General features: G+C 42.1%; 41 protein-coding genes and 1 pseudogene (2 of these 42 cut by a window edge). 28 read left to right on the top strand and 14 right to left on the bottom strand.

The genetic code is table 11. The features are described 5' to 3' along the window. From V7K36_RS08155 to V7K36_RS08145, 3 genes are all read left to right on the top strand, one after another. Positions 1–2,526: the 3' end of an alpha-2-macroglobulin family protein gene (locus tag V7K36_RS08155; RefSeq protein ID WP_335114712.1), read on the top strand. It extends 3,141 nt beyond the left edge of the window; only the last 2,526 of its 5,667 coding nucleotides appear in the window; its start codon lies off the left edge, out of view; it ends in the stop codon at positions 2,524–2,526. 84 nt (positions 2,527–2,610) lie between these two features. Beyond that, positions 2,611–2,850 carry a type II toxin-antitoxin system Phd/YefM family antitoxin gene (locus V7K36_RS08150; RefSeq protein ID WP_335114710.1) on the top strand — a complete coding sequence of 80 codons (240 nt, stop codon included), beginning with the start codon at positions 2,611–2,613 and terminating at the stop codon, positions 2,848–2,850. A 65-nt stretch (positions 2,851–2,915) separates the two neighbouring features. Then, positions 2,916–3,101: a type II toxin-antitoxin system VapC family toxin gene (locus V7K36_RS08145; protein WP_335114708.1), complete on the top strand. Its 186-nt coding sequence runs from the start codon at positions 2,916–2,918 to the stop codon at positions 3,099–3,101. Positions 3,102–3,477: 376 nt separating this feature from the next. Here the strand turns inward: V7K36_RS08145 and V7K36_RS08140 are convergent, their stop codons facing one another. Next, positions 3,478–6,006, bottom strand: coding sequence for a mannose-1-phosphate guanyltransferase (locus tag V7K36_RS08140; RefSeq protein WP_335114706.1), 2,529 nt, complete (start codon positions 6,004–6,006; stop codon positions 3,478–3,480). Between the two features lie 200 nt (positions 6,007–6,206). Here V7K36_RS08140 and V7K36_RS08135 point away from each other — a divergent pair, with 200 nt between their 5' ends. Beyond that, on the top strand, positions 6,207–6,353 hold the full coding sequence (locus V7K36_RS08135; RefSeq protein WP_335114704.1) for a hypothetical protein: 147 nt from the start codon (positions 6,207–6,209) through the stop codon (positions 6,351–6,353). A 159-nt stretch (positions 6,354–6,512) separates the two neighbouring features. Here the strand turns inward: V7K36_RS08135 and V7K36_RS08130 are convergent, their stop codons facing one another. Beyond that, on the bottom strand, positions 6,513–8,210 hold the full coding sequence (locus V7K36_RS08130) for a glycosyltransferase family 39 protein (RefSeq protein ID WP_335114743.1): 1,698 nt from the start codon (positions 8,208–8,210) through the stop codon (positions 6,513–6,515). 272 nt (positions 8,211–8,482) lie between these two features. Then, positions 8,483–9,727, bottom strand: coding sequence for a glycosyltransferase (locus V7K36_RS08125; protein WP_335114702.1), 1,245 nt, complete (start codon positions 9,725–9,727; stop codon positions 8,483–8,485). A 594-nt stretch (positions 9,728–10,321) separates the two neighbouring features. On the opposite strand from V7K36_RS08125, the gene V7K36_RS08120 reads away from it, so the two are divergent. From V7K36_RS08120 to V7K36_RS08110, 3 genes are all read left to right on the top strand, one after another. Then, positions 10,322–10,798: a hypothetical protein gene (locus tag V7K36_RS08120; RefSeq protein WP_334825309.1), complete on the top strand. Its 477-nt coding sequence runs from the start codon at positions 10,322–10,324 to the stop codon at positions 10,796–10,798. 360 nt (positions 10,799–11,158) lie between these two features. Beyond that, on the top strand, positions 11,159–11,815 hold the full coding sequence (locus V7K36_RS08115; protein ID WP_335114700.1) for a DUF1361 domain-containing protein: 657 nt from the start codon (positions 11,159–11,161) through the stop codon (positions 11,813–11,815). Between the two features lie 229 nt (positions 11,816–12,044). Next, on the top strand, positions 12,045–12,212 hold the full coding sequence (locus V7K36_RS08110; protein ID WP_335114698.1) for a hypothetical protein: 168 nt from the start codon (positions 12,045–12,047) through the stop codon (positions 12,210–12,212). Between the two features lie 166 nt (positions 12,213–12,378). Here V7K36_RS08110 and V7K36_RS08105 read toward each other — a convergent pair whose 3' ends face one another. Then, the gene (locus V7K36_RS08105) at positions 12,379–14,724 is read right to left on the bottom strand and encodes a putative PEP-binding protein (RefSeq protein ID WP_335114696.1); all 2,346 of its coding nucleotides are present in this window, start codon (positions 14,722–14,724) and stop codon (positions 12,379–12,381) included. A gap of 537 nt (positions 14,725–15,261) precedes the next feature. Between V7K36_RS08105 and V7K36_RS08100 the strand changes: the two genes are divergently transcribed. Next, positions 15,262–15,720 (top strand): MgtC/SapB family protein, encoded by a 459-nt coding sequence (locus V7K36_RS08100; protein WP_335114694.1) that lies wholly within the window; start codon positions 15,262–15,264, stop codon positions 15,718–15,720. Between the two features lie 405 nt (positions 15,721–16,125). Here the strand turns inward: V7K36_RS08100 and V7K36_RS08095 are convergent, their stop codons facing one another. The 4 genes and pseudogenes from V7K36_RS08095 to V7K36_RS08080 form a co-directional block, all read right to left on the bottom strand. Then, the gene (locus tag V7K36_RS08095) at positions 16,126–17,169 is read right to left on the bottom strand and encodes an acyltransferase family protein (RefSeq protein ID WP_335114692.1); all 1,044 of its coding nucleotides are present in this window, start codon (positions 17,167–17,169) and stop codon (positions 16,126–16,128) included. Positions 17,170–17,455: 286 nt separating this feature from the next. Next, positions 17,456–17,644, bottom strand: a pseudogene (locus V7K36_RS08090) (RNA-guided endonuclease TnpB family protein); the annotation flags it as partial. Between the two features lie 22 nt (positions 17,645–17,666). Then, positions 17,667–18,788, bottom strand: coding sequence for a DNA replication/repair protein RecF (recF, locus tag V7K36_RS08085; RefSeq protein ID WP_335114691.1), 1,122 nt, complete (start codon positions 18,786–18,788; stop codon positions 17,667–17,669). A gap of 90 nt (positions 18,789–18,878) precedes the next feature. Further along, the gene (locus tag V7K36_RS08080) at positions 18,879–21,737 is read right to left on the bottom strand and encodes a cation-translocating P-type ATPase (protein ID WP_335114741.1); all 2,859 of its coding nucleotides are present in this window, start codon (positions 21,735–21,737) and stop codon (positions 18,879–18,881) included. Positions 21,738–22,074: 337 nt separating this feature from the next. Here V7K36_RS08080 and V7K36_RS08075 point away from each other — a divergent pair, with 337 nt between their 5' ends. Next, positions 22,075–23,754 (top strand): transglutaminase family protein, encoded by a 1,680-nt coding sequence (locus V7K36_RS08075; protein ID WP_335114689.1) that lies wholly within the window; start codon positions 22,075–22,077, stop codon positions 23,752–23,754. Between the two features lie 345 nt (positions 23,755–24,099). Here V7K36_RS08075 and V7K36_RS08070 read toward each other — a convergent pair whose 3' ends face one another. The 3 genes from V7K36_RS08070 to V7K36_RS08060 all read right to left on the bottom strand — a co-directional run bounded on the left by V7K36_RS08070 (position 24,100) and on the right by V7K36_RS08060 (position 26,277). Next, positions 24,100–24,729 (bottom strand): DUF4126 domain-containing protein, encoded by a 630-nt coding sequence (locus V7K36_RS08070; protein ID WP_335114687.1) that lies wholly within the window; start codon positions 24,727–24,729, stop codon positions 24,100–24,102. A 313-nt stretch (positions 24,730–25,042) separates the two neighbouring features. Beyond that, a complete protein-coding gene (locus V7K36_RS08065; RefSeq protein WP_335114685.1) occupies positions 25,043–25,465 on the bottom strand; it encodes a DUF488 domain-containing protein in 423 nt (140 codons plus the stop codon). Between the two features lie 32 nt (positions 25,466–25,497). Then, positions 25,498–26,277 (bottom strand): hypothetical protein, encoded by a 780-nt coding sequence (locus V7K36_RS08060; protein WP_335114683.1) that lies wholly within the window; start codon positions 26,275–26,277, stop codon positions 25,498–25,500. 169 nt (positions 26,278–26,446) lie between these two features. Here V7K36_RS08060 and metH point away from each other — a divergent pair, with 169 nt between their 5' ends. The 17 genes from metH (at position 26,447) to V7K36_RS07975 (ending at position 52,867) form a co-directional block, all read left to right on the top strand. Then, the gene (gene metH, locus V7K36_RS08055) at positions 26,447–29,977 is read left to right on the top strand and encodes a methionine synthase (RefSeq protein ID WP_335114681.1); all 3,531 of its coding nucleotides are present in this window, start codon (positions 26,447–26,449) and stop codon (positions 29,975–29,977) included. Positions 29,978–30,142: 165 nt separating this feature from the next. Then, positions 30,143–30,511: an endonuclease domain-containing protein gene (locus V7K36_RS08050; protein ID WP_335114679.1), complete on the top strand. Its 369-nt coding sequence runs from the start codon at positions 30,143–30,145 to the stop codon at positions 30,509–30,511. Between the two features lie 839 nt (positions 30,512–31,350). Beyond that, positions 31,351–36,141: a hormogonium polysaccharide biosynthesis protein HpsA gene (hpsA, locus tag V7K36_RS08045; protein ID WP_335114677.1), complete on the top strand. Its 4,791-nt coding sequence runs from the start codon at positions 31,351–31,353 to the stop codon at positions 36,139–36,141. Between the two features lie 30 nt (positions 36,142–36,171). Further along, the gene (hpsB, locus tag V7K36_RS08040) at positions 36,172–36,909 is read left to right on the top strand and encodes a hormogonium polysaccharide secretion pseudopilin HpsB (RefSeq protein ID WP_335114675.1); all 738 of its coding nucleotides are present in this window, start codon (positions 36,172–36,174) and stop codon (positions 36,907–36,909) included. A gap of 354 nt (positions 36,910–37,263) precedes the next feature. Next, positions 37,264–38,283, top strand: coding sequence for a hormogonium polysaccharide secretion pseudopilin HpsC (hpsC, locus tag V7K36_RS08035; protein WP_335114673.1), 1,020 nt, complete (start codon positions 37,264–37,266; stop codon positions 38,281–38,283). 36 nt (positions 38,284–38,319) lie between these two features. Next, positions 38,320–38,979 carry a type II secretion system protein gene (locus V7K36_RS08030; protein WP_335114671.1) on the top strand — a complete coding sequence of 220 codons (660 nt, stop codon included), beginning with the start codon at positions 38,320–38,322 and terminating at the stop codon, positions 38,977–38,979. Between the two features lie 145 nt (positions 38,980–39,124). After that, positions 39,125–40,204: a hormogonium polysaccharide biosynthesis glycosyltransferase HpsE gene (gene hpsE / locus V7K36_RS08025; protein WP_335114669.1), complete on the top strand. Its 1,080-nt coding sequence runs from the start codon at positions 39,125–39,127 to the stop codon at positions 40,202–40,204. 26 nt (positions 40,205–40,230) lie between these two features. Further along, positions 40,231–41,214, top strand: coding sequence for a hormogonium polysaccharide biosynthesis glycosyltransferase HpsE (gene hpsE / locus V7K36_RS08020; RefSeq protein WP_335114667.1), 984 nt, complete (start codon positions 40,231–40,233; stop codon positions 41,212–41,214). A 191-nt stretch (positions 41,215–41,405) separates the two neighbouring features. After that, a complete protein-coding gene (locus V7K36_RS08015) occupies positions 41,406–42,404 on the top strand; it encodes a glycosyltransferase (protein ID WP_335114665.1) in 999 nt (332 codons plus the stop codon). A 183-nt stretch (positions 42,405–42,587) separates the two neighbouring features. Further along, on the top strand, positions 42,588–43,154 hold the full coding sequence (locus V7K36_RS08010) for a pilus assembly FimT family protein (protein WP_335114663.1): 567 nt from the start codon (positions 42,588–42,590) through the stop codon (positions 43,152–43,154). A gap of 36 nt (positions 43,155–43,190) precedes the next feature. Further along, positions 43,191–43,850, top strand: a complete 660-nt coding sequence (locus V7K36_RS08005) for a TIGR04282 family arsenosugar biosynthesis glycosyltransferase (protein ID WP_335114661.1) — start codon at positions 43,191–43,193, stop codon at positions 43,848–43,850. A gap of 354 nt (positions 43,851–44,204) precedes the next feature. Then, entirely contained in the window at positions 44,205–45,047 is an 843-nt protein-coding gene (hpsJ-B, locus tag V7K36_RS08000) for a hormogonium polysaccharide biosynthesis protein HpsJ (protein ID WP_334942390.1), read from the top strand. Between the two features lie 119 nt (positions 45,048–45,166). Further along, on the top strand, positions 45,167–46,030 hold the full coding sequence (locus V7K36_RS07995) for a glycosyltransferase family 2 protein (RefSeq protein WP_335114659.1): 864 nt from the start codon (positions 45,167–45,169) through the stop codon (positions 46,028–46,030). Positions 46,031–46,692: 662 nt separating this feature from the next. Continuing rightward, positions 46,693–47,457, top strand: a complete 765-nt coding sequence (locus tag V7K36_RS07990) for a DUF502 domain-containing protein (protein WP_335114739.1) — start codon at positions 46,693–46,695, stop codon at positions 47,455–47,457. Positions 47,458–47,579: 122 nt separating this feature from the next. Continuing rightward, positions 47,580–48,221 carry a transcription antitermination factor NusB gene (gene nusB / locus V7K36_RS07985; protein WP_334825357.1) on the top strand — a complete coding sequence of 214 codons (642 nt, stop codon included), beginning with the start codon at positions 47,580–47,582 and terminating at the stop codon, positions 48,219–48,221. A gap of 355 nt (positions 48,222–48,576) precedes the next feature. Further along, positions 48,577–50,229, top strand: a complete 1,653-nt coding sequence (ftsY, locus tag V7K36_RS07980; protein ID WP_335114657.1) for a signal recognition particle-docking protein FtsY — start codon at positions 48,577–48,579, stop codon at positions 50,227–50,229. A gap of 1,252 nt (positions 50,230–51,481) precedes the next feature. Further along, entirely contained in the window at positions 51,482–52,867 is a 1,386-nt protein-coding gene (locus tag V7K36_RS07975) for a PP2C family protein-serine/threonine phosphatase (RefSeq protein ID WP_334942387.1), read from the top strand. Between the two features lie 556 nt (positions 52,868–53,423). On the opposite strand, the gene V7K36_RS07970 is transcribed toward V7K36_RS07975, so the two are convergent. Next, positions 53,424–54,707, bottom strand: a complete 1,284-nt coding sequence (locus tag V7K36_RS07970) for an ankyrin repeat domain-containing protein (protein ID WP_335114655.1) — start codon at positions 54,705–54,707, stop codon at positions 53,424–53,426. A gap of 297 nt (positions 54,708–55,004) precedes the next feature. On the opposite strand from V7K36_RS07970, the gene V7K36_RS07965 reads away from it, so the two are divergent. After that, entirely contained in the window at positions 55,005–55,475 is a 471-nt protein-coding gene (locus V7K36_RS07965; RefSeq protein WP_334825366.1) for a DUF4079 domain-containing protein, read from the top strand. Between the two features lie 58 nt (positions 55,476–55,533). Here the strand turns inward: V7K36_RS07965 and V7K36_RS07960 are convergent, their stop codons facing one another. Then, entirely contained in the window at positions 55,534–56,208 is a 675-nt protein-coding gene (locus V7K36_RS07960; protein WP_334825368.1) for a DUF1997 domain-containing protein, read from the bottom strand. Positions 56,209–56,386: 178 nt separating this feature from the next. Between V7K36_RS07960 and V7K36_RS07955 the strand changes: the two genes are divergently transcribed. Continuing rightward, entirely contained in the window at positions 56,387–57,043 is a 657-nt protein-coding gene (locus V7K36_RS07955; protein WP_335114653.1) for an NAD(P)H-binding protein, read from the top strand. A 267-nt stretch (positions 57,044–57,310) separates the two neighbouring features. Here V7K36_RS07955 and V7K36_RS07950 read toward each other — a convergent pair whose 3' ends face one another. Further along, on the bottom strand, positions 57,311–57,671 hold the 3' portion of the coding sequence (locus tag V7K36_RS07950) for a DUF29 domain-containing protein (protein WP_335114651.1). 104 nt of this gene lie beyond the right edge of the window; 361 of the gene's 465 nt are visible here — the last part of the coding sequence; its start codon lies beyond the right edge, outside the window; the stop codon is at positions 57,311–57,313.

Genomic DNA, 57,671 nt, shown 5'->3' with positions numbered 1-57,671 from the left:
GGTAAACCCATAAACCAAGTGGATGCACCCAGTTTAGATAACTTGGTGAAGATTGGTTTTACACCTTTTAAAGTTAACTTAGAAGATAAGTATTTAAAACTGCAAGTTAAGCCAGTGCAAGCATCATTAGAACCTGGTGCAGAGGAAACAATAAAACTAGAATTGAAGGATAATCAAGGAAATCCCACCAAAGGACAGTTTACAGTCATGGTGGTAAATGAGGCGGTGTTACAACTTTCTGGTTATCGTCCGCCAGATTTGGTGGATACAGTTTATGCAGAACAGCCAATATCTACCCGCTTTAGCGATAATCGACCGGATGTAATTTTACAACCACAAGATGTAGCTAAACCCAAAGGTTGGGGTTATGGCGGTGGTTTCTCAACTGGTGCAGCAAATACTCGCACTCGCACCGATTTTAAAGCTTTAGCTTACTACAACGGTTCTGTTCTCACCGATGCTAATGGTAATGCACAGATAACCTTTAAATTGCCAGATGATTTAACGACATGGCGGGTGATGGCTGTGGCCACTGATGGAAATCTGCGTTTCGGGAATGCAGACGCGACGTTTATCACCACAAAACCACTGCTAACTAATGCCATCTTGCCACAGTTTGCCCGTCCAGGCGATCGCATCCTTGCTGGTTTATCTGTAACTAACAACACCGGGAATACAGGAAATCTCTCAATTAATGGCGAACTTAGCGGGAATGTGAAGTTTGCTAAGGAAAACCCCACAGCTACTTCTTTCCAAACCAAAGCTGAATCCGCAACTCATGCTTATCGCTTTCCAATGCTGGCGGATAGTGTGGGAGTTGGTAAAGTTCGCTTTACCACTCAGCTAAATACAGCCGCAGATGCTTTTGAAGTACCTTTGGAAATTAAGCCAGTTGAAATTACAGAACAAGTCGTTGAAACTGGTGTCACTGAAAAACAGGTGAAGATTCCCCTGAATATTGATAAAAATACCTTCCCTGATGCGGGAGGTTTAGATATTCAGTTGGCGAGTAGTTTGATACCGGAGATTCAAGCACCAGCAAAGCAGGTTTTAGAAGATAATGATTTGCCGTTCACAGAACCGGCGGCCAGTCAATTAATGATTGCTGCTAATCTGCAAACTATCGCCCAAAAATATGGTCAGGCATTTGCAGAATTTAATCCCACCCAACAGGGAAATCAAGCAATTGAACAATTAAAAAAACTCCAAATAGCCGATGGTGGTTTTGCTGCTTTCCCCGGACAAGAAAAATCTGACCCTTGGGTTTCTTCTTATGCGGGTGAATCTTTGGCTAAAGCCAGTCAGGTGTTCCCTAATTTAGTCGATTCTGCAATGGTGTCTAGCCTGAAAGCTTATTTGCAAAAAGTTCTGGCGAATCCTGGAGAATACGATTTTTGCAAACAGCAACTGTGTAAAAGACAACTGCAACTTAATGCTTTAATAGCACTAGCACAATTGGGTGAAAAGCGCAATACTTTTCTTGCAGATATTTATGAACAGCGCAACAACTTTGATGTAGTAACTCAAATTAAACTAGCGCGATACTTATCTCAATTCCCAGAATGGCAAGATGAATCTCAACAATTAGTGAACAAGTTACAACAGAATATATATGAAACTGGTCGCACAGCAGTTGTAAGTTTACCAAGTAGTTGGGGATGGATGAGTTCATCTACGACGACGCAAGCACAAGCTTTACGCTTATTTATTGCCAAGCAAAGTAAACCCGAAGTTATAGATAAGTTATTCCAAAGTCTTCTGGCACTGCGACGGAATGGCACATGGCAAACTAACTATAATAATGCCCAAGCATTAACAGCTTTAGTAGAATATAGTCAACTGCAACCCACGCCGCCTAATTTTGTTGCCACAGTGCAATTAGCTGGTAATAAGTTAGCAGAAAATACGTTTAACGGCTATCAAAATCCTAGTTTACAGCTAAATGTGCCGATGAATCAATTACCTCGTGGTCGTAATGATTTAACACTACAAAAATCAGGTAATGGGACTTTGCACTATCTAGTTGCTTATAATTATCGGTTGCAGGGAAATCAACCAGGTAGGTTTAACGGTCTACGCATAACACGAGGAATTAGTCAAGCAAATGAAGAGAAAGTTTTACAAAAAACAGGTCTTTACGCTTTCGATAAACCCTTGACTTTAGCGTCTGGAAAGGTGTTTGATATTGGTTTAGAGATCATCGTTGATCATTCTGTAGATCATCTGGTAATTAAAGATCCGCTACCATCAGGTTTTGAGGCGGTGGATGCAAGTTTTCAAACTACCACAGTTGCATTACAAGCAAAAGCCGATAGCTGGGAACTTGGCTTTAAAAATATCTACCGCGATCGCATTATCGCCTACGCCGATCACCTGGAACCAGGAGTTTATAGTCTGCATTATTTAGTCCGTTCTGTTACTCCTGGTACATTTTCCTGGCCTGGTGCCCAAGTTCACTTGCAATATGCGCCTGAAGAATTTGGGCGTACTGCTGAGTCTACGTTAATACTGGAGGAGAATTCATGAGGATTTATAGCTTAGTTATCTGCTCCTCTGTAGAATAGAAAAGAATAATAAAAGCAAGCTTTAGCTTTTAGGAGAAGCTTTGCTATGACTGTAAACATTAATATTCAAGAAGCAGAAGTTGCTTTTTCTGAACTTTTGAATCGGGTGAGTCGGGGCGAAGAAATTACAATTACTCAAGACGGAGTAGCAATTGCCCGTTTAGTACCTGTTACTCAAAATCCTGACATTCTGAATAGTTCCGTGCCTGCCATAGTTGTATCAATTGGCCCTTTAGCACCTATTAATCAAAATCCTCCCAAGCGAATACCAAAAAGTGCTAAGTGATTAATTACAATTGCTCCAGATTTTGATGCTCCTTTACCTGATGATATACTGGCTAGTTTTGAAGGATGAGATTACTTTTTGATACTCATAGTTTTCTTTGGTGGATCACTGATAATTCTCGTTTATCATCTATGGTTAGGGCAACTATCAGTGATAGCAACAATGAGTTATTTTTCAGTGCAGCTAGTACTTGGGAAATAGCCACTAAAGCCCAGCTAGGTAAGTTGCTTTTGCCAAAAAATCCAGAGTAGTTTATTTCTGAGCAATTGTTCATTAATTCTATTGAAAGCTTACCAATACATATAAGTCACGCTGTTAGAGTTTATCATCTCCCAATTCATCATAAAGATCCATTTGACCGAATACTGGTTGCCCAAAGCCAAGTGGAAAATCTACCAATTCTGACTATAGATCCTTTAATTTCGCAGTACGATGTAAATGTTATTTGGTAGGAAATGCAGTATTTTTTTATGAAGCGATGCCTACGGTGGGGTGCGCCTATCCAATATTACAACATCGACAAAGACTAGTTGGAATAAACCTGCTACTGAATCTACATTTTTGCTGACTCTTGGAAGTGAGCAGTTATCTTTAAATACTGATAACTGCTCACTGATAATTGATTAATCAAACTTCCGCAGGAAGATACTCCTGTTGTCTTTCAACAAATGTTTGGACACGGCTGCGGTAGTTTCTTATAGTCTCATCTACCCAATCGCGATCGTTACTATTTGCATACAAATGTACCAGTGGTTCGCTGGCATCTGGTAAAACTAACAGCCAGCTGTCATCGTAGGGTTGACAAATTTTCACCCCATCGATGAGTTCTAGGTTTTGGGCTGGGTGAGTTTCCACCAAGTAACGCATCAAAGCACCCTTGGCTGTCCACGGGCAGCGTACTGTATAAGTTTTGTGAATTACACGAGGCAATTCTGACCGGGCAGCAGCAAGCGATCGCTCCTGTATAGTCAACATCTCAATTATTTTAGCAATGCAGAACATGGAATCAAATCCCGGATGCAGTTGCGGAAAAATAAAACCAGTCTCTCCACTACCTCCTATTACCACATTTGGATTTGTCTGGCAAGCCTCCATTAAGGCTGTAGGGTTGGCTTTAGTGCGAATCACTCTGCCATCGTGGCGACGGGCGACTTGTTCAATAGCACTGGAAGCATGAACTGGCACTACTACTGTTCCTCTGGGGTTAGCCGTTAGAATCATGTCTACCATCAGTGCTGTTAACATTTCTCCCCGAATTGGGAAGCCTGATTCATCAACTAAAATCAGCTGCTCTCCATTAGCCGTGACTTGCACACCAAAGTTAGCTTTCAACGCCTCGACTACATGACCTAACTGAGTCAGCAGTCCTTCTCGGTCAGTTACTGACATCGCCGTTTTATTCACACTGGCATTCAGCACCACTGCATCAGCACCAAATTTATCCAACATTTGGGGTAAAACTGCCCCTGATACGGCATAAACATAGTCAATCACCACTTTTGCCCGACTGTTGCGGAGTGTATGAACATGCAACAGCTTCTCAAAAGCAGTGCAGTAACGGTCAATGACTTGGCTGGGATAAGATACATCGCCAATTTCATGAATTAGCGCCCGCCGCATATCCTCCTTAAAGTAAGCCCCTTCAATTTTCTTTTCCAGAGATTTGGAGATATTAATGCCCTTAGCATCCATGAATTCAATCAGAATGTAGTCAGGGCGATCGGGGTGTACCCGCACATGGATACCACCAGCTACGGACATTGTGGGTATAACCGTGCGGGCAATGGGGATAGCTGTAGCATCGAGGTTTTGAATATCAACACCTACTGACATTAAACCAGCAATCAGCGATCGCGTCACCATTCGAGAGACATTACGTTGGTCACGGGAAACCGTTACCTTAGAACCAGGTTTCAAGGTCGAACCGTAAGCAGATCCCAATTTCACGGCGAATTCTGGGGTGATGTCGATATTAGCTAATCCTTGCACGCCACGCTGCCCAAATAAATTCCGTTGGGCGGTGTTCCCCCAAATCAAGTTAATGTTTAAAATTGCCCCTGACTCAATCTTTTTACTCGGCCAAACGCGCACACCGGGGCTAATTTGGGCTTCTTCTCCCACCGTGGAAAGCGAACCCACAACCGCAGCTTCTAATACTTGGGCGCGGCGGTCTACACGAGTGCCACGGGAAATCACACAGGCAGAAAGATGTGCTTCTTCGCCAATGATTGCCCCATTCCACACTATGGGGCGTTTGAGATTGGCATCAGCACCAATAGTGACATTATCCCCAATTACGGTTCCTGCCTCAATCTGTACTCTTGCCCCGATGCGGCAATTGTCACCAATCACTGCTGGGGCTTCAATCACAGCCGTCTGGTCGATATAAGTATTTTGGCCTACCCATAAGTTAGGGGAAACTTCTTTGTAGGCACAATCCAGTTGCACTTTCCGATCTAAAGCATCATACTGAGCCTCGCGGTAGGCATCTAAGTGACCAACATCACACCAGTAACCTTGAGCAATGTAACCATACATTGGTTCTTCTTTTGCTAGTAGTAAGGGGAATAAGTCTTTGGAAAAGTCGGATTCAGTGTTTACTGGCAGATATTCCAAAACTTCTGGTTCGAGAATATAAGTGCCAGTATTGACGGTATCAGAAAAAATCTCACTACTAGAGGGTTTTTCTAAAAATCGCCGAATCCGTCCTTCTTCATCGGTAATCACCACCCCAAATTCAATCGGGTTAGGAACCCTAGTCAAAATCAAAGTAGCTTTTGACTTCTTTTGTTTGTGAAATGCGATCGCTGCCGTGAGGTCGAAATCTGTGATACTATCGCCACTAATCACTAAAAAAGTTTCATCAAGAAGTTCAGCAATGTTTTTCACACAGCCTGCTGTACCTAAAGGCTGATCTTCTTCAACGGCATAGGTCATCTGGACACCAAAATCGCTGCCATCTAGAAAGTAGTCTCGCAAGACATCAGGTAAATAATGCAATGTGGCAATCACTTCTGTAATTTGATGTCGTTTGAGGAGATTGATAATATGTTCGGCAATTGGTCGATTTAGAATCGGCACCATCGGTTTGGGCAAATCGCAAGTTAACGGGCGAAGCCGGGTTCCCGAACCGCCTGCCATCAGTACTGCACGCATAAATCCTCCTTAACTATTTACAGCCTTCGCTGCTTGAAAACGTGTCAGATATATTTTGTTCTTCTTTCTTTAGTCTCCTATGGATATCGATATTTGAGGAACTTCCACAAGACGCATATGGATTGAGGCATGAGGCATTGGGTTAATTAACGGCGATAAGATCATTCAGGTGACAAATAATTACAACCACGAAGTCTTCAATGGCAACTTGGGAATTATCCTCGCCAATGAAATTCCGTGTGTTTGTTGGCGAAAACGCATGGTTAAAACAAATCAAAGCATGGCCAAGTGCTGACTTTGCTTCTAATATTCCACATGAGTTTATCGAGGTCGCCGCCGAAATCTGATTTTTGACTGCGGGTGATAAAAGCTTGCCTACTTATACCAATTCTATATAAGGCTGCGCTTTATTCATGTAGGGGCAATTCATGAATTGCCCCTACAGCCTGTAGTTTTGTATCAGTCTTATGGGCGCATCTTCAAACAGAAATGGTATTATAAGTAATTTAACTCTGCTGACAGTGATAAAGTTGATATTCGTAGCCGTTCACCCTTGGCAAAGATTGAGTATCAGATATAACGCAAGTTTTGACAGTTTCTGCTACGGGGGCGTGAAAGTTTACCAGCCACAAGTCAAAAGGTCGTGGTAATTTATTTAAAGTATTTTCCAGAGCAATGGTGGAAGTATTCGGGTCTTGGTCTTGATGGGCAAGGAGAAACAAAAGTTTTTGGGGTGAATTGGCAAGTTTAAACTCCCTAGCTACCCCCATCATTTCCCCAGTATGTACATAAGTTTTGTGGGTAGTGGCAACCAGTACTGGCACTGGGGATATTTGTTGAATTATTTGCACAAACAGGTCAGGGCGATAATATTTTTGATAGCCGAGATTGCAGAATACTGTAACTGCACTGACAAATCCCATTAACCAAATTAACATCACGGCTTTTTTCCCGTTTATTCCCCATCTGCCGATGCTTTTTATCCTATTTTTCCCTTGTTCTCTTCCTATCCATTCCTTGGGAGGATGCCAACAAACTGCGAGACTTGCCCCTAGTAAAACAATAACGGCGGGAAAGTAAACAAAGTTATAACGGGCACCCCTAGTCAGATCGATTCCCAAAAAGTACGTAAAGATAAAGAATAAAGCGATCGCGCTGATAGCTACTCCAGCAAACACCTGAATCATAATCCGGCTTTCTGGTTGCTGTAATTGAATCTTGATCCCACTTACCAAAATTGGTACTGCCCAAATAAAGAAAATCAGCATCACCAGTCCAGAAAGAATCATCACCAATAGCTGTGGAGATTCAACTGGTAACAGGGAAATCATTGTAATCCATGTGCCTAAAGCTTGAAAAATTGGGCTGAACCAATCTAGTCCGACGCGCGAACCTTGAATCCACTCGGTCAAATTACTCCGATTTCTATTCTCTAAAAAGATTGGTAGCCAAATTAAACTCGCCACAAAAGTACCTGTGATAACGCCATAGATGCGCCGCCAGGGAGGAGAGAAGAAAAGAGAAAATTTGCTGCTAGTCTGCAATTGAAGCCAAGCCAGAAAAATTAAAACTACACCTTCTGTGCAAAGGGTGAGGGTAAAGAAGTAATGAGTAGCAACACCTAAAGCATTAATTTCTACCCATAAAAGTACTATCCACATGGGTAAAGGTGTGCGGTTTTGAATATGACGTGTGGCAATTACTAAGCAGGTGAGAGAAGCAGTTACCCATAAAGCTGCCAAACTGTAATGACGCGCTTCTTGTGCTAAAAAGATGCCGTAGGGTGATACTGCCATCATGGCAGCAGCCAAGTGTCCCACTAATGGCGAACGAAACGCTATCCTACCTAATACGTAAGCAGATGGAATCGAGGCAGCACCGATTAAAGCTGGTAGCGATCGCGCCGCAAACAGCGATACTAATCCTCCTTCGCTGGGAAATAATTTCATCCACAAGTAAGCCAGCACAAAATAGAGTGGGGGATGGGTATCTTGGGTAACTAAGTTATGAATGACATCACCAACACTAGCGCCTGAGTTTGGTTGCAGTGGTTGCAATAGGATATCAGGTGCGATCGCTTGATCTAGGGGTACTGATAAAAAATTATTCCCCAAGCTAAACACCAAGGTGGAAAACTCATCAGTCCAAGGAGGCTTTGCAGTCAAGTTGGCTAGGCGCAAGCCAATACCGATGAGCAACCACATTAAGTTCAGCAAGGAGTGAACCCACCAAGGAGGAAGGCGAACCTGCCAATTATGCCAATACTTATGTTGTGAGCCAGAGTTTACATTTGCCAGAGGCAGGAAATGGGTAGCATAGACTGGTAGCAACGAGATAATTTTTCTGTAAAAATAGAATGCACCTTGGAAAATAACTCTCATTGCCTAGCCTCAAAGGAATGGATTTGTAGATTTGACGTTTTAGATTTAAGTTCGTTCTAAAAACAAAAATCAAAATCTCAAATCCCTCGTTGTGATTATTTCACATCGGTAACGCGCCAGCTAAGTTTCAAATTAATCCAGAAATTCCAGATTGTAGCAACTGCGATCGCAATCAGGTTGGCAATATAGGGGTTAGGAATAAGAAAATGTAATACTAGATTTAATATCAGTACATTCAATACCAGTCCACCAAGGCAAATGGCGTTAAATTTCAAAAACCGCTTCAGGCGTTGATGCCATTCTTGCTGTCTGGCGCTGACATCAGCAAATGTCCAAGCGTCATTCCACAAGAAATTATTTAAAATAGCAATTTCACCAGCAATAATTTTGCTGCCCGTCACTGGCCAAGCCAAGGTAGTCGGATCACTAAGCAAGTAAAGTACTGTCATATCCACAAATACCCCACTAAAGCCAACTAACCCAAAACGCAGAAATCGACCAACCGGGAAATTGACTTTTCTACTCAATCGTCCTACCCGCCCTGTGGAAAGCCGCAACCGTACTAAGTGGTGGATGTAATCTATATATTGCTTCCATGTCACTTTACTCTCACCCTCTTTGCGTTCGCAAAACACATACCCAACTTCCGCAACTTGGTCTACTTTTCCCCGTCCGATTACCTCTAGGAGAATTTTGTATCCGACGGGATTGAGTGTTGCATTGGCGATCGCACTCCGACGCACCATAAAATAACCACTCATCGGGTCGGAAACTCTGCCCAGTACCCCCGGTAAAATCACCAAGCCTAACAACTGAGCGCCACGAGACAAGAAACGTCTGACAACACTCCAGCTACTAACGCCGCCTCCTTCCACATGACGACTGGCTACTGCCAAATCTGCTCCCTGCTCAACACTACGCAACAGTTGCATCAGCACCTCTGGCGGATGCTGCAAATCTCCATCAATCACCCCCAACACACTCCCCCTCGCTGCTTGCCACCCACGAATCACAGCTGAAGAAAGCCCCCGTTCTTCTTGGCGTCGCATCACTCGCAACTGGGGGTATTCTGGGGTCAAGGATTGTGCTATTTCCCAAGTTCGGTCTGGGCTATCATCGTCTACCACAATCAGTTCATAGTCTCCTGGAATAGATTCATCCAGTAACTGACTCAATATGCTGACTACATTCTGGATGTTATCACGCTCTTTATAAGTAGGAATTACTAGAGAAAGATGGATAGATTCACCACTTGTACTCACATGGTTAGGGGGCAACTCTGAAATTTTTAGTGGGCCAGTTGGTACCGTTAACAGCAAGTTGGATGAGTTTATCTTCATAATTTCAGATTACAGAACGACGATGTGTAAAGGCTGAAGGAAATAGAGCCAAACAAATGCTGGACTTATTGACTGAACCTGCTTACTCAAAGCTTTATGAATACTTTTGTTACAGTTAGCTGTTCTGAAAAGTTTAGTAATTCCCACACCTCAATTCAAAATATTTTCCTCAACTTTATCTAAACTTTAAATTTAGCCACTTATTTTTATGGTATCGCGTACACGTACATAATTTTTTATACAAATAATTGATACTGTACCATTAAGCCAGCAAATCTACAGTTTACCAAGAGTTATGCAAAGACTTTTTAGTATTAGTAGGGCTAATATACCAATCCAAAATCATTTGTGAGAAAATAGAGAAATAAATATAAAGTAGTGATTACGACTAAGTGCAAGGTGTCATAATAGTGAGTGAAATCACTAAAAGAGTTTATGAAAACATAGCCAAGACAACGCAAACGCGGTCAAGATATTGCTCTCGGAATATAAATATAAGGTGACTATCCCAATACTGAGAGTTTCTCGTGGGTTAATAACTTAAGCTGTAATATTGGATACTATATTCTTGGTTTTATTGTTGTTGGGGTGTTAATGTCTGTTTTACATAAATATACCGTTATTGCTCCTGTGAGCCTGAGCATTGCTTTGTTGATTACTAGTTGCAGCCAAAATAAAGTTTCCCAGTGCCAGCGACTGATTCGAGTTGTGAATGCTGGAACTTCTTTGATTGATAAAAATAAAGGAGCGCAAGTGATCACCAGCATACAGCTGTCTAAAGATTTGGAATTTGTGACAAAATCGATTGGGGAACTGAAGTTAACAGACCCCAAGCTGAAAGAATTTCAAAGCAGTTTTGTCCAAATTTTTCAGAATCTCAGTCAAGCGATCGCTAAAGCAGGTAGGGCGCTTGGTGCGACTAAGACAGCAGAAGCCTCGGCATCTGGTAGAGAAAAAATCCAAAAGGCTAGAGCCGAAATTGATTCAGCACTGACAACAGCTACAACTATTGGCAAGCAGTCGGATACCTTAATGAATGAGATGAATAAATATTGTAGTCAGCCAGAATAATCGAATTTGGGTACTTGTACTGACTTGTACTGAGCATCTCGGCTTACCTCGGCTTTGCTCGGCACAAGTCCGCTCCATGGAACCGCAGCCGTGGATTTTACCCTGATGATTTTCTGGCTATACTAGTGATTTAAGCCGATTGGTTGATAAATTTCATCCCCCAGTATGAAAGACATAAAAACTCTAAATTTCAGAGATATATCAGGTGCATTTCCTTTTAAGTGATACAAAAGCCTTGTTTAGTCTGGGAGTAAATAAATTTTCTTAGGGGTACAAAAATTTTATCAGTCAATCACTGAAGTTAACACTAACACTACAGAGTGAATCTAGATCAATCAAACGTCTTCTGAGTTAGCACCTATGAAAGAAGAATTGATAGCCAGAGTTGTGCAGGTCTTGCGAATTAATATGAGTTGGATGACTTGGAATTTATTTCTGGCTTTTATACCTTTAGCTTTGAGTGTGTGGTTATTTCGCTTTCGGCGTGGTGGCTCTTGGCTTTGGTGGCTAGGATTCTTAGTTTTCTATGCTTTCTTACCGAATGCACCATACTTGTTGACTGATGTAATTCACCTGATAGACGATATCCGTAAGATTCAATCGGTGTGGATGATTACTTTAGTACTCATTCCTGTGTATTTGCTAGTAATTCTCGGTGGATTTGAAGCTTACGTAATATCGTTAATTAATTGGGGTTACTACTTACATCGCATCGGCAAGAGCCAATGGATTTGGCGCTTTGAGTTGATTACCCATTTTCTCTGTGCCGTTGGTGTTTATTGGGGGCGATTTTTGCGTTTCAACAGTTGGGATTTTATTACTCAACCCGATGCCGTACTGACTAAAGGGGTAGAAGAAATTCTTGGGAAACAGCCCCTGGTGATTATTACTATCACCTTTGTGGTACTTACAGGTTTGTACTGGATTATGAAACGAGTAACCTTAGGTCTTAGTCAACGAGATAGTAGAATAGGCATAAATTCAGGACGCGCAAACTCTAACACGCCAAACATTTGATGTTTGTGGCGATTTTGGCTTTTAAATTTAGGGTTTTAATTAGTAATTCTCCTGATGAATATTGCCTGTCAAAAGAAAGATGCAACTAATTCCTGCTTGAGGTGAAATAAACTCAGAAGCAAAGGGTTGAACTTCAACCGTCACCATCTGAAAATAACGTCCTATCAGATCATTGAATATCGATGGTCTGGTCTGATGTATCTGATCACATTGATAGGAGGGATATAATATGCAATTAATCTCTAGAGGGGAAATAAAGACATTAATAGAACAGCCAAAAGGAAATTGTGTTTCAATTTATATGCCAACGCACCCAGTCGGTCCAGAAGTGCGACAAGACCCAATTCGCTTTAAAAATTTGGTCAGCACAGCCGTTGCGGCAATTTTGCGATATTAAACATTTTGATGGTGTTGTATAAAGTTGAATGTGCTATGTACAACACCAACTTAGCTGCTTATTTGGCGGATAAAGCCTTAAATTTCCCAATAATGATTTTTATACCCAAATGGAGTCTGACTTTATTAATTACGAATTACGAATTAAAAATTGGTATAATTCTTAACTAACGAAGTTTTCGTCGTGCTGCTGCTAAAATTATGCGTTGTTCAGCACGAGCGATCGCTTGATATGTTCGCTCCACTGCTTCCGGTTCAACAGAAATGGAAGTTATACCCCATTCCACTAACTTATCGATAATTTCGGGATAGAGGGCTGGTGCTTGACCGCAGATGGAACAAGGTATGCCGGCACTTTTGGCCATTTTGATGAGTTGAGCGATCGCCCTCATAACTGCTGGATGACGTTCATTAAATATTTTTGCTAACTGTCCTTGTTCTCGATCCACTCCTAGCAGTAATTGGGTTAGGTCGTTTGTACCAATAGAAATTCCAGCTGCACCTGCTTTAACATATTCTGGCAGTAAAAACAGTACGCTTGGCACTTCTGCCATCATCCACAATTGAAACTGTGACACCTCAGTTAAAAAAGCTTGCTCAACTTTGCGACGACAAAAGACAAATTCTTCCACAGTCCGCACAAAAGGCAACAGTAGATTGACATTGCTATAACCGGCTTGCTGTACACTCGCTAAAGCTTTCAGTTCCAACTCAAATACTGCCGGATTTTGTAAATAGCTAAAAGTGCCACGTTCACCTAACATCGACTTTGGTGAAGATTGTAAATTATCACTCAATGATGTTAAATCTTGTGGCCAATCTAAAGAACGATAAAAAACTGGTCTTGGTGCAAAAGCACGAGCAAACTGCATAATCTGCTCAGACCATAGCTCTAACAATTCTGCCTGACGTCCGCTTAAAATCCAACTATTGGGATGTCGCCCGGACAATATATTTAGTACCATCAATTCTGAGCGCAACAATCCCACCCCATCCACAGGCAAGCTTTGCACTTGTTCTATTAAACTGGACTGACTTAAGTTAACCAGCAGTTGGGTAGCAATCACCGGTAGATGAGAAGTAACAGCAGGATGGGGCGCTTTCGGGTTGGGGCGATGGGCAAAAAGAAGATTTTCTTCTCCCCCTCTCTCCATCTCTTCCTTTGAGTCTCCTTTAATCCGATAAACTTCTCCTCTGTCACCATCGAGCAGCAGTCGTTCGCCAGTTTGGATTAAGCTTGTCGCAGATGTTGCGTTCACTACTGCTGCAATACCTAATTCTCTGGCAAGAATGGCAGCATGGCTGGTTAATCCGCCTTGTTCAGTAATAATACCAGCAACTTGTTGCAGTAATGGCAACCAATCAGGTGCGATCGCTGGTACTACTAAAATTACTCCCTTTGGTAGTTGTTCGGGTTTCTGTTGGGGATTAATAATTACCAGGGCAGTCGCTACAACACGTCCCCCTGCTGCCCCTAGTCCCCGAATGAAGTGTACGTGGGGAATTACAGATTGGGGAGTACTAACTTGTGTGATGTAGAGCTTGTCAGATATAGTTTGTTGAGCAATAGTCCATTTAATGGTAAAGGTTTTACCTAGTTCACTCAGCAGTTGAGTTCCCAGAGCAATTATTTGTTGTAAGTATTCTTCTTGTAAAGCGTACTGTTTTTGTTGGGCTGACTCAATTAGGTAGGTACTCAGACAAGTGTGATCTGCTGTTAGTACTGACTTCGGCACCGCTTGCGAAAAAGCTCCAGGTGCTGCATTATCAACACCATAAGCCAGCATTTTATTGCCCAGTTGTTGCTCAAGCACAACCCCAGTTTCCTGTTGAATGTAGTAGACATCTGGCTGGACTTCGCCAAGAGCGATCGCAATTCCCAATCCCCAAGTAGCTTCAATTTCCCACCTAGAAGAGTTGGCTCTGAGCAAGCCACTAGCGATCGCATTTTCAACAGGTTGCACCAAAACAGCTAGATTTATTTGTTGCAGGTCAATTCCTGCTCGCTGCCAATATAGTAGACTTCTAGCACGAAATATCTGGCTCCAGGTACGCTTTAATGCCCAAGCGATCGCTTCCGGTTCGCACTGGCAAAACACCGACTCCAACAAACCAGATATATTCTTCATACCTGGGGTAGTAGTTGATACTGCCAAGGTAGGTCGAAGAATCAAACAGCCAGTTTGCCATTCTCTAGCTGCTTGGAAAATTATACTCACCCACTGCTGTGGCACAGTCGCAGTGAGAATTTCTTGGCGCAAGCGACTAGCCACCTGCTGAAGTTGACGCCAATTAGCTACATCTAGGTGTAACGAAGAATGGGGTAAGTCAGCCACTAATGACTCTGAACTATTGAGATTTTCGAGAAATTGTCGCAAAATTTCTGCCGAAACGACAAAACCAGGTACCACCGGATAGCCACGCTGCGTGATTCTACTCAAGTAAAACGCTTTGTCACCTACTTTGGCGCGGTCTTGTAGTTTAATTTGGTCTAGCCAGTAGAGTTTATCCACTCAATTTGTTAGTGTCAGTTGTCTATTTGTAGCCACAGCTATTTCTTCCTGATACGTTATCACTCGTCAATCCACTGACTCCCTACTATGAGCATTCATTTTTCAGCATTTACGGTTAATTGCTGGATATACGATGTATTGCTGTAATTCGACTCCTTTATAAATCAAATTTTTTCCTTCATTGCCTTCCTTCTCTGAAACCGGGGGTTTAGTTCTTTTACGAGATTGTACATAGCGGTATGATATTTAATTATTGAGTGTATGGGTTAAATCTAGCAATTTAAGGTAGAATTTTAAAGTTCAGTCATTTTAAATAGTCAAAAACTATTTAATAAACTTAAAAGTCATGTCGTTTACCCAGATTATGATCCTTGTCATAATTTAAGAATGCAAACCTTTATTATTGACCAAAATAAAATCTTATTGGAAAATAATCTTCATAATGGAAGATATTAATTTACACGTAAAAAAGCTATATTTTTGTAACTATATTACCAAATAGCCTAATATATAAAATTATCTATACTAGACTAAGCATTGCCAAACACTTACTACCTTGCAACTAATGATTGGGTAAATATCAGCTTCAGGCTATGCCTTGCATTGCTTATTGGAGCAATTATCGGCTTAGAACGCCAAATTAGGCACAAACCAGCTGGTTTAAGAACTCATATACTGGTGAGTTTGGGTTCAGCGATGTTTACTCTCATAATTATGCAAACAGGTGCGTCACAGTCCAGTCCTGATGCACTCAGCCGCGTGATTCAGGGGATTGCAGCCGGTGTGGGATTTCTCGGTGCTGGAGAAATTGTCCGCCAATCTTCTCAAGAATCACAGCGACTTAAAATTCACGGACTGACATCAGCAGCAGCTATTTGGGTTTCAGCTGCTTTGGGAATTGCTGCCGGGTGTGGTTTGTGGCAGTTAGGATTAATTGGTGCTGTGCTGACTTTTTTGGTTCTCAACGTTTTTAGAAGGTTAGAAAAACGTCCATAGTCAACCAATTTTGGATTTTAGATTTTAGATTGACTCATAGCAATCAAGCCAGGGGCAAGTCAAGTAATTTTAGATAATAAGTAAGTCGGCACAATAAAACCCATGTATGTTTAGTTTTGTAAAAACTGTGCAATGAGGAATTTATCAGCTATTTGCTGATTTTACATTTCGTCACATATCTTGATTTTTTAAAGCCAACTTACTTAGATTTATTCTCGCATTTAAATTCCCTTGCTCTCAGAAGATGTTTGAAAAGTGTTTCGGTGTGACTTTAGGCATTATTCTTCCGTAGCGGTAATTCATGAATTACCGCTACTTTCGTTATCTTTTGCGTAAGTCCTGTTGCTAATAACTCTTGTAATTCAGTCCATCTCTAGGGAATTAAACAGCCCACTCTCAGCCATGTTATGCCCGTGAAAACTTTTTGCGTAGCTGTCCCAAGGGAAACTCTATAAACTGGTAAATCAGATAGGCTAATCCAAAAGAAATTAATAGAGCAATTCCTGTTTGGAGAACTTTATGCAATTGGGGGAAATACTTCCAAACAGCGAATATCACAGTATAATGGACGAGGTACAGTGAGTATGAAAGTATACCGAAAAAGCGCATCCACTTTAAATTTAGCACTGCGAATAATCCCCAATTGGGAAAGCGAATAGCGGTAATAAAGACTGGGTATAAGGCAATTCCTTGTATGGTATAACGAATAGTTTGTCGAAACTCAGGCGACCGAGATAGGCATGTCAAAAGAATTACAATTATTCCTACAGGCAAAAAGAAATACTTCCAGAGTTTGTTAGAGTAATCTTGTGTATCCAGCATTGGATTACCACTGACTGCCAATGCACAACCAAAAAGAATACTATCTACCCGCGTATCTGTTGAGCAAAATACACGTAGTTCAGGTACTGTAAAACCATAAACTAGAACACACCGCCAAAGTAAGACAGCTAAACATAATCCCCAAAAGATTAGCATTTGCGTGCGTGAACTCACACGCAGTTTACGTAGAGCTAGATAAAACAGTGGAAAAAGTAAATAGAAGTGTTCTTCAACAGCCAGAGACCAATATACCCAACTACCGGCAGTAATTCCACCGCCAAAAAAAATTCCATAGTAGTTGGTATAGTGGAGAAACTGAGCCATAAAGGCTGGTAGAAGAATTTTTCCTGGAAGTAATGCTAAGACAGTTAAGCCAGCTCCTAATCCTAAGACTAGATAAAATGACGGACAAATACGCAGGATTCGTCTTAGATAGAAGAGCTTAAGATCAATAGTCTCATAGCGATCGTACTCTTGCCTGAGAAGAGTTGTAATTAAGTAACCACTGAGAAAGAAAAATACTGTTACGCCGAAACTTCCGGGAAAAACCTTCGCAAGTCCTGCATGGGATAAAAAAACAATTACGAAAGCAATAGTTCTTATTCCATCGAGGGATGGTATGTACATTTTTGAGTGTGCATTCACACTGGACGAAGCCTCTGAATTACTCCCAGACGAAGATGTTAAGGATTTTTCCACAAATATTTACTGATTGAGGGTGCGACAGAATATTTTGTATTATCCCTTTTTTTACTCTCGGCAGAGAATAATCTCAAACCCTTATTTTTCCATTTTTTTGCACACAAGACAATTTAAATGAAAAAATGGGGATGCGATCGCTCAATTCTTGATTATGTCTGAATCTCAAGTTGACACTCCCCGCAGCTATTGCCGAGGGGATTCTAACATCTACCTAGCTACTTGCACGGGCCAGACTTTCGCCAAGCAAAGTAGAGGTCGTTAGTCCGTTAGCGTTACTTCGGAATTGCCCATCCCTAGCTTGTTTTGCAAGATTTAGAATATCTCTATGTAAGTTGCATCCACAAATACATTTATGAGTACGAGTTGATAGAGATTTTTTGACAATGATGCCACAGTCACTAAGGGTTTTCAGCTAGCCGCCCTTATAAATTTGGGATTATTTCTCCTGCTTTCACAAACAGAATTTGGGAGGACTTCAACCACTGGGAATCAAAAGAACCCAAGTGAGTGGTAGTAATCAGGGTCTGAAAGCGGTCTTGAATAGCATCAAGCAATTGATTTTGGCGGGATAGATCGAGTTCGGCAAGAACATCATCAAGCAATAGCAATGGTGGCTCTTTGACGACTTCTTCAATTAATTGTAATTCTGCTAATTTTAAAGCTAGAACCAGCGTTCGTTGTTGACCTTGAGAACCGTATTGACGAGCGGGTGTCTGGTTAATAGTTAATTCTATTTCATCTCGATGGGGGCCGACAAGGGTAGTGGCTTGGTGCATTTGGGCGATCGCTCGCTGCTGAATTTTTGCTAAAAAAGCTTGCTGCACTTCTTCTGGATGGTTATCCCCTAAAGGAATATTCGGCAGGTACTTGATTTGCAGAATTTCTGTACTACCACTGATGCTGGCGTGCCAAGCAGTAGCAATGGGAGCTAATCTTTGGATAGCGCGATCGCGTCGTCTAATTACCCTGGTTCCTGTGGTGGCTAACTGTGCATCCCACACCGCCAGTTCTGTGTGCTGAGTGTCCAGTGCTGAGTCTTGATTTTTTTTTAAAAAAGCATTGCGCTGGCGTAACACATGGTTATACTGCTGTAAAATGTGAGCATAAACTGGTTCAAGTTGAATTAAGAGTGTATCTAACCAGTTGCGGCGACCTTCCGGGCCGCCGCGTACTAAGTCTAAATCTAGGCTGGAAAATTGGACTGCATTAAGAACGCCGAGAAAATCCATTTGACGGCGGATAGATTCACCATTGAGAGCAACACTACGGCGACCATTGCGGCGGAGAGTTAAGGTAAGGTCACTAACGCCTGTTTGTCGCTCAAGGGTGGCATTAATTTGGGCTATGGCTTCCCCTTCTTGAACTAAATCGCGATCGCGGGTCATTCGGTGCGATCGCAATGTCGCCAGCAACTCCACCGCCTCCAACAAATTCGACTTTCCCTGAGCGTTATTACCTACCAAAATTGTTTTGGCAGCAGTAAACTCAACCTTTTGGTCTTGATAATTGCGAAATTGTCGGAGGTTTAGAGTTTTCAGGTACATAGTGGGGATTGGGCATTGGAGATAAGGGAGACAAGGAAAAAGCAGGGGTGTAGAGGAGAATAATTAATAACCAATGCCCCATGCCCCAATTTAGACGGCTTTCTTGCCCATAATCCGCAAAAATATCTTCTCTGCTTCAATCCAGACAAACATTAAGGCACTGAAGCCAATACAAACTCCCAATTCCTGCATATTGAGGTAGTGAGTACCAAAGAACTCTCGCAGGGGTGGGACGTAAACTAGCATCAGCTGCAAAATCGTGGTGACGACAACAGCCGCTAGTACAAAGATGTTAGAGAAGGGATTCATCTCGATAGTCAGTCGGTTGTTGGAGCGAATAGCGATCGCATGACCCATTTGGGCAATACACAAGGTAGTAAATACCATTGTTTTCCAAGCATCGCGATCGCCCTGATACTCAGGGGCATGGGTATGTTGATAAGCCCACCACATTAAGGCAATGGTGATAATCGCAAATATTATCCCAATGCGAATCATATAAGAACCCAATCCCCTAGCGAAAATACTTTCGCGGGGACTAAAAGGTGGACGTTCCATTACATCGGGTTCTGGGGGTTCCACAGCTAATGCCAAGGCTGGTAAACCATCTGTCACCAAGTTCATCCAGAGAATTTGTAAGGGAGTAAGGGGAACTCCTCCTAAACCAATTAAAGGTGCGGCGGCAATTGTGAGAACTTCACCAATGTTACTGCCGAGGATGTATTTAATAAAGCGGCGGATGTTGGTGTAAACTACTCTGCCTTCCTTGGTGGCACTGACAATGGTGGCGAAGTTGTCATCAAGTAACACCATGTCACTGGCTTCTTTACTGACATCAGTACCAGTAATCCCCATTGCAATACCGATATCGGCTTGTTTGAGGGCTGGAGCATCGTTGACACCATCGCCTGTCATCGCGACAAATCGACCCCGGCGTTGCAGTGCTTGGACAATTCGCAGTTTGTGTTCTGGGGAAACCCTGGCATAGATGTTCACCAGGTCAACGTTTTGCTCTAATTCCTGGTCAGTCATCCGTTGCAATTCTTGACCTGTGAGGACGCGATCGCCTTCTTGGGCAATTCCCAAATCGGTAGCGATCGCTCGTGCTGTTAGCTGGTGATCACCAGTAATCATCACTGGACGAATACCTGCATTCCGACACTCTTGGACTGCTGCCCTTACCTCTGGGCGTGGCGCATCTAGCATTCCTACCAATCCCAGCCACACCAAGCCTTGCTCGGATGTCTCATCTGAACCTTCCGGTGGGATCTGTGCCAGGGGTTTGTAGGCAAAACCTAACACCCGCAAACCTTTACTCGCCATTTGGTCATTGTCTGCCAAAATTTTCTGGCGTTGTTCTTCAGTCAAAGAGGCTGTGTCATTACCCAAATGAATCTGAGTGGAACGTGCCAAGATTAACTCTGGAGAACCTTTGATAAACATTAAGTAAGGTTCAGATTGTAATAAACTCGCGATCGCTGGGTCAACGCCTCTGGAAGATGCTTCACCTGTGGCAACTTGCTGCACCTGAAAAATCACGCTCATCCGCTTACGTTCTGAGGAAAAGGGAAACTCCCTAACTCTGGGTAATTTACTGTTCCACTGGTCTTTTTCGATTCCAGCTTTTGCTGCCAGTGTTAACAATGCCCCCTCTGTGGGATCTCCTAAAATTGCCCATTCCCCTTGTTCTTTTTGCAATACCGAATCATTACAAACGGCACAGGCGACTGACAACGCTAAGATTTCTGGAGACTCCTCTAGGGAGATTTTTTGACCATTTAACTGAAAATCCCCTGTGGGAGCATAACCTTCGCCGGTGACGCGAAAAGTTTTGTTATTAGTGGAAACCGATTGCACCACCATTTTATTTTGAGTCAGTGTCCCGGTTTTATCAGAACAAATGGTAGTTACAGAACCTAATGTTTCCACTGCTGGCAGTTTGCGAATCAAGGCATTCTGGCGTACCATTCGCTGAGTTCCCAGTGCCAGAGTGACGGTAATTACAGCTGGTAAACCTTCTGGCACCACAGCAACCGCCATACTCAAGGAAACTTCCAAGAGTTCTTGGATGTTTTTAAAACCGCCGTCCTTGATCACACCGCCGACAACAACGATCGCCACGAGAATTAAAGAACCCGTAACTAGAACGTTACCCAGTTGAGTCATCCGCCGTTGTAAAGGCGTAGGTTCATTTTCTACCGCCTGCAACATTGCAGCAATTTTACCCAGTTCTGTAGTCATTCCGGTGTTAGTCACCAGAACCTTGCCTCGTCCTTGGAGTACTTCGGTTCCTTGAAAGACGATATTCAGGCGATCGCCTAAATCGGTTTCTTCCGGCAATTTTAGTGTTGCCTGTTTGTTGGCAGAGTGGGCTTCACCCGTCAGCGCGGACTCACGCACTTGTAAATTAGACTGTTCTATCAAGCGTCCATCTGCGGCTATCTGCATCCCAGCTTCCAGCAGCATTACATCCCCTGGAACTAAGTCCTTGGCTGCTATTTCCACCAATCTAGCGTCGCGGATGACTCGTACTAAAGGAGAGGTGAGTTTTTTCAGGGCTGCCAATGCTTTTTCGGCACGGCTTTCTTGAACGTAGCCGAGTATGCCATTGAGGATGACAATTGCTAGGATCGCGATCGTATCTTTAAATGGCACTTCACCAGGTTTTAAAGTGCCCGTTCGCCAACCCCATAGGTCTATCAACCCAGAAATCAGAGCTACGCCAATCAGCATCAACAACATAATGTTCTTGAACTGATCCAGCAGAATTTCCCAAGCTTTACGGCCAGCAATTTCTTTAAGTTCGTTGGGGCCGTATTTTTGCAATCTCTGTTGAATTTCTTGGGGTGTTAAGCCACTGTCTGGATTACTATCGAGCAGGTCTAGCGCTTTATCAACTTCTAAACTATGCCAAACAGCGGCACTTTCAGGCAGAGAATTAGCAGACATCGTGTAGGTCACAGCAAATGGTTACAGAATTCGATCATAATTTAGTGATGGCAAGAATTCCATTTCCTAAAGTTACATTAAGGCGATTTAAGGCGATCGCTCGGTTGGATGAATGTATATGTAATTCTTAACATTTGTAAATTCTTGCTCTTTTAACATAGTATTATTTCTCACGAAAGAGTTTTTCGGAACAAATTGTACCGATAATTATCAGTACCCCGCTCTAAACGTAGCGATTCCGCATCAAGCAATTGGCGTAACGGCGGTTAAAACCGCTTGAGTCATTTTTCCTTCCCTACCTAAAGGTGAGGGGTTTTTACACTTTCCACAAGGTTTTATGAGTTTTGCACTCCCCACTTTGACCGCAAGCCACGCAAGCCAGATGTTTGGGCAAAAAACAATTCGACCGCTTACTGCTGCTAGCCTATGTGGCATTACTTTCATTCAAGATCGACTAATTGCTATTGACAGTATTAAAGGGCATCTACTGGAGATTGATCCCACTTCTGACAACAGCAAAATTCTCAATCCCCATCAAGTTAAAGAATTTACCGATGTCACTGGTCTAGCCGCGTGGTCAGATACCCTCTGGGTCAGCCGAGAAAATACTGTTTACTTTTGCAAGCTCAATGCTTTGGATTTAGAAGATTTTGTAACATTGCCTTATCCGGCTGACGGCGTGGCTGTTTGGGAAACAGCAGTTTATGTCAGCTGCCAAAAGCTGGGCTACATTCTGATTTTTGACCGCGAAACCCGAAAAGAGATTACCAGATTTTATGCCCCTGGCGTTGGGATAGAGAATTTGGCAGTGACTCAGGAAATGCTGTGGATTTGCGATCGCACCGAACAATCAGTTTACGCGATGGATAGGGCGACAGGAGAACTTCAATTCAGTGTTTTGACACCCTTTGAATGTCCCACAGGCATAGCGATACATAAAAATGCCGAAACAGGCAAAGAAAGTATTTACGTCGCTTATGCCTCAGAGGAGGCTTATATTCGGGACAACCCCAATGCTGATCCGAGTTATGAGTTAACATTCCGCGATCGCACTTTTATTCACCCTTTGTATTATCATTATCAGCCAGATAAGCGCTACGCCCTCTCTAATGGCTATCTCATTGAAATGTCCTATGCTGAGGAAATTGCACCCTTAGACGAGGTTAATTTACCTGAGGTAGAATGGCGCATCGCTCTACCATCGGAAACTGAGCGTCAAAAGGTGAAACACGTTGAACCCATTGGTATACCCTTTACCGAAGAAGTGATCGAGGGACAACGTGTAGCAGTCTTTAAATTTGATTCTCTTGCCCCAGGAGAACGGCATATATTTGGCTGGAAAGCACTTTTGGAAGTTCGAGGTATTAAGTATCGCATCACACCCAGAGATGTAGAAAATATCCCTGAACTATCAAGAGAATTAGAAACACGCTACCTAGTGGATGACGACGATTTAGCAATGGATACTACCATTGTTCGCCGTGCTGCCAGAGAAGCGATTGGTTCTGAAACCAATGTGCTGCGGAAAATGCACAGCATCCGCAACTACGTCTATGATCAGTTATCTTACGGTATCAAACCTTACATTGACGCGCCAGATACAGTTTTAGAACGGGGCGTTGGTTCCTGTGGCGAATATGTCGGCGTTTTACTTGCCCTATCTCGTTTAAATGGTATCCCCTGTCGCACCGTAGGTAGGTACAAATGTCCTGCCCATAGTGACTTACAAGGTGTGCCGCTACAACCCGACTTTAATCATGTTTGGCTGGAGTTCTACGTTCCGAATTTTGGCTGGTTGCCAATGGAATCAAATCCTGACGATGTGGGTGAAGGTGGGCCTTATCCGACGCGCTTTTTTATGGGCTTATGCTGGTATCACATTGAAATTGGCAAAGGTATCACCTTTGAAACTGTGACAAGTCAAGGTGCGCGGCTAACGAAAGAAGATATCCCCATTGGCGATTTGGCGATTAATCATATTAGGTTTACAATTCTTAAAGAATTGCCGCCCTTTTGAATTTATTCCATTTATTTAGCCAAATTATACTTTTTAATTAGCTTCTGGTTTTCAGGCTTATTGAGCCAGTCTTCTAGAGCCTCAGCGATCGTATCGCTGAGGTTTTTATCTTTGAGAGTTACCACAACACTTATAATAGCGATGTCTACGACGGGCGTAGCTGCGGCACCAGCAACGCTACAGGCGATTGTCCATTCTACCTAAAAGCTTGGATCAATCCCAACAACCCCCTCAGAATGAATTAAGTAGAATAGTAGAAGATGCCGTACTCTCGGCGCTAACACACCCGAAGACTATGACCACCTTATAATAGCGATCGCAGTTCTGAAACAAATCCATAAGAACTTATCCCAATTCTCTTGATGGAGAGACGGTTTCGTTAGTTTGAGAAGACGGTTTATTGAAGAAGAAATTCCAGATTCTTTGAATAGCTATTATTAGAAAACCAATCACAAGCATTCCTGCTACGACTGGTAAAGCTAGCGCCAGCACAGAAAGTCCGATTGCCATGACCAACTCAATCGTTGACACAACTGGATTGGTTAATCCACCTGAAACACCTGTAGAACTTATCCGCAATGTATTCATTAATCCCTTAGTTAATCCTGCGGTTCCACCACCTGCAATTAAAGCTAACGTCCATTGCACCAGTGGATTCATCTCTGGAGCAACAGATGCTGTTACGATTGTCCCCGCGATAAATGCCGCAGGTGTGGCAACAATATCCAGCAGATGATCTAACCAAGGAATGTAATAACCGATAATTTCCAGCGAACAAGCGGCTGCAAATACAATTACGGCTTGAGGTGTTTCCAGCCAATCAAAGTCAGTTGGCAAATTAAAATGTCCAAAAACTGAAGCCACACTCAATGCTAGCAGTGGTACAAAGACTCTGAAGCCAGCCGCCGCACTCAAACTAATCCCCAGTAATAATTCAATAAATGTATTTAGGTTGAACAAAGAAATTAAATCCATAGTGGGACTCAAGTTATACTTCTGGTGTTTTTTCGATCTTTGAGCTGAACGGAGTGACAACTCTAAGTTGTGATCCTAAGATAAGAAACTTGATGAAAATATTTCATCTGACTATGTGTAGAATCAGTGAAACCTCACCTCTGTCAATAGGCAATGCCATACCCCTACGATAAATCTATAATATTGCCCACCTGATAATAGCGATGTCTACGACGGGCCTAGCTGCGGCACCACCAACGCTACAGGCGAGCGTCTGTTGTGAAATGAGGTTTATTAAACATTCTTCCCTAAGTATCGAGAAAATTTTAGATTACTACTCTAAATGCTTAACAGGTATTAATACCAAGTTTCCCAAGCAATCAGCAACTTCTTTCCGATGACAGCGATTCGGATTCATTTCAGCACACAACAGTAAAACATTACTCGTTTGAGCAACTTGTGCAATTTCATGTAGAGCTTTATCTGCTTCTTCTTGATTTACTGGAATCCAATTTTCTTTACCAGATGTGTTCCCTAAAGCAGTTTTAGAAATATACTCAATATTATTTAATTCACAGAATATTTTTATTTTGTCGCCGTACCATTTACGACTCCAAGCACGAGGAACCATCCTCACATCAACAACACATTCGACATCAAACTTTTGCAGGTATTCCAAGAAGGCATCGTAGTCTTTGCGATTGCCATATCCGAAGGTAAATAGGCATCTTGTTTTAGCAATATCTTTAATCTTCATTTTTAACTCCTGAAACAATCAACATTTAAATATTACATTTTTATTAATGGTGGGTAAAATATCCCAATAATCATAAAGCTATTTTTGTGACTTTTTAGGTTTCCCATGATAAAGTATAAATCTTTTTTGCTTAAAAACTCGTCTTCTAGTTTTTGGCGTACTTTTTCTAAAGCCTCCTTTTCTTTATTGTTCATACTTGTTTCATTTGCTCTATCTCTACAATTTCTATAAAGTTGTTGAATTTCCCAATCGCTTATCGTACAACGATGCTTATCTCCATCTTGAGAAATAAATTCGTAACCAAACTTGTAAGGAATTTTATCTAACTGTACTGAAGGTTCAAACAAGTCTAGTTGATCCAAGATTCCTTGCTGTTTTGGGTTCCATTCTCGTTCTGTCTCGTTACAGAAGTATTTTTTTATAGTTTGTGGTTTAATAATACCGAGAGACTTACCTTGTTCTTTAATGTCCCGAATAGATTTGAATTCTAGTGGCAGAACCAAGGCTTTTCTTTCTTCCCAGTTCTTGCGAGTATCAATTTTTCGTATTACTTCTATCGAAGAATCATCTATACGAAAACTTTCTTCTCTATAATCTTTGTCATTTCTTTCTATTTTAGCACTTATAATTGACCATCTTGGATAACGTTTATCAAAATCTAATTGACGAAAACGAATGGGATAAATACGAATCCACTGAACTGGTTTCTCATCATCATCTAATAAAACTCCTGCTGTACAGACTGTTTCTTGATATCTAGTGCTAATTGAAGGGTATGTTTTACTTGCAATTAAAATTTTCTTTCTTTCCATAGAACAACCTCTATATGAAGTAGCTAATTAAGTGATATTATAGATACATTAGTACTTTCAGTATGGTATCAAAATTTTTCCATTACATACTGCCGAAACTTCCAAAATTTTGGAAAATAATAAAGTAAGTCGAATATTATACGACTGACCCAAATTCTTCTAGGAAAATATGACTCATCCTTTCCTTGAACGCCTGCGTAGTCAAGATAGCCCAGTCCTCGTTTTCGACGGGGCGATGGGAACCAACCTCCAAACCCAAAACCTCACTGCTGAAGACTTCGGCGGCCCACAGTATGAAGGTTGTAATGAATACTTAGTCCACACGAAACCCGAAGCTGTCGCTAAGGTTCACCGCGACTTTCTCGCTGCTGGTGCTGATGTTATTGAAACCGATACCTTTGGCAGTACGTCCCTGGTGCTGGCAGAATATGACTTGGCAGACCAAGCCTACTACCTCAGCAAGACAGCCGCAGAATTGGCCAAGGGTGTGGCTGCGGAATTTTCCACGCCAGAAAAACCCCGGTTTGTGGCAGGTTCCATCGGCCCGACAACTAAACTCCCTACCTTGGGACATATTGACTTTGACACCATGAAAGCTACTTTTGCTGAACAAGCAGAAGCGCTGTGGGATGGTGGTGTCGATTTATTCCTTGTGGAAACTTGCCAAGATGTGCTGCAAATTAAAGCGGCGCTGAATGGCATTGAAGAAGTGTTTGCCAAAAAAGGCGATCGCCGGCCGTTGATGGTGTCTGTGACAATGGAAAGCATGGGCACAATGTTGGTTGGTTCAGAAATCAGTGCTGTGCTGACAATTTTGGCACCTTATCCAATTGATATTCTCGGTTTGAATTGCGCCACTGGCCCAGACTTGATGAAACCACATATCAAGTATTTGGCAGAACATTCACCTTTTATCGTTTCCTGTATTCCCAACGCGGGTTTACCTGAGAACGTCGGCGGTCAAGCGCACTACCGCCTGACACCGTTGGAATTACGGATGTCGCTGATGCATTTTGTTGAAGATTTGGGTGTCCAAGTGATTGGGGGTTGCTGTGGGACGCGTCCAGAACACATTCAACAATTGGCAGAACTTGCTAAAGACCTGAAGCCAAAAGTTAGACACCCAAGTTTAGAACCCGCAGCAGCATCAATTTACACTACTCAGCCCTATGACCAAGATAATTCCTTCTTGATAGTCGGTGAACGTCTCAACGCCAGTGGTTCCAAGAAGTGCCGCGATTTGCTAAATGCCGAAGATTGGGATGGACTCGTTTCAATGGCGAGGGCGCAGGTAAAAGAAGGCGCACACATCCTCGATATCAACGTGGATTATGTGGGACGCGACGGCGTGCGGGATATGCACGAATTAGTTTCGCGCATCGTTAATAATGTGACATTGCCTTTAATGCTTGACTCCACCGAATGGGAAAAGATGGAGGCGGGTTTAAAGGTTGCCGGTGGTAAGTGTTTGTTGAACTCCACCAACTACGAAGATGGGGAACCGCGCTTTTTGAAAGTGCTGGAGTTGGCGAAAAAGTACGGTGCTGGTGTAATCATTGGTACTATCGATGAAGATGGAATGGCGCGGACAGCAGATAAAAAGTTTGCGATCGCACAACGCGCTTACCGTCAAGCAGTAGAATATGGCATACCTGCCACAGAAATATTCTTTGATACCCTAGCTTTACCAATTTCCACCGGGATTGAAGAAGATCGAGAAAACGGCAAGGCCACAATTGAATCTATCCGGCGGATTCGTCAAGGATTACCTGGAAGTCATGTAATTTTGGGTGTTTCCAATATTTCCTTTGGTTTAAATCCAGCGTCGCGGATGGTGCTGAACTCAGTGTTTTTGCACGAGGCGACGACGGCGGGAATGGATGCAGCCATTGTCAGCGCTAACAAGATTTTACCACTCTCGAAGATTGAGGAACGCCATCAAGAAATCTGTCGCCAGTTGATTTATGACGAGCGGAAATTTGAGGGTAACGTCTGCGTTTATGATCCTTTGGGAGAGCTTACCACAGTATTTGCCGGGGTGACGACAAAACGCGATCGCTCCTTAGATGAAAGTCTCCCCATCCCCGAACGACTCAAACGCCATATCATCGACGGCGAACGCATTGGCTTAGAAGAACATCTGACAAAAGCCCTAGAAGAATATCCCCCCTTGGAAATTATCAACACCTTCCTGCTAGATGGCATGAAAGTTGTTGGGGAATTATTCGGTTCGGGACAAATGCAGTTACCCTTCGTCTTGCAATCTGCGGAAACCATGAAAGCGGCGGTTGCGTATTTAGAACCGTTTATGGAAAAATCTGAATCTGGCAACAATGGGAAGGGAAGCTTTATTATTGCCACGGTGAAAGGTGATGTCCACGATATTGGTAAAAACTTGGTGGATATCATCTTATCCAACAACGGCTACAAGGTGATTAACCTGGGAATTAAGCAGCCGGTGGAAAATATTATCAAAGCTTACGAACAGCACAAAGCTGATTGTATTGCCATGAGTGGTTTGCTGGTAAAATCTACCGCTTTCATGAAAGAGAATTTGGAGATATTTAACGAAAAGGGAATTAGTGTCCCCGTGATATTAGGTGGTGCGGCGTTGACTCCCAAATTTGTGTATGAAGATTGCCAAAAAACCTACAAAGGTAAAGTTGTTTATGGTAAAGATGCCTTTTCTGACTTGCACTTCATGGATAAATTAATGCCAGCAAAGGCCGCTGGTAACTGGGAAGATTTGCAGGGTTTTTTGGATGAAGTCGAAACTGCTGAAGTTTCGACGAATGATCACAAAGAACCAGTAACTACAACTGCTCAAGAGACAGCATCTGCTGAACCAAAAGAAATAAATACGAGACGTTCTGATGCTGTAGCGATAGATATTGAACGGTCGACACCGCCTTTCTGGGGAACGAAGTTATTGCAGCCTAGTGATATTCCCATTGAGGAAATATTCTGGCACTTGGATTTACAAGCTTTAATTGCTGGACAGTGGCAATTTCGCAAGCCAAAGGAACAATCTAAGGAAGAATATCAGGCTTTCTTAGCTGAGAAAGTGTATCCAATTTTGGAAACTTGGAAACAGCGAATTATTGAGGAGAATCTGTTGCATCCCCAGGCGATTTATGGGTATTTCCCTTGTCAGTCTGAAGGAAATTCTCTACATATATATGACTCAGAGAACCAATCACAACAGATTGCAACTTTCGAGTTTCCCAGACAAAAATCGTTAAGGCGGCTGTGCATAGCAGATTACTTTGCACCGAAGGAGTCGGGAATTATTGATGTCTTCCCGATGCAGGCGGTGACTGTAGGGGAGATTGCAACAGAGTTCGCTCAAAAGCTGTTTGCTGGGAATCAATACACCGATTATCTGTATTTCCACGGTATGGCGGTGCAGGTGGCGGAGGCTATAGCTGAGTGGACACACGCCAGAATTCGCCGAGAGTTAGGTTTTACTGCTGAGGAACCGGATAATATTCGGGATATATTAGCACAACGCTATCGTGGCTCACGCTATAGCTTTGGGTATCCAGCTTGCCCGAATATCCAAGACCAGTACAAGCAGCTGGAGTTATTGCAGACTGACAGAATTAACTTGTATATGGATGAAAGTGAACAACTTTATCCAGAACAGTCTACCACTGCGATTATTGCTTATCACCCACTAGCAAAATACTTCAGCGCCTAATCCATATCCCCTCTCCTTAATAAGGAGAGGGGTGCCCGAAGGGCGGGGTGAGGTTATTATCTTGTGAACAATTCAATCAAGGCTGAATAAACATTTACAGTTATCGCTTTACCTCACCTTAACTCTCTCCTTATAAAGGAGAGGGGACTGGAATTGGAAATAAAAATGACTAAACTTTATAACAAAAATAGTGAAATAGAAAAAAGGCGACTATTACGCCAAAATATCACAAAAGCCGAGAAACTGATTTGGGATAAAATAAGAGATAGACAGCTAGAAAACTGCAAGTTTCGCAGACAATATAGTGTCGATAAGTTTGTTATGGATTTTTATAGTTCTGAATTCAAGTTAGCTATAGAAATTGATGGGGAAAGCCATTTTCAAGAAGGTGCTGCTGAATCCGATAAGGCAAGACAAGAATTTATTGAATCAGCGGGAATTAAGTTTATTAGATTTACGAATAATGATATGTATGCTAATTTGTCTGGGGTGCTGGAAAGTATTGCTCAGAATATAAGAAATTTAAGGAGATAGTAGTTGAACCTCACCCCCAGCCCCTCTCCTTATTAGGGAGAGGGGAGCAGGATTAAACCTAAATGATAAAATTAATTAATCTTCCTCATCACCAAAATCAGGCGGGAGCATCTCAGTTTTGCAAATATACCAGATTCTTGCTCCCTCTCCTTACCAAGGAGAGGGTTGGGGTGAGGTTTTACAAGGCTTTTTACGAAAGTGAGATGCTCCCAATCAGGCGGGAGCATCTCAGTTTTGCAAATATACCAGATTCTTGCTCCCTCTCCTTATCAAGGAGAGGGTTGAGGTGAGGTTTTACAAGGCTTTTTACGAAAGTGAGATGTTCCCAATCAGGCTTGATAGCAAGTGCGCGTAGCTGCTCTGCTAAACGTTCAGCCCGTCGCCTTTCTTGTGGGTAAAGTCTCGTGTAGCCGCGACTTCCAGTCACCCAGCGAATCTGAGCCGAACTTCTGATTATTTTGCATCCAACTGATATCTTTTCTTTAACAGGTGGGTATTATAAGCCTACTCTGGTAACAACATCTTCATAAAGATACATCAAAACAAAATACATTTCCGCAATTATACTGTGATATCATGCTTTTATTATTTCTGGAATTGGATTAAATAATTCTCAAAAAATCAGTATTTACCGGATAAAATTAACAATTCATAAATGATATAACTTTAATAAATTCTCTTTTGTTTTAGCTACTTGATTTGAAAGTTAGTAAAACCAGATGCAGTAGTTACATAAATATAGTTTCATCCTTTGCCTAAAAAGTTAATTTCTAGGCACAATCACCAATTTTGATAAAAAATCAAAAATCCGCTAAAAACCACTTGACAAGGAAGCAGCTATGTCTCGAAAACGTCAGCTATTCAAGGTAATTCAAAAAACCTTTGGACAAATTAGCAAGCAGTTTTTATCTGCAATTAACAAGCAAATTATTTGGCTCCTACGAGCTATTTCTGGCAATCGAAGAAGACGCGGGTCGGAGAATGCTGGGTTTTTGTTGCCGACAGTGGCGATGGTCAGTTTGGTAGTCGTACTGTTAACAACTGCAATTTTGTTTAGGTCTTTTGAACGCTCAAAAAACGCTAGTAATGTCCGGGTAAATCAGGCTGTACTTAACGCCGCAGCACCAGCCCTTGACAGAGCCAGAGCAAAATTAGACAAGCTATTTAGTGACAGCCGACTACCACGAGCCGTACCTTCAGATACAGTTTTAGAGAGTACCTTAAGTAGTACTGCTAATTTGCCTGAATATACTTTTGGAGACGAAACTCCACTAAAGCTACATTATGCTTATACAACTGCACCAACAGGAGAAAGTCAGCCAACAGATTTGCCAACTGCATGGATGTTCCCCATTGATACAAATAACAATGGGAAGTTTGACTCCTATACTCTTTATGGAATTTATTTCCGAACTCCGCCTATAACTAGTGGCACATACAGCCGCCCTAGAAATCCTCTAGAGGCAAGAACTCCGCCCATGACTTCTGGTAGTGTAAGCAGCAGTTGTAAAAATAGTGTAGCAACAAGTGCTGCTTTGGTGGGGAGTACGGGCTGGGTTAGTATTGCTAGTCAGCTCCAAAAAAGCTTTTTTGTCTATACTGCTAATGTTCCCATCACTAACACAGCAGCGACTGGTAATTACGAAACTTTTACAGGGAATAAAGGTTTTTCAAGTTTAGAGTATCAACAAGACCGTGTACAACTACCGCTAGTTAACAATGCGGTGGTTTATAACGATGATATAGAAATTACCCCTGGTCCGACATTTAACCTAAATGGACGGATATTGACTAATAGTAACTTGCTGACTGGTGGCAATAATGTGAGACTTTATCAGGTTAGTAGTGTAAATTCCTGTTTCTATAATGAGGACAATGCCCAAATTTTTGTAGGTGGCAATTTAGCAGCTGGTGGTTTCACTGGTAATGCAAGTAACGGTACTTTTGTGGATTTATACCAAGGACAAGGAGTTACTCCTACTCAAAATGGTAATACTAGCGCTAACACATCAGTCAGTGAAGGATCGAATAATATTGCCTACAATAGCCTAGCTTATGCACAGCGTATCAATCTTTTGGTGCTAGCACAGATGGCTAACGCTGCATCTACTGACCCACAGCAAGTCCAAGATGCCATTGCACAGCAACTACAACTATTAAATCTAACTACAACTACTGCCAGTGCAGCGCAACTATCCACTGTCCGTAATAACCAGTTAGTACTTTACTTTCAAGACCGTACCCGCCGTGTACCCTATGGTGAAGTTGGTTTTGGTGGAGATGCAATAATAAATCCTGCGACTAGTACAGATTATACGACTACTACTGTCTTACAAGGAAGTGGTGCGTCACTTCGTCCACAAGACACTTGGGTTTATCCGTTTCTTGCTAGTGATGGTCAAACTAAAACTAATTATTCCAATTTAACACTTAACATTAGTAATTCTAAACTGCTACCTAGTGCTACACAACCAACTCAGCAACAAACATTAGGTACAGAACAATACGTTGGCGATCGCATTTTGCTTGGTAATAACCTACCTGCATTGTGGTGGAACGGAACGACATTTGTTGGTTCAAATGCTACCACAGATACCCAAAATATTAAAAATGTTAACTGGGATAGCGGAAGTGGAACTCGCACTCGCAGCAGTCGTGTACAGCAATTAGCTGATTTAGGAACTGTTGACCGAGATGGAGATTGGGAATCAGCAGCAGCCACAGTACCAACTACTGTCGCTGCTCCTGTGGGTGGCTTGCGGGTAGTCACTGGTGCAGGGATTTATTTACCTCCACTTTTTATTGTTAGTAGTACCCAAGCTGTTTTGGACGCGGCGGCGGGAGCTACAAATAGAATTTGGTCAGATATGATGCCCGTGCCTAATACTATTGGCATTAATCTAGATACTTACAAGACTAATATAGTATTACCAAATATTATTAATACGCCGTATTTACGGATGCGGGCTACAGCTGTTTATCACTACCAAGCGAGTGGCTACAGTGCGACAAACCCTAAACCTATTGCTTGTATAAGTAGCTTTTACGACCCTACAAATAGCACTACAGCTAAAAATCTTGCATCTCTTCCATATAACGGCGGTACGGGTGGTAACTCCCATAATGGTATTGTCTACGCAGCTCCAACAAAGGCTGTTTCTGACTATTCAGCTTTACTAAAATACCAAGCTAATTTAATGTATCCCAATGGGCGGTTAGTAAATCCAGCACTGAACACCGCTATGGGGCTAGTAGCTGCCTCTGGGACACTCACAATCTCAGAGCAGTCTGCTATTGATGCTTCTATTTGTGCCATCCAAATATTAGATGGTACTATCGGCTCTCCAAGTACTAGCGTCATCCCTCACGGCGCAATTTCCGAAACTGCTTTTTTAGATGCCAGACAGATTAAGGCAATTCATAAAGATGTATCAACAGTTGGTGTAGAAACATTCACCAACGCTGATGGTGTAAATGGAAATGGAACTGGGACATCAACGCTTTGTTACTTTCAATATCCCTGTACTATTAATGCAACTGGGACAGTAGCAAACGTACCATCTGCATCTGCTGGTTCCACCGCTCCAGACTATGAACTCGCTAAAGAAACCCGCCAACCTCTGGAAATTCGCGCCACTGTATTAGACATTAGTAAGTTACGGGCAACTACTTATGGCACAGCAACACCACAAGAATACTTAATTCCCAATAGCGGTATTATTTACGCTACTCGTGATGATGCACTGCCGGATTTGAGTTATCCTGCTGGCATTACAGCAACAGATACAGCGATACAAATACAACCAAAAAAAGATACTCAAAAATCACAAAGCCCAGTAGATTATAAACTTGACCCAACTCGGCGTCCCAACGCCATTATGTTGATCAACGGCGACCCAATCTGGCGTGTTCAGACTTACAGAGATACAGAAAAGGGCTTGGTTCTAGCTTCTAACTTGCCTGTATATATTCTAGGCAACTTTAATACACATACCCAAGAAGAGTTTATAACAGGTCTAGCTACTGATTTGAGCAATTTTTACTCTCGCTCAGACCTTAATCCAAACTTTGCTTGTCGTACTGGTGATCCTAGACTACCAAATTGTAGCACTGGGGACGCATGGCGACCTGCCAGCGTATTGTCAGATGCGATCACACTTCTTTCTACTACCTATCAGACGGGCTACCGCAGCGATGGAGACTATGACCTGAATAATAACTTGGGAGATAACACTTCTATTACTGCATTTCAGAAGAATGGGTTTGCTTTTGTCAATAGTAGTAATTCTGTAGTTACTTCCAACAACAGTAATGTCGTCAATGCTGCCTGGTATGACACTTCTAATAATGACTATCCTCTTGCCCTTCTCACTAAAAACAGTTCTTACCTAAATAACTTGGTTACACCCATCCAGCGAAGGGTAAATGATACAAGTAATTTAAAAGGAGAATATTTAATGGAAGTATGTCAGACACTACCTGTTTCAGCTTGCGATCCGGGTACTGATACTCCAGGTAAGGGTTGGTACGTAACACTACCCGGTGATGGTAATGTTGCTCTATATCCAGCAGGTGTAAGAGCCTCGGATGTTACTGGTACTGGACAGACTTTTTCTCCGACGACTCTGGCGACTACCTATTTAGCAGGTACAACAGCACAATCACCGACTAATTCTAAATATCTGAGCTATCCTCGCCGTGTTGCCTTCCTCCGTGGGACATCAAAAAATTCTGTAACAAGGGGAGCACCTCCAACGCTTCCAACACTTCCAACACCTTATATAAATGGAGAACTAGCGCTTGATTCCAAAAATATACCAACCATTATAGGTATCCAGGGCGGGAAAATAACTTCATTTCCACTGAGTACTTTTAGTACTAGTAGTACTAATAGACCAGATACCAAAGCTAATGCTCTATGGTTCCGAACAGCCGATCTTAGTACTCCTACTCCTACTCCTACTCCTAATGACAATACTAAACCGCCACAGTTTACTCTAGGCTCAGGTACAAGCGATCAACCAGCTTTATCGCCAGTGTTACAAATTAGAGTTGCTTTCAGCACTACTGATGAAAGTTCATCAACACAAATAGGCCCTGGCAGTCAACAGGATTCTTACTGGCTGCAACAAGCAGCAAGTGCTGGTACCACCTTTAACTTAGTCGCAGCAGGGGGAGACACCCCAGCTCGTCCTAGAGAAGACAATGGTGGTTTACACAACTTTGTCCGCCTCTTGGAAAATTGGAACCCAACTGGTGCCTCAAGCAATGCTTATAGAGCTAAAATTAACGGCTCTTTTATCCAAAGAACTCGTAGTGCCTATGCTACTGCACCACTTGTAGCATACTTAAATGGCTCATCTCTGACAGCATATCCGATCAATAATGCTAGTGGTCAAGTACCTTATTACCAGCCTCCTAACCGGCAGTGGGGTTATGATGTCGGCTTGCTCTCACAATCACCAGACGCATTTTCGCAAAAGTTAGCGATAACGCCAAATAACAAACCCAATGAGTACTTTCGGGAAGTTAGTCGAGATGATACATGGGTGCAAACGTTGTTATGTGCCAAAAAAGCCTCAGACAGTACTTATGCCGTCGATGCCGATCAACGTCCTAGCTGTAGTTAATCTTTAATTCTTAGAAACTGGTGAGTAACTATGATTAAGCACAAACAACAGCAAGTAAGTCAACCATCTGATGAGTCTGGTTTCACGATCATTGAGTCACTGATAGCAATAATCGTGGTTGCTATTTTACTGGCAGCGATCGCGCCTACAATCGTCATTGCAACAGCAACTCGTGTCCAATCAAAACGCGTGGAACTAGCCACACAAGCTGCCAGAACTTTCATTGATGGTGTGAAAACCGGAGCAGTGGCAATTCCTCCTACCACTATTACATTGCTTCAATCAACCGATGCAACCAGGAGTTTAGCTGACAATTTACTTACCACGAGCGCCACAAGTATGCCAGTTCCTACAGCATCAACATCAACATCGTTATATTGCGTGACAAAAGACACAAACAACAACCTAACTATTACTCCCCCAACTGCCCCAATCTGTCCAAGTACCCTATTTTACATTCAGGCTGTAAAAATTATAGGAGCAGGAAGTACCCCAATTAATACCACAACAGGTTTACCAATCGATGGTTACGGTTTGGGAATTCGAGTTTATCGGTCAGATATTAACTTTACTAAAACTGTCAATGCTAGCGACAGTAGTAGCAATAAAAAACAAAACCCTTTCACTGGGAGTTTAGGCAATACCCAATCCCCACTAGTGGAAATGACCACTGTAATTGCTTCTAAAAACACTTCCTTCAATGCTCTGTGTCAGCGTCTTGCTATTCCTGCCACCACTCCTGTTACTACTAACAACACTTGCAATTAATCCTGTGCAGTCAGGTTTAAAGCTGATTTTTCAGGTTATGTGGAAAAACCAACGCGAAACCTAACCTCCTAGCCCCCTTCCCTTATAGGGAAGGGGGAAAATTCCAAACCTCTCTCCTTTTAGGAGAGAGGTTTGGAAGTGAGGTTTTCCAGATAAGAGTGAAAAGTCTGTGTAGCGCCGACTTGTATTCGCCTGGGCGACTACAAGTCGGGGCTACACAGACAAAACCTGCCTCCGCAGGGTTAACAAACCCTTGAATTTGTATTAGTCCACGGAGGTGGACTTTGGTTATGTAGTAGTAATTTATATTCGCCCAATACTTTTAAAACATCCTCTAGGGGGCAGACCGTAGTTATGAAGAATGTACTCAAATTTCTTCTCAGCATTCAGCTGAAACGCTCTAAGTTTGTTCAGCAAGTTAATGGTTTTACCCTGATAGAACTTTTGGTAGCCTTATTGATAGCATTCCTCGTGCTGACACCACTGCTATTTTTCATGGTTAATATTCTCAGTACAGATCAGAAGGAGCAAGCCAAGGCAAATTCTGAACAAGAAATCCAGACAGCAGTTGATTACATTGCCAATGATTTACAACAAGCTATCTACATATATGATAATACTGCACTGACTACCAATTCAAACACTGTCCCAGCAAGCTCAGGAATTAAAGACCAAATACCGCCTTCTAACATCGCTACTGGATGTAATTCTTCTACTTGTCAACCAATTCTGGTGTTTTGGAAACGCAAGTTTCTCTCAGGTGCGATTACACTTTCCAGCAGCACTACAGGCAGCACTACAGCAAACAAAATAGATGACACTTTTGTTTACTCACTAGTTGCCTACTATTTAATCAAAGATAGTAGTACTACTTGGTCAAAAGCGGCTCGTATTGCCAGATTTGAAATTAGCGATGGAGTTCTGGCTGCTAGTGGTACTACTGGTACTACTGGGAATTGTACTGGCTATTCCAATGATACATATATTGACACCAGCCACTGCCCCGATCGAGGTTTTCAGCGTTTTAACCTGAATCTAGCAAGTGCCGCAGGTCTAACTCAGAAAATGAATTCATGGACAGCTACAGCCTCAACAGCTTACACTCAACAAGCTTCTGTACTGATTGATTATATCGATCAAACTTCTATTGGTTCAACACTTCCTACTTGCCCCACTGGAACACTTAGTTCAGGTAGTTATATGGGCTTCTATACTTGCGTTGATGTTGCCAACACGACAGCACAGGTGTTTTTACGAGGTAATGCATTAGCTCGGTTGCAAACTAGCAATTTCGATTACTCTTCAAATAACCAAAGTTATTTTCCGACAGCAAGCGTCCGCGTACAGGGACGTGGATATTTATTTAGTAAATAAACTTGATAATACACAGCACAACAATGATGGGGCATTATGAGCAATATAACTTTAAAGTTATTCCACACTACGATGTGTAATAAAGACACCAAGAAGCGATTTCATCCTCAACAGGATACTGGCTTTACTTTAATCGAAATGCTTGTAGTAATCCTAATGATTGGAATTTTATCAGCGATCGCAGCTCCTAGTTGGTTTTCCTTTGTAAATCGACAGCAGGTAAATAAAGCAAACGACGCTGTTTTCGCCGCACTGCAAGAAGCACAGAGCCAAGCTAAAAAAACTAAACTTAGCTACAGTGTCAGTTTTCGGACAAATAGCACAACCAAAAATGTAGAGGTTGCTATTTATAGTACCACTGCTGGAATCAGCACATGGAAAACATTAGGGTCGGATGTGGGAGCCAATTCTAATCAATTACTGCTCGGCACAAATCTCAGTAGTGCAAACACTGTCAATTCTACTTCTACTGTATCCTACCCTGCTTCAAGTACGTCAACACAAATTACCTTTGACTATATGGGGGCTTTACCAACTTTACCAACTCCAAACTTTGGAACAGCTACAGGGTTAAAAATAGTGGTAGCTGTACCAAGCTCTGCAAATTCTACATCGCCTAGTAGCGTAAAACGATGCGTTATTGTGGAAACTCTCTTGGGAGCAATGGGAACAGCAAAAGACTCCCAATGCAGTTAAGTAATCTTCATAGTGAAAATTTATAAAAATACGAGATAATACTGAACAGAAAACTGCACTTTGAGAGCAAAATTGTAACATCTAGTGCAGTTTTATGATTTTAAATGCCTCAAAAATCGCCTTAATAAAATATAACTTTTGTCAAATGACTGAAAACATTGACTTTACTGTAGCTATCCCAACTTATAACGGTCAAAGTCGTTTGCCTGAACTACTAGAACGACTACAAAATCAACTATATACAGAACATTTATCTTGGGAAATTATAGTTGTAGATAATAACAGCACTGATAACACAGCTAAAGTTATTCAAACCTATCAACAAAATTGGCAGTGTCCTTATCCACTAAAGTACTTATTTGAAACGAGACAGGGAGCAGCATACGCCAGAGAAAGGGCAATTGAAGAAGCTAAAGGCAGATTTATAGGTTTTCTTGATGATGACAATTACCCAACATCCACCTGGGTAGCAGCAGCTTATGCTTTTGGTGAACAGCATCCTTTAGCCGGTGCTTATGGTAGCCAAGTTCATGGTGAGTTTGAAGTTGAACCACCCGAAAATTTTAAGAAAATAGCTTCTTTTTTAGCCATTACCGAGAGAGGTACAAAACCCCACCAATACAAAGCTCCCATGAAAATGCTACCTCCAGGGGCTGGCTTAGTAGTTCGCAAGCAGGCATGGGAGAGAACAGTTCCTAAAAATCTAGTTTTAAATCATAAAGGTAGAGAAGCTGGGTTAGCCAGTGAAGATTTAGAAGCAGTACTATATATCCAGCTAGGAGGTTGGGACATTTGGTACAACCCAGAAATGTGTATTTACCATAAAATCCCAGCATGGCGATTCCAAAGAAAATATTTAATTAGTTTATTTCGCTGTGTGGGTTTAAGTCGGCATCACCTTCGTATGCTGAGAATACAATCTTGGCAAAGACCTCTGGTGAGTTTAGCGTATTTAGTTAATGATTTACGCCAAATTATACTTTACGCGCTCAAATATCGAGGTACGTTTCAAAATGACTTAATTGCTGCTTGCGAGATTGAATTGCTCATGAGTAGCTTTATCAGTCCTTTTTACTTATTTAAAAAAAGATATTTGAATCTAGCGGTTCCCGACCTGGCGAGGTATCTTTTTAAAGCTATTAACCTTGGTAAAAAAGATTGGGGTGTACCTCAGTTGCCTAGAAAACGCCATAGCCACTTTTTAGCTTATCAGAAACTATCATAAAAAATATATAAATTGTGGTAATTAGGATGGATAAATTAATTAAAAATCTATTTTTAGACTTCACTGTAGCTATTCCTACATATAATGGGATAAACCGATTACCTCAGGTCTTAGATTTACTTTTAAAACAAACAGGAGTAGAACACCTAAATTGGGAAATTATTATTGTTGATAACAATAGTTCCGATAACACAGCAGAGTTGATTCAGGATTACCAAAAAAGCTGTAGTAATAACTTTCCTTTAAAGTACTTCCTAGAAACTAAACAGGGAGCCGCTTTTGCAAGGTTGCGGGCTGTGCGCGAAGCCGGAAGCCAGCTTATTGGATTTTTAGATGATGATGTCCTACCTGCGCTTGATTGGGTTGCACAAGCTGTAGCCTTTGGTAAAGAGTATCCTCACGCCGGAGCATATGGCGGTCAAGTTCATGCTGAATACGCAGTAAAACCACCAGAAAATTTTGAAAGAATTCAAGCTTTTTTAGCTGTAACAGAACACGGGCCAAATCCACATTTGTTTGATGCGGGTAATTTAAGGCTTCCTGCTGGTGCGGCGCTTGTTGTTCGGAAACAAGTATGGTGTGAAAATGTACCACAACGACCTAGTTTAAGTGGGAAGTTACCTGGTATTTTGGTGCAGGGTGATGACTATGAACCATTGCTTTACATACATTATGCAGGCTGGCAAATTTGGTATAACCCTACCATGCATAGTTATCATCAAATACCACATTGGCGACTTGAGAGAGATTACCTCCTAACTCTGGCACGCGGCTGTGGCTTGTGTGTTTTCCAGTTACGCTTGATAAATACTAAAAATTGGCAAAAACCAATAGTGTTTGTGAAAACTATTTTAGGTAATTTACGCCGAGTATTACGGCACTTTATTCAGTATAGAGGGCAATTGAAAAGTAATCTAATTGCTCTTTTTGAAATGGAATTTTACTTGGCTAGTATGATGAGTCCTTTTTACTCCTTGAGGCTTTATTTTAGGAAATTTTTTGTCCAATAGATAACTATATAAAACAATCCGGTTCAGTTAAGGATAATTGTAGGTTGGGTTGAACGTAGTGAAACCCAACAAAGTACCGAAAATGTTGGGTTTCGTCCCTCAAGCCAACCTACGCAGGTTAAGGTTTTTGACTTTAACTGAACCGTATGGCTAGATAAAATTAAAAAATAATAATTATTAAAAGCAAATATATGACTTTAATCTCTGTAATTATACCATCTTATAACAGCGAAAAAACTATAAAAACAACAATTGAATCCGTTCTCAGTCAAAGTTTTTCCGATTTAGAATTAATTGTAATCAATGATGGTTCAACAGACTCAACACTAGAGATTATTTCAAATTTTCAAGACTCCCGAATAAAAATATTTTCATTTGAGAATTCTGGTGGAAATATTAGTCGTAACCGTGGACTAAAACATGCTGCGGGAAAATTTGTTAGCTTTTTAGATGCAGATGATATTTGGACAGCCGATAAGTTGGCAAGCCAGTTGCAGGCTCTGCAAGAAAACTTAGGCGTAATGGTTGCTTATAGCTGGACTGATTATATCGATGAAAATGGTGAATTCTTACTTTCAGGTATGCATATCACTGTCAATGGTGATGTTTATGAAAAGCTATTAGTAAGTAATTTTCTAGAAAATGGTTCCAACGCCTTGATTCTTAGAGAAGCAATAATAGAATTAGGTGGATTTGATGAATCACTAAATGCTGGTCAGGATTGGGATATGTGGCTGCGATTAGCTTGTAAGTTCGATTTTGTCTGTGTACCATCTGTACAAATATTATACCGAATTAGTCCTAATTCACTTTCTTCTAATCTTGCAAGGCAGGAAAAAGCCTGTTTGCAAGTGCTAAAAAAAGCCTATCAGGTAAGACCATTAACTGATAAAAATATTTGGAGCTTAAGTCTGGCGAACCTTTATATGTACCTAACATGTAAAGCCCTACAACAGCCGTTTAGTAAATATAAAGGCACACTAGCAGCCAGATTTCTTTGGAAGTATTTACTTAACGATTCTTCAAGGTTACAGAGGATAAATCTAATCTTAAAACTTTTATTTAAAATTGCCGTCATCCTTATACTACCCACTACTTTGTCTACAAGGTTACTAACAAGCTTGAAGACAAAAGCTAAGAAAGTCAGGGTTATTCCATTCTCATCTAGCCCGCCTCAGAATGAATTCTGAGTCTAATAGCACTCATTCGTCTCAAGACGACTGAGAAAAGGTTATAGTCCGTTAAAACGTACTTTAGCTATAAAAAAAAGACCTTTAGTTCTGGGCGGTTTATGTCTAGAACGAAATAGCCCTGCTAAAAAAGTAAAACATTCTTAAATATGTGGTTAGTTGAAAACGAACTAAAAAATAACAATGAATACCCAGGTGCATTTTCCCTATCTAGTTAATACAAAGTATCTCTTTAAGAAGCCTTCTAACAGTGGTTTCACACTGCCAGAGATGTTAGTGGTTATTCTATTAATTGGTATATTAGCTACGGTGGGAATACCCAACTGGCTAACTTTTGTGAACACTCAACGCCTCAATACTGCCGGAAGCGAAGTTCACCTTGCTATGCGCCAAGCCAAAAGCAAAGCTACCAAGGAAAAATTGACTTGGCAAGCTAGTTTTCGTGAACAAAACGGTATTGTTCAATGGGCCGTTCATCCTGCTACAGTAAACCCATCTGCTGCTAACTGGAATAATCTACATTCTAATGTGCATTTAGATGCGGAAACAACCCTACAAGAAACAAATGGCATCAGGCAAATCCAATTTGATTACAGAGGTAATGTTAGGCAACCACCGCTAGGACGAATAACACTATCTAGCAAGTCTGGTGGTAAAGCTAAACGTTGCATTTTTATTTCGACGATTTTAGGAACAGTGCGAACAGCAAAGGAGCATACTACAACTGATGACGACAAGTATTGCTATTAAGATATTTTTTGTTGAGTTAATTAGACAAGGTATTGTGTGCTGAACTTACCAGCAAACCCAAAACAGCACTTGATTATTTTCACCCGCTATCCAGAACCAGGTAAGACCAAAACCCGATTGATACCTGTTTTGGGGGCTGTTGGTGCTGCCAATCTTCAATGCCAGATGACTGAATATACAATATTTCAGGTTCAAGAATTGCAAAAAACCATTGACATATCTGTGGAAGTGCGCTTTGCAGGTGGCGATTCGCAACTCATGGAAGACTGGCTGGGGTTGGATTTGGTTTACCAGTCTCAAGGTGAAGGCGATCTAGGTTCGCGGATGGCGCGATCGCTTTTCGATGCCTTTCAATCTGGTGCAGAAAATGTAATTATCATCGGTACAGATTGCCCTGGACTGAATGCCCAGATTCTAGCAACAGCCTTTGAGAAGTTACACACCTTTGATCTCGTACTTGGCCCTGCGATCGATGGTGGATATTACTTAATTGGTTTGCGCCAACCCATCCCGGAGTTATTCCTTAACATCGAATGGGGAACTGCTCAAGTATTTCAGAAAACCGTGGATATTGCCCAGAAACTGAATTTATCTCATGTGAACTTGTCACCTTTAGCTGATGTTGACCGACCGGAGGATCTGCCAATTTGGGAACAAGCCCTTGCAGGGGAGATGAGGGAAATGAGGGAGATATAGTTAAAAGGGCGGTTAGAAACCGCCATCAGCAATTTGACACGTATGCACATCTGTGCTAAAGCATAAAATCCCTGTATTACGACCGATTGAGAACTGCAATAAGGGAAATCGGGTAATTAATCAGTCTTTTCCTCCAGCCCCGCATTAGATTCGTATCTTCAAATACTAGGAATTTCCTGAAGACACTGCACATAACAAATGTTACTGTGGTCTAGTTGAAAACCAAGAGGCAGATAGCCTTTACCAGTATTGAATCTGCTTTGTGTTTCTATACAACAGTCACGGTCATGGGCACAATATTTAAGTAGCTTGAAATATGAAAATCACTCGTATTCACCGCCAGTTTCAAAAACTATGGTTAACCGTTTTACTTCCGTGAGTACTGCCCTCACAGTTAAGGTAGTTGGAATAATCTGCATTTTGTCCTTTTTCGTTGACTTTTTGATTCTATTGTTACCCTTTCAACCTACTGATCGGGTATGGCAAATCAACTTGGCAACAGCGCTAGTTGATCGGGGAATTGTTCCTTTAGTCGGTTTGGGGCTTCTGTTTGCTGCCTATTGGATTGAAAACGCTGATGCCGGAAGCGATCGCCCCCAAGGTATCGATTTAAGATTTCCCGCCGTGATCCTCTCAAGTATTTTAGGGTTGATGTTCTTGCTGATTTTTCCCCTGCACCTGAATAACGTCAATCAAGCTAAGACTCAAGCAGTCAACCGCATCACCCAAGAAGCAGATCAGGCAGAAAATCAACTGAACACTCGGTTAACGCAATTGCAAGCACAACTGACTACTGAGCAAGGAAAAGCTCAACTAGAGCAGCTGCGAAACCAAACCAAAGCTCAGTTTAGTGAAATCCTCAAAGATGACCAAAAATATAAGCAAGCACTTGAAAGCTCTCAAATTCCCGCAAATATCAAAGAGTTACTCAAGAAGGCTAAAAAAGATCCCCAAGTACTTGACAAGGCTATCGAACAACAAACAGATGTTCAGACGCTGCAAACTCAACAACTGAGCCAACTTCGCCAGCGCAGAGACGAAGCACAGCAACAAGCTAAAGATACTGCTTGGAAGTCTGGACTGCGGATTGGGATTAGCAGTTTGCTGTTGTCCATTGGTTACATTATCATTGGCTGGACAGGCTTAAGAGGTAGAGGTGCTGTACAAGGTGGTAAACCTAGAGCTACCGCACGCTAATCCACTATTGGCATGGCAGTAGGACGTATCCAATAATTGTTGACGGCTGATACTGCCATGCGGCCAATAACAATAAAAAGGCAATTATCACTGAGTAAAATCACTATAAAACTTGGCTAATGTTCTCAATTTACATACTGACATATAACGAAGAACTAGATATTGCCGCTTGTATCGAATCGGCGATGCTAGCGGATGACATCATTGTTGTGGATTCATGCAGTAGCGATCGCACTGTGGAAATCGCTAGTCGCTATCCCATCCGCGTCGTCCAACACGCTTTTGAAAGCCACGGACGCCAACGCACCTGGATGTTAGAGTCTATCCCCCCGCAGCACGAATGGCTTTACATTCTCGAAGCTGACGAGCGCATGACACCAGAACTGTTCGCGGAATGCGAAAAGGCAAGTCAGAATCCAGACTACATCGGTTACTACGTAGCTGAACGTGTCATGTTCATGAATCGTTGGATTCGCTACAGCACACAGTATCCCCGTTACCAAATGCGACTCTTCCGCCACGGTAAAGTGTGGTTTACAGACTACGGTCATACTGAGCGGGAAGTTTGTGAGGGTGCAACTAGCTTTTTAAAAGAAACATACCCACACTACACTTGTAGTAAAGGCTTGAGTCGCTGGATTGAAAAGCACAACCGTTATTCTACAGATGAAGCTCAAGAAACGCTGTATCAGCTAGAACAGGGAAAGGTTAACTGGGGAGATTTATTCTTTGGCAAATCGGAAGTCGAAAAACGCCGCGCCTTGAAAGATTTGTCTTTGCGTTTACCCGCCAGACCGTTGCTACGGTTTATATATATGTATTTTATCTTAGGCGGCTGTCTAGATGGACGCGCTGGACTTGCTTGGTGTACATTGCAGGCATTCTACGAATATCTGATTTTGCTCAAAGTTTGGGAAATGAAGTATCTACCAAAACCTAATTTAGATGCAACAGTAATTCTGGCACAGGGGAGTATAAAATAATTTCAGTGCGCGGATTCTAAAACTACACAGGCTGATGTGGCGTAAAGGGGACTGGAGACTAGAAGGATTACGCAGTAAAATCAACAAGCAGCGATCAGGCGGGTACGCGATCGCAAGATTGGACAATATTTTAAGCAATAGTGCCTATTGACAAATAGTTTATAACCTGAAGTTGTCACCAATAGCCAGAGGCTGGAAACGAGGTTTTAAAGGGGTTTGGGCTTAAGTTGACACCAATGACAGATGTGTGCAACTACCGCGTGTTCAACATAAACGATAACCACTATAATAAATTAATATTTTTAACGAAACATTTTCATAAAAGCTGCTCCGGCTCAACTGACCAGATAAAATAATTCTTCAGTTTACCCGGTCGTGCTTTCACAATCATCAGCAGCTTTTGATTGAGCGCGGTAGATTAGTAATACTTAAGAGACTTGCAATAATCATTTACAAGTCTTAAAAAAAAGTAACATCCTCTGAGAATAACTAGTCGCCATCGGATTGGTTGATATCTATGTGTATGCTTGTAGGAAAATAGCTGATTTACAGTAACAAGTACGTGTTTTTGCGACAGCAGCCAACTTCCTAGCCTTTTGGACAGTTACTTGCAGCAGAAGCTGCCAAAGTTAAAGTCTTCGGAATTTGACGAATCTGCTGGTATGCATACCAATAACAAAAGTTCCTCTAGCTTAAAACAGGAGAATCGTGGCTTGGTAATCGATCGCCTAAAACAGGACTTAAAAAACGACCTGATTGCTGGTTTGTTGGTAGTAATTCCCCTAGCAACCACTATCTGGCTGACAATTACCATTGCTACTTGGGTAATCAACTTCCTCACCCAAATTCCCAAACAACTGAATCCCTTTGATGGGTTAAACCCCATTCTAGTAAATATACTGAATTTAGTAGTGGGATTGGCTGTACCACTACTAAGTATACTATTAATGGGCTTGATGGCTCGCAATATTGCTGGGCGCTGGTTGTTAGATTTTGGTGAGCGATTATTACACGCCATTCCTTTAGCGGGACAGGTATACAAAACCCTCAAACAGCTTTTAGAAACAATTCTAAAAGATTCTAATGGCAAGTTTCGCCGGGTAATTTTGGTAGAGTATCCCCGCCGAGGAATTTGGGCGATCGCCTTTGTCACTGGTGCAATCAGCAGTGATATCCAAGCCCAGATGTCTCGTCCCGTGCTAAGTGTTTTTATCCCCACCACCCCAAATCCCACTACCGGATGGTACGCAGTTGTTCCTGAAGACGAGGTGGTGAACCTCTCCATGTCCATCGAAGACGCCTTTAAAATAGTTGTATCAGGTGGGATTGTCGCCCCCAATACGCCCTTGGTTTTCGCCAAAGAGTCCACACTGGAAGTGAACCACGACGAAATCAAGCAGCAGGTTATTCCCGTTGAAGAAACTTAAAATCAATCTGGCATAGTCACAAGCAAATGCGTAATGTTGTTGTTTAACTGTGCCAAAGTTGATAGACTAATAAGTTTGTCTTGCCTAGTTAATCAGTTCTCGCACAATCACTCCTCAGTTTTATGCAACCTCGTAAACCCCAGCAAATTGCTCGTGAATTGGCGCTTTTAAGCCTTAGCCAATTACCAGTCAACCCAAAGAAATTAGATAAATTGGAAGACGATCAACTAGTATCCAAGTTGGTGCTAGGAGCGGTACGCACCCTAACTTCAGAAGTGCAAGATACCCTCGATAATGCCGCAGGTGAACTGCAACGCAGTAACGATCGCCTCTTAAGTAGCCAAACTCGGGCTTCCGACCTCGATACTGCTAGAACAATGCTGCAAGAAGCGATCGCCTGCACCCAGACAGCAATCAATCAGTTGGGCACGGCAGTTGATTTCCCAGTACTGATTCAGTTAGCTAATCAGGATAAGGGAGTCCGTAATTACGCAAAAGAGCTTGTGATTACCGTCAACGAAAATCGACACATTATAGATGAACTCCTTTCTAGTGCCTTAGTAGATTGGCAAGTAAATCGCCTCGCCCAAATTGACCGCGATATCCTGCAAATCGCTGTGGCAGAAATGAAGTTCTTAGGAGTTCCAGACAGTATCGCCATCAACGAAGCTGTGGAACTAGCCAAACGCTACAGTGGAGACGATGGTCATCGGTTTATTAACGGTGTTTTGCGCCGAGTCAGTGACCAGAAGAAAACAGCATAGCCTTTTATACTTACTTCCCAAAGTGACGAGGATGAAGAAGACAAGGGGACAAGGAGAATAGCCCAATGCCCAATGCCCCATGCCCCAAGTTAAATTAAACTCTTGACATCCTCACCGGACTAAAGCCACGGTGATTCCCAAACATTACTATTTGGGTTCCTGCTTCATAGCAACTGCCTCCACCTCCCGAAGGGTTTTCTGGTCTTACGTTCGCTCCACAGGCTTTGGTTTTGAGCTTCCCGCAAGCCCTGCGGTACTGTAGTATTATACCAAAAGCCGTCCTATAAGGACGGGGTTTTAGACCCAATTTTTCGATAACTTATAACTCATAACTCATATAACCAATACTGCTGCAATGGTTTTTAATTGGTTCCGTCGTCAATATAACGATTCCTCTGATCAGAAGCAGGAAGAAACTCCTCCTGCACAAGAACCCCAAACAGAGCCAACCGAAACATCAACGCCAACTGCTGAAACTTCACCAGACGCAACGGCAGACTTGTTGGCGTTTGCTAAAGCTGCTTACAAAAATATTCAGCAAAAACAACAAGCCGAGGTAGTAGAAACCCCCCCTGATTCAGCAGATACCTCAGCACCATCAGCACAACCTGAAACTCCAGAAACGGCAATTGCCCAAATCACCGAACCAGAAGCAACTGAGAAACCTGTTAGTACAACCGTAGAAACTGTACAGCCAGAAGTTATCCAAGCTGCTACTGAGGAAGAAATTACAGAAGATTCCTCAGTGGCAGCAATTGCTGATCAGGCAGATATCAAAAGCCCAGAACTAACGACAAGTGAAGCTGAACCAACACTCACCGAACCACTAGCTACGCCAGAGGCAGCACAGCCAACAGCACTATCTTTCTTAGAACGAGCGGCGGCAGAACGGCAAGCCAAGCTGGAACAACTAGTAGCCACCGCCATTGAAGTCCCAGAAGCGGAGGTAGTACAGCCAGTAGCTACAACCTCAGAGACAGGAGAGGAAATTCCCGGACTGGTATTTGATGATGGGTTTGTCTGGTCGGCAAGAGTTCTCGCAGCTCAAGGTAGAAGTCCAGAAGACGTTTCTATTGAAGAAATTACCTGGCTGAAAAAGCTCCGGCAAGGGTTAGACAAAACTCGCCGGAGTATTCTCAACCAACTGAAGGCGATTGTTGGTCAAGGGCCGCTTAACCAAGCTGCTGTGACGGAAATTGAGGCATTGCTCCTGCAAGCTGATGTGGGTGTCGAGGCGACAGACTTTATTATTAATGCTCTACAGACAAAACTTCGAGAAGAAGTTACTGCACCTGAAGAAGCGATCGCTTACCTGAAAAAAATCCTCCGGGATATGCTGGATGCGCCGAGCAAAACATCCCACCAAACTACCTTTACCCCAGAAAAAGAAACCTTAAACATTTGGTTAATCACCGGGGTGAATGGTGCCGGTAAAACCACCACCATCGGCAAAATTGCCCACTTGGGACAAAAATCTGGCTATAAATGCTTGATTGGGGCAGCAGATACCTTCCGTGCCGCCGCCGTGGAACAGGTAAAGGTTTGGGGTAGCAGAAGTGGTGTGGAAGTAATTGCCAATCCAGGAAAGAATACAGATCCGGCAGCAGTTGTATTTGATGCGATCGCAGCCGCCCAAGCGCGTCAAACCGAATTACTTCTGATAGATACAGCTGGGCGACTGCAAAACAAGAAAAATTTAATGGACGAGCTCGGTAAAATCCGGCGAATTATCGACAAAAAAGCCCCAAATGCCAAAATAGAATCTCTTTTAGTTCTAGATGCCACTTTAGGTCAAAATGGACTGCGACAAGCTGAAGTTTTCTCTCAAGCTGCCCAACTGAGTGGCGTTGTCTTAACCAAGCTGGATGGCACCGCCAAAGGCGGCGTTGCCCTTGCTGTTGTGCAGCAGCTAGGTTTACCCATTCGCTTTATTGGTGCTGGCGAAGGAATTGAAGACCTGCGCCCCTTTTCCAGCTATGAGTTTGTCGAGGCTCTCTTGAGTGGCTAGTTGAAAAATTTGGAGTTAAAAATTTTTCTTGACAAGGTGATCAATTTACGGATGACTGAATCTGGTATTATCACTTGAACTAACTAGAAACAAAATACTGGAAACATCTCAAGTCCTAAAACCATGAGTTTGTCCCAATAAACGGGTGACTTTTTGACATACTCCTACACTGACTGCAAACAGTACAGTGTAGGCTTATCAGTGACTCCAAGTATCCCGTCGGATAAAACACTCTCGCTTTATTTATACTGCACGAGATGTCTCTCCTCACAGTTGAACAATACAAGAATGTTCAATTCTTTGTACTTCTGAAATTTTACCCATCCAGTAACTGGATGGAAACCCATATTCCAGATTGTCTTCTCTACGAGAGGCTAGGCCAAGGTGTTAGGGTCTGGTAGAGAAGATTCCAAATATCGTTACAAAGCAAATGGCAAAACTAAATCGAGAGGTTTGAACTCTGATGGTTAAACGACAACACTCTTTCTGGCTTATGACTTAAAATTCTTGGAGGATATTTTTTCGAGATTTAGTGTCACCTTTTCTATTCATATCTTACACTTGCCAAATGACTCTTTCCTAAAATCAATTACAGGCTAATGGTTTAAGTCTGTTACCACTGACTCAAAAGATCGGCTGACCTTACTTTTTTCTCGTTTCAATGGGTTTAAGTTTTGCATCTTCAGCAACTCAAAATTTGTAAAACGAGAAATTCAAAATGGAAAAGCTTAATCTTGACCATTATCCCGACAATTATGGTATACAAATTAAGTATTTGAAGACTTATTTACATATTCTCAGGTTTGGGAATGAGTGCAAGTCTGTTTTTTCCCAAACCAAGCTGGATTTTAGCGCTTCTAGAGGTTTTCACTCAAAATACTTCTAGTCTCCTAGTTGCCTCTACCCAAACAGTCACTCTGAAAGCGTTAGGAATTATTCTTTGAATAGAGTATTTTTATAACTTTAGAGATATGCTTTGGGAATTAAGTTATGAAAAAATGAAAAGTTTTCTTAACTATCACCGAAACTAGTAATTTTTACGGGTTGGATTTGGACTAAAAATACATGATTTGAAATTACTAATATTCCATCAGAAATAGAATAAGCAAATAAAATACTTATAAAATTTGCCTGTTACGTCTTTATACTCTTGCTAAAATCACAAGTATTGTCTAAATATGGTTTAGCAATGCCAAAGCCAAAAGATTTATAAGTAATCTAAAATCTGCCAATATAAAGTGCAATAGTACCTGTGCCTGTGTCTCAACTGCCCTCTCAACCCACTGAAAACAATAGTAGTGCCGCGACGGATGTTACACCAGTCGTGGCACTCAAAGAACTCGTGGCAAGGTTGCACCGGGAACAGAACAAAATTCAAGATTTGCTAAGTTCTTTAGGATTTGCCCTGAGAAGTTTCAATAATTTGAATCAGTTTTTGGAACTGATCCCGCTGATGGCAACAAGAGTGACAGATGCAGACGGCAGCGCCCTGTTTCTCTACAAACATGGTCAAGTTAGGTTAGAGCAGTTACATTGGCAAGATAGTCGCCAGCGAAAGAATATCCGCAAAGCGCTAGAAATAGCCAGCAGTCAAATCATTATGCCCAATACTACCCCTGTAGCCAATGCCACGGGGATTTTAGATGACCAGATGCATCGCTATTTGGGGCCAGATGTGCAAATCTTTGGTACGGCGATTTTGGTGAAGCATACAGAACGGGGATGGCTCTATGTCTTGAGCCGCGATCCAGAATATAGTTGGACAGAAACTAGGCAAAAGTTAGTTAGGTTAGTGGCAGACCAAACAGCAGTAGCGATCGAAAACGATGAACTAGCTGTAGAACTAAGAAAAAAAGAACGCCTAGATCAAGAACTAGAAATTGGCGCAGAAATTCAACGGCGACTTCTACCACGTCAATGCCCCATAATCCCTGGTGTAGTCCTGGCGGCACGTTGTAAACCTGCCAATCGCGTTGGCGGAGACTACTACGACTTTATTGCTACCAATCACAATAAGATTCAGCCCAAGACTAAAGGCGACACGGAAACTAGTCGCTGGGGTTTGGTTATTGGAGATGTCATGGGCAAAGGTGTCCCTGCTGGGCTAATTATGACGATGATGCGGGGAATGCTACGGGGAGAAGTGCTACATGGTAATTCCCCAGCCGGAATTTTACAAAACTTAAATAGAGTTATGTATGCGGATTTGGAAAATTCCCATCGCTTTGTAACGCTATTTTACTCAGAATATAATCCCTACAGCCGAATTTTGTCTTATAGTAATGCGGCACACAATCCTCCTTTGTGGTGGCACGCAGCCACGAAAACCGTCAGCCGTTTAGATACTCTAGGAATGTTAATCGGTTTGGATGCTAACAGCCAATATGAAGATGCACAGGTACAGTTAGAGCCTGGGGATACAATTATTTACTATACAGATGGCTTGACCGATGCTGCTGCCGCAGGTGGCGATCGCTTCGATGAAGATAATTTTGTCGCTGGCTTCAATACGGCTTGTAAGTACTGCAATGGGCCAGAGGAAATTGTGGATTACCTCTTTGACCAAGTTCAGCAATTCATCGGTGCTGATAAGCAAAACACTGATGATATGACACTAGTTGTTCTGCAAATTTTATAGTCATTAGATATTTTTGCTTGATCAAGTCATGAGTCAACGCTTAAACTCATGGTGACAGGGGATTCAGCAGAGTGATTAAATTTTTGATTTATTTTTTCTTTGACTTTCCGTAGCGATCGCCTAAATGGTCGCAGATCAACCTTTTTTGGTGACTTGTTTGTATTTAGCCTTTAGGATGATACATAAAAAATGATCCTTAGAATACTTTTCTCATCAAGTAAAAACTATATATTTTGCACATCTAGCACAGTAGGAAACGCCGAGAGGGAGACTAGGTAAAAGGTAAAAGGTACAAGGTAAAAAATAAAAGGTAAATTTACTTCTTCATTTTTGCTTTCTTTCTATCCTTGTAACGCAAGCATTTGGCCTGCTCCGTTTCGGCGTTTTAATTTTTCCTTTCTCCGCCGTAGCAAGTTCACAACAGCTACGACGGAGTTTTGCTTTCTTTGTTTCTTATGTCTAGATTTGGTTGTTTTAAAAGTTATTAACCCTCATTTAATGATTTGTCAAGACATTTCTGAAAATATTTTAGATGAAGAATTCAGATGGCTATTAGCTATTCTTGCGCCCCAGCTTTTTGGAGACTTTGGACGACATTCTTATAACCATTAAATTCTGCAATCATCAAAGCAGTATAACCACCCTGGTTTTTCAAATTCACATTTGCCCCAGCTTCGAGTAATAACTGCACAATTTCGTCATAACCTGCTGAGGCAGCCCACATCAATGATGTCGCCCTGGCGGAGTCTTGAAAATTCACATCTGCCCCCTTTGCCAGCAGCAAATGTATAATCTCTGTGTGCTTGCGTTCGGTTGCCTTGATCAAAGCAGTTTTGCCATCATCCCCCGGAGTATTGGCATCAGCACCATAGTCTAGCAACACTTTCACTGTTTGGGTGTGTCCTTGTAATGCAGCCAATGTCAAAGGTACTTCACCAAGATTTTTCTGATGAATATCTCCCCCAGAATGCAGCAATGCCTCGACAATTTGGCTGTGTCCCTGCAACGCTGCTACAAGCAGTGGCGTATCACCCAGATGGTTCCTAATTTGGACATCTGCACCCCTGTTAAGTAACACTTGCACCACATCAATGTAGCCTTCCACAACGGCAAGATGTAAGGCAGTTTCACCATCTTGGTCTTGGAAATTAATCTCGGCACCTCGATCTACTAAAGCTGCTGCGATCGCACTGTGCCCAGCAGCAGCTGCTGCCGATAATGCAGTTCCACCATCAGCGTTTTTCAGATTCACATCAGCCCCTGCTGCTAGCAATGCTTCCACAACTTCCAGATGTCCCAAGTCTGCCGCTAATGTTAAGAGTGTCTCACCCTCTTGATCTTGGATATTCACATCGACATCAGTTTGGAGAATTGCTTGTAGAACTTCTATTTTTCCCTGCTTAACGGCGAGTTTCAACGCAGTATCATCATCTTTATCTGCGATATTAACTTGGGCATCAGCAGCCAATAAGACTCGCACTACATCAATATAACCTTTGAGTACTGCTGCCATTAAAGCTGTGCTGCCATCTTCATTAGTGGCATTGACATCAGCACCTCTGGATAATAAAAGCTGCACAATGTCAAGCTGTTTGGCACTAACAGCCAACATCAAAGCCGTCAAACCATAGAGTTTTCGGGGCAAGTTAATATCTGCCCCAGCATCCAGAAGCGATCGCACAATTTCGGTGTAGCCTAAATTGGCAGCAAACATTAACGCCGTCGTGCCTTGGCGATCGCACGCATCCACCAAGGCACCAGCAGCCAGTAGCGGACACAGCCCCTTGATATCGCCACTTTTAGCAGCTTTTAGCAGCAAAGTATCGTTGTTTTCAGTCATGGATCAGATCCCACACAGGGGTTTTGTTCGTCTACCCTCAAAATTTAGTCTGAGATTGTTTATCCACTTTGGCAAGAGGGTTATGCAATTCAAAATTCACTCATTCAAAATTCAAAATTAAGAAATACAGTCTTGGCAAGCATTCTATCTCTTGACTGGATGCAAATTAAAGTAAGGGAGGCTTCACTCTTGTTTTCTCTCCCCATCCCTGGGCCTGTTTTAATTTGTGCAACTTTAAGCACAGAAAATAGAGTTATGCTAATTTTTATGAAGATTTAATAATTAGGCGAGAACACGATGAGTCTGGAACTTTCTGCGTCGGTGAAATATTGGCTGAACTTCATCCATCCGGTGCTCATGTGGGCGCTATTAGCACTCTCAATTTATGCTGCCTATTTGGGACTGCAAGTACAGCATACCAGAAATGCTCAGGGAGAAGAAAAGAAAGAACTGATTAAAGGTAGATATAACGTCAGACACTACCAAATGGGGTCTATACTCCTAGCTTTGATGGTAGCAGGTGCGATCGGAGCTATGGCTGTCACCTACATTAATCATGGTAAGTTATTTGTCGGCACTCACCTGTTAGCAGGACTGGGCATGACGAGTCTAATAGCATTTTCTGCTGCTTTGTCCCCTTATATGCAGAAAGGGGCAAATTGGGCGCGTGCAACTCACATTTTGCTAAATTTCACGCTTTTGGGACTTTTTGCTTGGCAGGCTGTCACCGGCGTGCAAATTGTTCAAAGAATTCTCACTGGTGCATAAATAAGTAGTCCTTTGTCAGTTGTCATAAACTAATAGCAACTGACAAAGGACTCTTGACTCACCGCTTTTGCTTGGAATTGACACCAAAGGGTATTTCCAAAGATTTCTGAAAATCTTCCTGAACTTTGCGAGTTAAGCGGCGGGAGACTTGGCGGACAATTTGGTTAAGTAAGCGATCGCCTGTAGATTGAATTATAGACTGGGGTAATCGCTGAATAAACCTGGGAAAGTGCAAATAAACCCTTAAATCCAATTCCCATTCAACTCTCGTAACCTCGCCAATGCGAGTGGAAGCATCGGTTTCTATTAACTGTAGAGATGCTCGATAATCGACGTCATAACCAGGCGGATAGTAGTCAGGAATGGGGATTGTACGGATACGGTAAATACCTTCCTCTGGGGGCAACAATTCCAAACCAATTTTCGGTTCTACTTCATAACCAAAAGCACCAAAACGACCAATTACTAAAGCGTAGCCATTTTCCCCAAGTGATTGCACTTTCATGGGTTCAGCGCAATGAGAAAACCATGAGGCGTGAGCATTAAGATAGTCAGCAACCTTCTCTATTGGGGCAGGCATTTCCATAAAATCTTCATAACGACCGGAAAATGTTGTGAGCGTCGCTACATTTGCTTGTCTTAATACGTCCTCGGCTTCTTCTTGGTTGGACGCTACAGGTAAAACTGCTTCTGTTATTTCCCAGGATTTATATTCGCTTTTTCTTGAAAGCATAAATGCGTTACTGTATAATTTTGTGTCGGTCTATATTAATAGTTCCCCAGATGCTTGGGTCATTTCGTACTAGTATCCCATTTTCACCGAAACCTCATTAATCTGCCATCAACTCCATAGAATTACTAAAATCAAGAACTGAACAAGCACATAATAGTTTCCCAGGATAACATTTCTCATGAAAGCATTTGTAGCAGGGGCAACGGGTGAAACAGGTCGCCGGATTGTGCAAGAATTGATAGCGCGGAATATTCCCGTCCGAGCCTTGGTGCGGGATATAGAGAAAGCTAGGGGTATTCTGTCTCCTGAAGCCGAATTGGTAGTAGGCGACGTGTTACAACCAGAAAGTCTGACTGCTGCGTTGGGAGATAGCACAGTTTTGTTAGTTGCGACTGGAGCAAAACCGAGCTTTGACCCCACTGGCCCCTATAAAGTAGATTTTGAAGGAACTAAAAATTTAGTAAATGCTGCCAAGGCAAAGGGAATTGAGCATTTTGTCTTAGTTTCTTCTTTGTGTACTTCGCAGTTATTCCATCCACTAAACTTGTTTTGGCTGATTTTGCTGTGGAAAAAACAAGCTGAAGAGTATATCCAGAAAAGTGGTCTTACCTATACGATTCTGCGGCCTGGTGGGTTGAAGAATGAAGATAACCTCGACGCGATCATAATGCAAAGTGCTGATACACTGTTTGACGGTAGCATACCCAGGCAAAAAGTTGCCCAAGTTGCTGTTGAGGCACTGTTTGAAACAGATGCACGCAATAAAATTGTCGAGATTGTTGCCAAACCGGAAGCAGCCTCAAAAAGCTTTAAGGAGCTATTTCAACAGTGCTGATATCCTAGAGGATTCTATTATCCAAAACGATCGGCTCACATCTTCATGGAAAAGCGATGTCTACGCCTACGCACTTTGTCAAGTAGTTTGCTTCATCTAAATTGACCGCCCTTGATTCTACTTTCCAAAGCGATCGCTCCATCCTACACCCAAAACGTAGGGTTAAAGCGCATTGATCATACGACGCTTTACCCCTACACTCATTCACGAGAGACACGCGATCGCTCTGAAAAATTACCTCTAAAAAAATGCGATATAAAATCACTTTTATTGTGGGAAGTACTCACTATTAAAAATATCTTCAGGAGTAAAAGGGCATTGTTCTGGAAAAATCTCAGGGGATAAACCTGTTTTTTGAATTGCTTGCCTTCTGGCTTTAATATAAACTGCATCCAAGCAGCTAAGAGAATAGTTATAAAGTGTATTGGAACGAAAATAAAATTCTAGCTCATCACGGAAATTAGTTATTTCTATTTGCCAGCCTCGTTGACAATTCTCTTTTTCAGTTTCCCAATAACGATAAACTAAAAGATGAATTAACAATTGTTTTAAGTAACTTTCTACTTTTCGTCTTTGTTCAATTCCCAAAGCTTCAATTTCTTCTGATAAATGTTGCCAATCCAGATTT

The sequence above is a fragment of the Nostoc sp. genome, assembly GCF_036919555.1.
Taxonomy (GTDB): Bacteria; Cyanobacteriota; Cyanobacteriia; order Cyanobacteriales; family Nostocaceae; genus Nostoc.
The sequence above is the reverse complement of the archived record's forward strand: the minus strand, read 5'-3'. Positions and strand labels throughout refer to the sequence as shown.

What these genes read in the sequence shown, in the direction of transcription:
- V7K36_RS07955 (WP_335114653.1), top strand. Translation starts at nt 56,387, where the DNA reads ATGAAAGCATTTGTAGCAGGGGCAACGGGTGAAACAGGTCGCCGGATT.
- V7K36_RS08140 (WP_335114706.1), bottom strand. Translation starts at nt 6,006, where the DNA reads ATGCGTGCAGTACTGATGGCAGGCGGTTCGGGAACCCGGCTTCGCCCG.
- V7K36_RS08050 (WP_335114679.1), top strand. Translation starts at nt 30,143, where the DNA reads ATGACTAAACTTTATAACAAAAATAGTGAAATAGAAAAAAGGCGACTA.
- nusB (WP_334825357.1), top strand. Translation starts at nt 47,580, where the DNA reads ATGCAACCTCGTAAACCCCAGCAAATTGCTCGTGAATTGGCGCTTTTA.
- hpsE (WP_335114667.1), top strand. Translation starts at nt 40,231, where the DNA reads ATGGATAAATTAATTAAAAATCTATTTTTAGACTTCACTGTAGCTATT.
- V7K36_RS08115 (WP_335114700.1), top strand. Translation starts at nt 11,159, where the DNA reads ATGAAAGAAGAATTGATAGCCAGAGTTGTGCAGGTCTTGCGAATTAAT.
- V7K36_RS08130 (WP_335114743.1), bottom strand. Translation starts at nt 8,210, where the DNA reads ATGTGGTTGCTCATCGGTATTGGCTTGCGCCTAGCCAACTTGACTGCA.
- V7K36_RS08060 (WP_335114683.1), bottom strand. Translation starts at nt 26,277, where the DNA reads ATGGAAAGAAAGAAAATTTTAATTGCAAGTAAAACATACCCTTCAATT.
- V7K36_RS07970 (WP_335114655.1), bottom strand. Translation starts at nt 54,707, where the DNA reads ATGACTGAAAACAACGATACTTTGCTGCTAAAAGCTGCTAAAAGTGGC.
- V7K36_RS08150 (WP_335114710.1), top strand. Translation starts at nt 2,611, where the DNA reads ATGACTGTAAACATTAATATTCAAGAAGCAGAAGTTGCTTTTTCTGAA.
- metH (WP_335114681.1), top strand. Translation starts at nt 26,447, where the DNA reads ATGACTCATCCTTTCCTTGAACGCCTGCGTAGTCAAGATAGCCCAGTC.
- V7K36_RS08110 (WP_335114698.1), top strand. Translation starts at nt 12,045, where the DNA reads ATGCAATTAATCTCTAGAGGGGAAATAAAGACATTAATAGAACAGCCA.
- V7K36_RS08125 (WP_335114702.1), bottom strand. Translation starts at nt 9,727, where the DNA reads ATGAAGATAAACTCATCCAACTTGCTGTTAACGGTACCAACTGGCCCA.
- V7K36_RS08030 (WP_335114671.1), top strand. Translation starts at nt 38,320, where the DNA reads ATGAGCAATATAACTTTAAAGTTATTCCACACTACGATGTGTAATAAA.
- hpsE (WP_335114669.1), top strand. Translation starts at nt 39,125, where the DNA reads ATGACTGAAAACATTGACTTTACTGTAGCTATCCCAACTTATAACGGT.
- V7K36_RS08070 (WP_335114687.1), bottom strand. Translation starts at nt 24,729, where the DNA reads ATGGATTTAATTTCTTTGTTCAACCTAAATACATTTATTGAATTATTA.
- hpsC (WP_335114673.1), top strand. Translation starts at nt 37,264, where the DNA reads ATGAAGAATGTACTCAAATTTCTTCTCAGCATTCAGCTGAAACGCTCT.
- V7K36_RS08145 (WP_335114708.1), top strand. Translation starts at nt 2,916, where the DNA reads ATGAGATTACTTTTTGATACTCATAGTTTTCTTTGGTGGATCACTGAT.
- V7K36_RS08135 (WP_335114704.1), top strand. Translation starts at nt 6,207, where the DNA reads ATGGCAACTTGGGAATTATCCTCGCCAATGAAATTCCGTGTGTTTGTT.
- V7K36_RS08010 (WP_335114663.1), top strand. Translation starts at nt 42,588, where the DNA reads ATGAATACCCAGGTGCATTTTCCCTATCTAGTTAATACAAAGTATCTC.
- V7K36_RS08075 (WP_335114689.1), top strand. Translation starts at nt 22,075, where the DNA reads ATGAGTTTTGCACTCCCCACTTTGACCGCAAGCCACGCAAGCCAGATG.
- V7K36_RS08095 (WP_335114692.1), bottom strand. Translation starts at nt 17,169, where the DNA reads ATGTACATACCATCCCTCGATGGAATAAGAACTATTGCTTTCGTAATT.
- V7K36_RS07995 (WP_335114659.1), top strand. Translation starts at nt 45,167, where the DNA reads ATGTTCTCAATTTACATACTGACATATAACGAAGAACTAGATATTGCC.
- V7K36_RS07990 (WP_335114739.1), top strand. Translation starts at nt 46,693, where the DNA reads ATGCATACCAATAACAAAAGTTCCTCTAGCTTAAAACAGGAGAATCGT.
- hpsA (WP_335114677.1), top strand. Translation starts at nt 31,351, where the DNA reads ATGTCTCGAAAACGTCAGCTATTCAAGGTAATTCAAAAAACCTTTGGA.
- V7K36_RS08015 (WP_335114665.1), top strand. Translation starts at nt 41,406, where the DNA reads ATGACTTTAATCTCTGTAATTATACCATCTTATAACAGCGAAAAAACT.
- hpsJ-B (WP_334942390.1), top strand. Translation starts at nt 44,205, where the DNA reads ATGGTTAACCGTTTTACTTCCGTGAGTACTGCCCTCACAGTTAAGGTA.
- hpsB (WP_335114675.1), top strand. Translation starts at nt 36,172, where the DNA reads ATGATTAAGCACAAACAACAGCAAGTAAGTCAACCATCTGATGAGTCT.
- V7K36_RS08080 (WP_335114741.1), bottom strand. Translation starts at nt 21,737, where the DNA reads ATGTCTGCTAATTCTCTGCCTGAAAGTGCCGCTGTTTGGCATAGTTTA.
- V7K36_RS08120 (WP_334825309.1), top strand. Translation starts at nt 10,322, where the DNA reads ATGTCTGTTTTACATAAATATACCGTTATTGCTCCTGTGAGCCTGAGC.
- V7K36_RS07960 (WP_334825368.1), bottom strand. Translation starts at nt 56,208, where the DNA reads ATGCTTTCAAGAAAAAGCGAATATAAATCCTGGGAAATAACAGAAGCA.
- recF (WP_335114691.1), bottom strand. Translation starts at nt 18,788, where the DNA reads ATGTACCTGAAAACTCTAAACCTCCGACAATTTCGCAATTATCAAGAC.
- V7K36_RS07965 (WP_334825366.1), top strand. Translation starts at nt 55,005, where the DNA reads ATGAGTCTGGAACTTTCTGCGTCGGTGAAATATTGGCTGAACTTCATC.
- V7K36_RS08065 (WP_335114685.1), bottom strand. Translation starts at nt 25,465, where the DNA reads ATGAAGATTAAAGATATTGCTAAAACAAGATGCCTATTTACCTTCGGA.
- ftsY (WP_335114657.1), top strand. Translation starts at nt 48,577, where the DNA reads ATGGTTTTTAATTGGTTCCGTCGTCAATATAACGATTCCTCTGATCAG.